The organism is Microcoleus sp. Pol7_A1 (assembly GCF_036701085.1).
GTDB classification, from domain to species: Bacteria; Cyanobacteriota; Cyanobacteriia; order Cyanobacteriales; family Microcoleaceae; genus Microcoleus; species Microcoleus asticus.
In genome coordinates this window covers 1-48158 of the sequence record NZ_JAUBQD010000047.1, presented here as the reverse complement: position 1 = coordinate 48158, position 48158 = coordinate 1, and the positions used below count along the sequence as shown (strand labels likewise).

General features: G+C 46.1%; 43 protein-coding genes and 1 pseudogene. 27 read left to right on the top strand and 17 right to left on the bottom strand.

Annotated features, from left to right (window positions below):
• The 5 genes from QUA20_RS22960 to QUA20_RS22940 all read left to right on the top strand — a co-directional run.
• The coding region (locus tag QUA20_RS22960) for a CHAT domain-containing tetratricopeptide repeat protein (RefSeq protein WP_333191409.1) at nt 1–2805 on the top strand (2805 nt) is incomplete at its 5' end.
• A 239-nt stretch (nt 2806–3044) separates the two neighbouring features.
• The gene (locus QUA20_RS22955; RefSeq protein ID WP_333191407.1) at nt 3045–3668 is read left to right on the top strand and encodes a DUF3859 domain-containing protein; all 624 of its coding nucleotides are present in this window, start codon (nt 3045–3047) and stop codon (nt 3666–3668) included.
• A 33-nt stretch (nt 3669–3701) separates the two neighbouring features.
• Nucleotides 3702–5561, top strand: coding sequence for an asparagine synthetase B family protein (locus QUA20_RS22950; protein ID WP_333191405.1), 1860 nt, complete (start codon nt 3702–3704; stop codon nt 5559–5561).
• Between the two features lie 138 nt (nt 5562–5699).
• Complete coding sequence (locus QUA20_RS22945; protein ID WP_333191403.1) at nt 5700–6929, top strand: decarboxylase; 1230 nt, start codon at nt 5700–5702, stop codon at nt 6927–6929.
• Between the two features lie 20 nt (nt 6930–6949).
• Complete coding sequence (locus QUA20_RS22940) at nt 6950–8257, top strand: hypothetical protein (RefSeq protein WP_333191401.1); 1308 nt, start codon at nt 6950–6952, stop codon at nt 8255–8257.
• Between the two features lie 134 nt (nt 8258–8391).
• Here the strand turns inward: QUA20_RS22940 and QUA20_RS22935 are convergent, their stop codons facing one another.
• The 3 genes from QUA20_RS22935 to QUA20_RS22925 all read right to left on the bottom strand — a co-directional run bounded on the left by QUA20_RS22935 (nt 8392) and on the right by QUA20_RS22925 (nt 13259).
• Nucleotides 8392–10146 carry an asparagine synthase-related protein gene (locus QUA20_RS22935; RefSeq protein ID WP_333191399.1) on the bottom strand — a complete coding sequence of 585 codons (1755 nt, stop codon included), beginning with the start codon at nt 10144–10146 and terminating at the stop codon, nt 8392–8394.
• A 144-nt stretch (nt 10147–10290) separates the two neighbouring features.
• The gene (locus QUA20_RS22930; protein ID WP_333191398.1) at nt 10291–11112 is read right to left on the bottom strand and encodes an SDR family NAD(P)-dependent oxidoreductase; all 822 of its coding nucleotides are present in this window, start codon (nt 11110–11112) and stop codon (nt 10291–10293) included.
• Between the two features lie 713 nt (nt 11113–11825).
• Nucleotides 11826–13259: a carotenoid oxygenase family protein gene (locus QUA20_RS22925; RefSeq protein ID WP_333191396.1), complete on the bottom strand. Its 1434-nt coding sequence runs from the start codon at nt 13257–13259 to the stop codon at nt 11826–11828.
• Between the two features lie 73 nt (nt 13260–13332).
• On the opposite strand from QUA20_RS22925, the gene QUA20_RS22920 reads away from it, so the two are divergent.
• From QUA20_RS22920 to ctaD, 4 genes are all read left to right on the top strand, one after another.
• Nucleotides 13333–14331, top strand: coding sequence for an LD-carboxypeptidase (locus QUA20_RS22920; RefSeq protein WP_333191395.1), 999 nt, complete (start codon nt 13333–13335; stop codon nt 14329–14331).
• 112 nt (nt 14332–14443) lie between these two features.
• The gene (locus QUA20_RS22915; protein WP_333191433.1) at nt 14444–15202 is read left to right on the top strand and encodes a class I SAM-dependent methyltransferase; all 759 of its coding nucleotides are present in this window, start codon (nt 14444–14446) and stop codon (nt 15200–15202) included.
• Between the two features lie 222 nt (nt 15203–15424).
• Complete coding sequence (locus QUA20_RS22910; RefSeq protein WP_333191394.1) at nt 15425–16426, top strand: cytochrome c oxidase subunit II; 1002 nt, start codon at nt 15425–15427, stop codon at nt 16424–16426.
• Between the two features lie 78 nt (nt 16427–16504).
• A complete protein-coding gene (gene ctaD, locus QUA20_RS22905; protein ID WP_333191392.1) occupies nt 16505–18310 on the top strand; it encodes a cytochrome c oxidase subunit I in 1806 nt (601 codons plus the stop codon).
• Between the two features lie 49 nt (nt 18311–18359).
• Here the strand turns inward: ctaD and QUA20_RS22900 are convergent, their stop codons facing one another.
• Complete coding sequence (locus QUA20_RS22900) at nt 18360–18527, bottom strand: hypothetical protein (protein ID WP_333191390.1); 168 nt, start codon at nt 18525–18527, stop codon at nt 18360–18362.
• A 27-nt stretch (nt 18528–18554) separates the two neighbouring features.
• Between QUA20_RS22900 and QUA20_RS22895 the strand changes: the two genes are divergently transcribed.
• The 3 genes from QUA20_RS22895 (at nt 18555) to QUA20_RS22885 (ending at nt 21025) form a co-directional block, all read left to right on the top strand.
• Nucleotides 18555–19178 (top strand): cytochrome c oxidase subunit 3, encoded by a 624-nt coding sequence (locus QUA20_RS22895; RefSeq protein WP_172185526.1) that lies wholly within the window; start codon nt 18555–18557, stop codon nt 19176–19178.
• A 162-nt stretch (nt 19179–19340) separates the two neighbouring features.
• Complete coding sequence (locus tag QUA20_RS22890) at nt 19341–19622, top strand: HNH endonuclease (protein ID WP_172185596.1); 282 nt, start codon at nt 19341–19343, stop codon at nt 19620–19622.
• Nucleotides 19623–19792: 170 nt separating this feature from the next.
• Nucleotides 19793–21025: a hypothetical protein gene (locus tag QUA20_RS22885; RefSeq protein WP_333191386.1), complete on the top strand. Its 1233-nt coding sequence runs from the start codon at nt 19793–19795 to the stop codon at nt 21023–21025.
• Between the two features lie 14 nt (nt 21026–21039).
• On the opposite strand, the gene QUA20_RS22880 is transcribed toward QUA20_RS22885, so the two are convergent.
• The 5 genes from QUA20_RS22880 to QUA20_RS22860 form a co-directional block, all read right to left on the bottom strand.
• Nucleotides 21040–21339, bottom strand: a complete 300-nt coding sequence (locus QUA20_RS22880; RefSeq protein WP_333191384.1) for a (2Fe-2S) ferredoxin domain-containing protein — start codon at nt 21337–21339, stop codon at nt 21040–21042.
• 134 nt (nt 21340–21473) lie between these two features.
• Nucleotides 21474–22448 carry a cysteine synthase A gene (locus QUA20_RS22875; protein ID WP_333175559.1) on the bottom strand — a complete coding sequence of 325 codons (975 nt, stop codon included), beginning with the start codon at nt 22446–22448 and terminating at the stop codon, nt 21474–21476.
• 65 nt (nt 22449–22513) lie between these two features.
• Nucleotides 22514–23098 carry a Uma2 family endonuclease gene (locus QUA20_RS22870; protein WP_333191383.1) on the bottom strand — a complete coding sequence of 195 codons (585 nt, stop codon included), beginning with the start codon at nt 23096–23098 and terminating at the stop codon, nt 22514–22516.
• Nucleotides 23099–23133: 35 nt separating this feature from the next.
• Nucleotides 23134–23715 carry a Uma2 family endonuclease gene (locus QUA20_RS22865; RefSeq protein WP_333191380.1) on the bottom strand — a complete coding sequence of 194 codons (582 nt, stop codon included), beginning with the start codon at nt 23713–23715 and terminating at the stop codon, nt 23134–23136.
• A 195-nt stretch (nt 23716–23910) separates the two neighbouring features.
• Nucleotides 23911–24549, bottom strand: a complete 639-nt coding sequence (locus tag QUA20_RS22860) for a peroxiredoxin (RefSeq protein ID WP_172185516.1) — start codon at nt 24547–24549, stop codon at nt 23911–23913.
• Nucleotides 24550–24708: 159 nt separating this feature from the next.
• On the opposite strand from QUA20_RS22860, the gene QUA20_RS22855 reads away from it, so the two are divergent.
• The 6 genes from QUA20_RS22855 to QUA20_RS22830 all read left to right on the top strand — a co-directional run bounded on the left by QUA20_RS22855 (nt 24709) and on the right by QUA20_RS22830 (nt 28700).
• The gene (locus QUA20_RS22855; RefSeq protein WP_333191431.1) at nt 24709–24984 is read left to right on the top strand and encodes a hypothetical protein; all 276 of its coding nucleotides are present in this window, start codon (nt 24709–24711) and stop codon (nt 24982–24984) included.
• 95 nt (nt 24985–25079) lie between these two features.
• Nucleotides 25080–25442, top strand: coding sequence for a cupin domain-containing protein (locus QUA20_RS22850; protein ID WP_172185512.1), 363 nt, complete (start codon nt 25080–25082; stop codon nt 25440–25442).
• 561 nt (nt 25443–26003) lie between these two features.
• Nucleotides 26004–26885, top strand: a complete 882-nt coding sequence (locus QUA20_RS22845) for a ChaN family lipoprotein (RefSeq protein ID WP_333191377.1) — start codon at nt 26004–26006, stop codon at nt 26883–26885.
• Nucleotides 26886–26923: 38 nt separating this feature from the next.
• Nucleotides 26924–27505, top strand: a complete 582-nt coding sequence (locus tag QUA20_RS22840) for an NAD(P)H-dependent oxidoreductase (RefSeq protein WP_333191375.1) — start codon at nt 26924–26926, stop codon at nt 27503–27505.
• Nucleotides 27506–27656: 151 nt separating this feature from the next.
• Nucleotides 27657–28127, top strand: a complete 471-nt coding sequence (locus tag QUA20_RS22835; protein ID WP_333191372.1) for a helix-turn-helix domain-containing protein — start codon at nt 27657–27659, stop codon at nt 28125–28127.
• Between the two features lie 3 nt (nt 28128–28130).
• Nucleotides 28131–28700: a PIN domain-containing protein gene (locus QUA20_RS22830; RefSeq protein ID WP_333191370.1), complete on the top strand. Its 570-nt coding sequence runs from the start codon at nt 28131–28133 to the stop codon at nt 28698–28700.
• Between the two features lie 426 nt (nt 28701–29126).
• On the opposite strand, the gene QUA20_RS22825 is transcribed toward QUA20_RS22830, so the two are convergent.
• Together QUA20_RS22825 and QUA20_RS22820 are read right to left on the bottom strand one after the other, a co-directional pair.
• The gene (locus QUA20_RS22825; protein ID WP_172185497.1) at nt 29127–29957 is read right to left on the bottom strand and encodes an inositol monophosphatase family protein; all 831 of its coding nucleotides are present in this window, start codon (nt 29955–29957) and stop codon (nt 29127–29129) included.
• Between the two features lie 93 nt (nt 29958–30050).
• Entirely contained in the window at nt 30051–31484 is a 1434-nt protein-coding gene (locus QUA20_RS22820) for a BCD family MFS transporter (protein ID WP_333191367.1), read from the bottom strand.
• A 150-nt stretch (nt 31485–31634) separates the two neighbouring features.
• Here QUA20_RS22820 and QUA20_RS22815 point away from each other — a divergent pair, with 150 nt between their 5' ends.
• The 8 genes and pseudogenes from QUA20_RS22815 (at nt 31635) to QUA20_RS22780 (ending at nt 39351) form a co-directional block, all read left to right on the top strand.
• Nucleotides 31635–32579: an aldo/keto reductase gene (locus QUA20_RS22815; protein WP_333191429.1), complete on the top strand. Its 945-nt coding sequence runs from the start codon at nt 31635–31637 to the stop codon at nt 32577–32579.
• A 169-nt stretch (nt 32580–32748) separates the two neighbouring features.
• Nucleotides 32749–33264 (top strand): isoprenylcysteine carboxylmethyltransferase family protein, encoded by a 516-nt coding sequence (locus tag QUA20_RS22810; RefSeq protein WP_333191365.1) that lies wholly within the window; start codon nt 32749–32751, stop codon nt 33262–33264.
• Between the two features lie 59 nt (nt 33265–33323).
• Nucleotides 33324–34760, top strand: a complete 1437-nt coding sequence (locus QUA20_RS22805; RefSeq protein ID WP_333191362.1) for a hypothetical protein — start codon at nt 33324–33326, stop codon at nt 34758–34760.
• 388 nt (nt 34761–35148) lie between these two features.
• The gene (locus QUA20_RS22800; protein ID WP_333191360.1) at nt 35149–36732 is read left to right on the top strand and encodes a chloride channel protein; all 1584 of its coding nucleotides are present in this window, start codon (nt 35149–35151) and stop codon (nt 36730–36732) included.
• Between the two features lie 62 nt (nt 36733–36794).
• Nucleotides 36795–37679: an Rpn family recombination-promoting nuclease/putative transposase gene (locus QUA20_RS22795; protein WP_333191358.1), complete on the top strand. Its 885-nt coding sequence runs from the start codon at nt 36795–36797 to the stop codon at nt 37677–37679.
• Nucleotides 37680–37736: 57 nt separating this feature from the next.
• Nucleotides 37737–38315, top strand: a pseudogene (locus QUA20_RS22790) (NIF family HAD-type phosphatase).
• Nucleotides 38316–38494: 179 nt separating this feature from the next.
• A complete protein-coding gene (locus QUA20_RS22785; protein ID WP_172185484.1) occupies nt 38495–38974 on the top strand; it encodes a DnaJ domain-containing protein in 480 nt (159 codons plus the stop codon).
• Between the two features lie 104 nt (nt 38975–39078).
• Complete coding sequence (locus QUA20_RS22780) at nt 39079–39351, top strand: DUF3143 domain-containing protein (RefSeq protein WP_333191356.1); 273 nt, start codon at nt 39079–39081, stop codon at nt 39349–39351.
• Nucleotides 39352–39641: 290 nt separating this feature from the next.
• Here the strand turns inward: QUA20_RS22780 and QUA20_RS22775 are convergent, their stop codons facing one another.
• From QUA20_RS22775 to lysA, 3 genes are all read right to left on the bottom strand, one after another.
• Nucleotides 39642–40388, bottom strand: coding sequence for an isoprenyl transferase (locus QUA20_RS22775; RefSeq protein WP_333191354.1), 747 nt, complete (start codon nt 40386–40388; stop codon nt 39642–39644).
• A gap of 20 nt (nt 40389–40408) precedes the next feature.
• On the bottom strand, nt 40409–41302 hold the full coding sequence (cdaA, locus tag QUA20_RS22770) for a diadenylate cyclase CdaA (RefSeq protein WP_333191352.1): 894 nt from the start codon (nt 41300–41302) through the stop codon (nt 40409–40411).
• Nucleotides 41303–41510: 208 nt separating this feature from the next.
• The gene (gene lysA / locus QUA20_RS22765) at nt 41511–42944 is read right to left on the bottom strand and encodes a diaminopimelate decarboxylase (protein WP_333191350.1); all 1434 of its coding nucleotides are present in this window, start codon (nt 42942–42944) and stop codon (nt 41511–41513) included.
• A 185-nt stretch (nt 42945–43129) separates the two neighbouring features.
• On the opposite strand from lysA, the gene rimI reads away from it, so the two are divergent.
• Entirely contained in the window at nt 43130–43807 is a 678-nt protein-coding gene (rimI, locus tag QUA20_RS22760) for a ribosomal protein S18-alanine N-acetyltransferase (protein WP_333191348.1), read from the top strand.
• Between the two features lie 72 nt (nt 43808–43879).
• Here the strand turns inward: rimI and QUA20_RS22755 are convergent, their stop codons facing one another.
• From QUA20_RS22755 to QUA20_RS32095, 3 genes are all read right to left on the bottom strand, one after another.
• A complete protein-coding gene (locus QUA20_RS22755) occupies nt 43880–45358 on the bottom strand; it encodes a mechanosensitive ion channel family protein (protein ID WP_333191347.1) in 1479 nt (492 codons plus the stop codon).
• Nucleotides 45351–47498 (bottom strand): adenylate/guanylate cyclase domain-containing protein, encoded by a 2148-nt coding sequence (locus tag QUA20_RS22750; protein WP_333191346.1) that lies wholly within the window; start codon nt 47496–47498, stop codon nt 45351–45353. The genes QUA20_RS22755 and QUA20_RS22750 overlap by 8 nt, the downstream gene beginning before the upstream one ends.
• Before the next feature lie 204 nt (nt 47499–47702).
• Complete coding sequence (locus QUA20_RS32095) at nt 47703–48011, bottom strand: hypothetical protein (RefSeq protein ID WP_445304700.1); 309 nt, start codon at nt 48009–48011, stop codon at nt 47703–47705.
• Nucleotides 48012–48158 lie beyond the last annotated feature (147 nt).

The window sequence follows — 48158 nt, the reverse complement described above, 5'->3', positions numbered from 1 at the left end:
CAGGAAGCTGTCACCCTCAACAACATCGGCCAAGTCTACTCACAATTGGGAGAAAAACAGAAAGCGCTAGAGTATTATAGCCAGTCGCTTCCCTTGAATCGGGCAGTAGGCAATCGCGGTGGAGAAGCTGTCACCCTCAGCAGCATCGGTAGTGTCTACTCAGAATTGGGAGAAAAACAGAAAGCGCTAGAGTATTACAGCCAGTCGCTTCCCCTGAGTAGGGCAGCAGGTAATCGCGCACAGGAAGCTGTCACCCTCAACAACATCGGCCAAGTCTACTCACAATTGGGAGAAAAACAGAAAGCGCTAGAGTATTACAGTCAGTCACTTCTTCTGAGTCGAGCAGTAGGCAATCGCGGTGGGGAAGCGGCTACCCTCAACAACATCGGCCAAGTCTACTCACAATTGGGAGAAAAACAGAAAGCGCTAGAGTATTACAGTCAGTCGCTTCTTCTGAGTCGAGCAGTAGGCAATCGCGGTGGGGAAGCGACTACCCTCAACAACATCGGCTTAGTCTACTCAGAATTGGGAGAAAAACAGAAAGCGTTAGAGTATTACAGCCAGTCGCTTCTTCTGAGTCGAGCAGTAGGCAATCGCGGTGGGGAAGCTGCCACCCTCAACAACATCGGCTTAGTCTACTCACAATTGGGAGAAAAACAGAAAGTGCTAGAGTATTACAGCCAGTCGCTTCCCCTGAGTCGGGCAGTAGGCAATCGCGGTGGGGAAGCTCTCACTCTCACCAACATTGGCGGTGTCTACGCAGAATTGGGAGAAAAACAGAAAGCGCTAGAGTATTACAGCCAGTCGCTTCCCCTGAGTCGGGCAGTAGGCGATCGCGGTGGGGAAGCTCTCACCCTCAGCAGCATCGGCATTGTCTACTCACAATTGGGAGAAAAACAAAAAGCGCTAGAGTATTACAGCCAGTCGCTTCCCCTGTTTCAGGCAACAGGGGATCGCCGTAGGGAAGCTACCACCCTCACTGGCATCGGCTTAGTCTACTCAGAATTGGGAGAAAAACAGAAAGCGCTAGAGTATTACAGCCAGTCGCTTCCCCTGAGTCGGGCAGTAGATGATCGCGCACAGGAAGCTAGCACCATTTTCCACATAGCTTATGTCAAACGCGAGCAAAACAATCTTACCGAAGCCCTCAAAAATATTGAAAATTCTATCAAAATTATCGAAAGCCTCCGCACCAAAATAGCCAGCCCTGAACTCCGCACCTCATACTTTGCCACCGTACAAAACTATTACCAATTCTACATAGATTTGTTAATGCAACTGCACAAAACGCAACCCAAATTAGGGTATGATACCAAAGCCTTAGAAGCGAGCGAACGTTCGAGAGCCCGCAGTCTCCTCGAACTTCTCCAAGAAAGTAACGCCAACATTCGCGAAGGTATTTCCCCCGCTTTACTGCAACAAGAAAAAAGCTTGCAACAGCAACTTGATGCCATTGAAAAGCAGCGCATCGAAACAATCAGCAGCCCCAATTCCAACGCAACTAAAATCGATGAAATTGACAAACAGCGCCTCTCACTTTTGGAACAAAATCAGCAAATTCAAACCCAGATTCGTAGCGCTAGCCCACGTTACGCAGCCCTCACCCAACCCCAACCTTTAACACTGCCTGAAATTCAGAAACAGATTCTCGATGAAAACACAATTTTATTGCAGTATTCCCTCGGCAGAGATCGCAGTTATTTGTGGGTTGTGACATCAACAGGACTAACCAGCTATGAATTACCAAAACAGGTTGACATTGAAACAGCAGCTAAGGAGTTCCTAGAGGCAATAACTAGCCCAATTTACCGAAATATTCCCCAAAAAGTTGCCCAAGCAAGTGCAAATCTGGGTCAAGTAATTTTACAGCCCGCAGCAGCCCAATTAGGAAACAAACGCTTATTAATTGTTCCCGACGGCGTGCTGCATTATACCCCTTTTCAAGCTTTAACCCTTGCCCAAACCGCCGGACAAAATACCAATGTTCCCTTAATTGTCGAACATGAAATTATCACTCTGCCTTCTGCCTCAACTCTCGCCATTCTCCGGCAAAACTACGGAGACAGAAAACCACCCAGCCAAACTTTAGCAATTTTAGCCGATCCTGTTTTCAGTCCAGACGATGACAGACTCAAAGGAAAACTTACCCCGGAAACTACCGAAAAGCTAGCATTAAATAATCTCGGTTTAAGTCGATCGCTTCGTGCTTCTAATCGGCAATGGCCGCCCCAACGCTTACCATTTACCCGTCAAGAAGCCCAAACAATATCTAGCTTATTCCCCTCAGCTTCTAGCCGTCAAATATTTGATTTTGATGCCAGCCGCACTACTGCTACCGATGGAAATTTAGCCAATTATCAAATCGTTCACTTTGCCACCCACGGCCTTGCCAACAGCCAAAATCCCGAACTGTCAGGAATTCTGATGTCGATGGTAGATGACAAGGGCAATCTTGTCAATGGTTTTTTGCGCCTCACGGATATTTTCAACTTGAAACTGGCGGCAAATTTAGTGGTTTTAAGTGCTTGCCAATCGGGCATGGGACAGAATGTTAAAGGCGAAGGAATGGTGGGATTAACAAGGGGTTTTATGTATGCGGGGGCGCAGCGGGTGGCCGTGAGTTTGTGGAGTGTGGATGATGAAGGAACTGCTGTGTTAATGCAAAAGTTTTATCAGAAAATGCTGCAACAAAAGTTAGCGCCTGCGGCAGCTTTGAGGGCGGCGCAGATTGAAATGATGCAGCAGGAAAAATGGAAGTCTCCCTATTATTGGGCTGCTTTTACGTTGCAAGGGGAGTGGAAATGATATACAGCACTTTTGCTGGTAAGTAAGTACATAGCCCTTGTAGGGACACGGCAATGCCGTGTCCCTACGGGGATCGAAGAGCGATCCGGGTCTATTTCATAAAAGTGGAATCTGCTGTATGACTTTTATGAACTCAAAATTATGAAACTTATGAATTGACTTGAAGCTCAGCCAGTTTTAAAATGTTAATTAACTGGGGTCAGTAAGTCGCATAAAAAACTCCTACCGCGTCTTAATATATGGAAAATCGACTGACTCAAACTCAACTCAAGCAAATAGTAGCTGAAGTAGAACGCCTTTCTAACCTCCGGCAATCTGAACTTGATTCCGAAGAAGTCAAAGAAATTTTGCAGGAGTTGGGCTTGCCTCCAGAGTTGCTAAATGAAGCTTTAATCCAGTTGCAGCGTCGGGAAGCACTGGCCCAGCAGCAGCGGCGAAATCGGTGGATTGCAGGAGGATTGGCTGCGGCTGCTGCGGGGGCGATCGCAATTACCGGATTCTACATTCAGGAAAACCGACAAGCGATCGATCGCGTTTCAATTCAAGAAAACCGCATAACTTCGGTGCAGGATGATGGTGGCAATTTGACAGTTATTTCCCGCCAAAATAATCCTGAAATATTTTATCGTACTACCTTGAAAGATGCACCCATCGGGAAAAAACTGTCGTTATCTTGCGATTGGATTGACCCCAGCGGTCAAGTTGTCAAACAAAACCGCTATCAGACTCGCGAAATCGACAAACCTATCTGGAATACTCAATGCCGCTACCAAATTGGTACTGCTGCTGCTACCGGAAATTGGCAAGTTAAAATGTTCGTTGAAAGTCGTGCGATCGGCAGTGCATCCTTTGAAGTTAAATAATTATAAAAAACTCGCCTATGGATAGATTTTAATATGGAAATTACCAACAAACCGCGTCAATTTTTAGGATACTGGGGCTGCGACTCTCGCCACAAATCAGACGCGCTGCTGGCGAAAATTATCAGCCAGTCTGCCAGAGAAATTCCAGTTCAAAAAGTCGAGGATTATTCCAGTTTCTCCACCGCAGGCAGCGAAAATCATCCAATTTGGAATGTTGCTAGTACCGAACTCGATGGCGCGCCAAGGTTGCCGACCAAAAAGAGCGATTCCCTGCGGGATAGCTACGCTTCACGTACTTTGCAAATCGCCGCCCTTTCAGCATCTGGACTATCTACATATCCATCAGCTAACGGTTTGCTGTTACCTGATGTCTGGGTAAACGTTCGAGAAAATTGCCTGATTTTAGGACGGGAACCCTTCGGGCGAGTAACGCTTTACTGGACGCAAATCGGGCAGAGTATTTGGTTTGCATCGAGATTGCAACTGCTGTTAAATATTTGCGAACAGCCAGATGTCAGCATTCCCGGTTTGTACGGCTATAGCTGTTTTTCCTATGTCCCAACTCCTTTAACTCCGGTCAAAAATGTATTCGCAGTTCCCGCAGGAACCGAATTGACTTGGGAGTGCGATCGAGATACTGGTGTCATTCTTGAACAAAATTCAAAACGCTTGTTGGAATGGGGAGAAAGTTCAGAACAAATAGAAGACGAAGCAGAAGCGATCGCACAATTACAAAACTTACTTAAAGATGCCGTTCACCGTCAAATTGCCGATATAAACAGCAGTGAAACTGTCGGAGTATTTCTATCAGGCGGTTTAGATTCCTCAGTTGTCGCAGCTTTATTAGTAAAAGCCGGAGTCAAAGTGCGCGCTTATACTCTCGACTTTGGCGAAGCCGGAATTCCTGAATATCCTTGGGCAGAACAAGTAGCCTACTCGCTGAAAATTCCCTTAGTAAAAGTAGATGCCAGGCCGCACCGGATTAAACAAGTTTTGCATTCTGCTGTGAAAGCTTTAGATTTGCCTTTTGGCGACGGAGTTACAGTGCCGCTGTACCTTTTAAATGAAGCTGCGAGTCAAAAAACCGATCTCGTTTTCAACGGCGAAGGCGGCGATCAGTTATTTGCGGGATGGACGAATAAACCCCTGATTGCAGCGGGTATTTATCAAGCAGCAAATCCAGCCGGAGACGAAGCTTTTGCCCTGCAATACCTGCGAACTTTTCACCGGATGTGGGGATACGAAACTAAAGTTTACCAGCCGCAAATTTACACTCAAATTCAGAATTTGCACCCTCAAGATTGGCTGCTAGAGGCTCTTAATCCTGCTTTAGGCGGGTCTTTGCTGCACCGCCTCCGCCGCGCGGGGCTGATGCTCAAAGGCGCGCAGAACATCCATCCCCGCGCTGCTAATTTAGCACTAGCTTTTGGTCTGAAAGTGCGATCGCCCTTTTGCGATTTTGCCTTAACAAACTGGACGTTTAAACTGTCAGGAGAATTGTGTTTGCGGGGTGCTTGCGAGAAATACATCCTCAAACGAGCCGTGGAAAATTGGCTGCCTGCGGAAATAGTTTGGCGGGAAAAGCGGGGTATGGGGGTTCCCTTAACCTCTTGGTGTTTTAATGAATTTTGGCATCAAATTGGCGATTGGTTGAACCCTGCCGTGCTGCTATCAGAGAAACGCTGGCAACCCGATTTAGCTGCTCAAATTGTGTCCGGCAAATTCGCAGCGGGAATTCAAGGCCGCCGCATTGGCGAAATTATTTGGCTGTTAATTATGTGGCAAATTTGGCGATCGCAAATCTTAGGCGAGGAAGTGAAAAACAAATCTTGGAATCATCCATTTTGGTTGCCTCGATCGGTTTGGAATTACCGCCAGCGGTGGGCAGAATAAACGCTACTCCCTTTATTCCTCGGCGGTTAAAACCGCGTCTACACAAACAAATTCAGCCTTTGCGGACTAAAGAATAAGTGAGGTATTAAAGCTGGATTTGGGATAATTGCTAATTAAACAAACATCTACTTTACCATTATGTCAACAATCGCCGATCGCAAATCAATTCTCAAAGAACCGCCTTTTACTCTTTCCCTAGCCCAAGAGTTATTAGCTACCTACGGTTCGCCGCTTTACGTTTATCAAAGCGATATTTTGCGCCGGACGATCGCGCGCATTACTAAGGCAATTTCCTATCCGCGAACTCAATTTTGTTTTGCCAGCGTGACGAACGGCAACATCGCACTGCTGCAAATTTTTCAAGCTTGCGGGTGGGGACTGCACGCCAATACACCGGGAGATATTTATTTAGGAAGTCAGGCAGGTTTTGCGCCCAACAACATTGTTTACAGCGGCAGCAATTTGCACCGAAATGAGATGGCACAAGTTCTCAAATGGGGTGTCAAAACTCTGAATTTCGACAGTATTGCTCAGTTGCAGTTGTGCTGTGAAGTTTATCAATCTCTCAGGGAAAACCAACAGATTTTAGAACCGCCCAGTTTGGGTTTGAGACTGAATTTGCCCGAACTAACTGGAGACAGTCGAATTGGAGTGCGATCGACTGAATTCCCAGAGGCGATCGCCCTCGCTAGAAAAGCCGGATTAAAGCTCAGCGGATTGCATTTTTATCGCGGTACCGGCACTAATTCTACCGCAGCTTTTACTCAAGTAATTGATACTGTAATTGCCGCAGCCCAGCAATTGCCAGATTGGGAATATCTCGATTTTGGCGGCGGTTTTGGCTATCCTTACCGCAGGGGGGGTACAGCCTTTGACTGGGAACTGTTCGGAGCAGAATTAACCAGCAAAATTAGCCAACTCGATCGCGAAATTCAGCTAATAGTTGAACCAGGGCGATCGGTTGTAGCAGGATGCGCTACTTTGCTCGCTCAAGTTGTTTCTACAAAATGGCAGGAAGCCAAACAAATTGTCGGTGTAGATACTACTGTTGCCAATCTTTCAGTGCCGTCAGTTCACGGTGGTTATCGAGAGATTTATACCTGGAATTGCCGGGATTCTCTACATCTTACTGATGTTTGTGGCAATACTACTTATTCGCGGGATTATTTGGGAAAAAACTGTCATTTACCAGCTTTGAGAGTTGGGGAAATCCTGGCTATTTTAGATGTGGGAGCCTACGGCTATGCCATGTCATCGCACTTTTTGCACCGCCCCAGACCTGCGGAAGTGCTGTTAGAAAATAACCAGCATCGCGTGATTCGCCAAAGAGAAGGTTACAGCATTTTGTTAGCAAATCAAGTTTTTTGAATCATCATTAGGAGACGTTTATGAAGTGCATTAACTGCCATACTGACAATAAGTTAAAAGATCGCACGGCAAATAGCGGCCGCTGTGTACGATGCAGGCATAAGTTTGCATTTGAACCGACTTCAATGACTGGTGTCAAAATAACTGACCCGATGTTTGCCAAGGCGATCGCAGATATTTCGGTTAATGATACGCTGTTTTTTACCCCGAAGCAGTTATTTTACCTTTTAGACAAGCGATCGAGACCAAAAAATGATGAACTGTTCTACACAATCCCAGGATACGTAATTATTAATATAGTTTCGGGTATCTTTGTTCTTATCTTCTTGACACCCAATCTATTTTCCGGAGGGAGTATAGCTTTCATTTTGGTAATGTTTGCGATCAATTGTTTATTAATTGCAGGAACTTTTACTGCTAGCCGTTCTAGGAAGTATCCGTACAAACAACGCCAGAACTTTGCAAATACTTTGCAAGTTTGGGGAGTAATAGTTCTGGTGTGTGGAATTGGTGTAAGTGTGTTATCAAGTTCCTTTCCGCTGTTTTTAGCTAGCTCTGCTATCGGACTGCTATCTATCTATTTGGGAAGCAGAAAAATTGACAAAAAACCTGCAAATAGTCAAGAATTTACTATTGAGTTAAATCAGTTTCAAGGTTGGCTTAACACTTGGACAGCAATTAACTCTATGACTAAATTGCTGCCGCCTCCCCGCGCTCTAAATGGAAATACCGTCGTTAGTCCTGATGTCAGCGCTTACAGTTTTGACAGATTAGTTGTGTGCGATCGCCCGGAAATTGCCCAATTTTTAATCGCCAATAATTTTCACTTTGAAAACAACTGTGCAGTCCTCAGCATTACCGGATATCCGCAAAGTATCTTCGACACAACTATGGAAATGCTGCGCCGAAATCCCGACTTAAAAGTGTACGCTTTGCACGATTGCACTCCCAGAGGAATTGGTTTAGTTGACCGCTTGCGTACCAGTCCTAATTGGTTCTCAGATAGCAGCGCGATAATTATTGATATCGGATTCCTGCCCAGGCAAATTATTGTGGCTGGCGACAATATGTGTGTTCTAAGTTCTGAGAGTTCGGCACGAGATGCTGTACAACTGCCGCCAGCAATTCGCCAAGATTTATCCGCTGAAGAATTGGAGTGGTTGGAATTAGGTAATTATGTAGAATTGGAATCGTTTAGTCCTCAAAAACTGATTCAAATTTTGAATCGAGGAATTGCCGGCAGTCGAGATTTAGGCAGCGATGACAGCAGTTTGATTTTGCTAGGCGGTACGGATAGTTCTATTTATGTTCTTGACAGTTTTGGTTGAGGTTTGTGGGGAAACGGCATTGCCCGCGCAAATATCCTGTGCGGTAGGGAAACGGCATTGCCGTGTCCGCGCAGATAAGGAAACGGCACTGCCGTGTCCCTACAGATATAATGTGCAATTAAGCCGATTTGATATTACTTATTAGCTTGCAGCCAAATTTCTAAACTCGCCAACAGCCACAGTTTAACGCCGTAACGCCCCCAGGTATCTCCTTCATAGTCTAGCCATTGACCTATCAAAGATTGGTTGAAATAAGGAGCGATCGCAGCTTTTTTCGACAGCAGCAAACCCTTAGCTTCTCGCTGCCAAAACTTCTTAAATCCCAACTGTACTGGAACCAGCATCCCGCTTTTTGGTCGGTCTAAAATTTGAGCGGGCAAAAGGTTTGCAACCGCTTGTTTTAACACAGCTTTTTCCACAACTCCCGATAGTTTGTATTCCGGCGGAATCGTCATGCTCAAGTCAACTATTCGCTGGTCGAAAAGAGGCGATCGCCCGTGCAAGTCCGCAGCTTGAGTCAAGTTGTTAACTTTCGTCAAAATCTGGTCTGCTCCCTTAAATTTAATATTTAATGCCATTAATCGATTGAGATAATTGCCGCTGCCATTCAAATCGGCACTAAATACCGAAGGTTCTGTTTTTACCGCTGCTAAAATTTCCGGTTTTAAAAGTTGAGGCAAATCCGCAGCGCACTTTTGAAATGACATCAAATATGCTGGCAGCGCATCCAAATTAGTCAGAGAATTGTACAAGCTATTAATTAGCATCGGTTGATTTTTCGGTCCGCCAAAACAGGGGTCGCCGCCTTCGCCGTTGAGGACAATTTCGACAGATTCTCGCGCCAATTTTCCTAATAGCAAGTTTGGCACTGTCAGGGGGTCGCCCATCGGATCGTCTAAATAGCTCATCGTTTCTGGCAACTTTTCCCACATATCCCGAAAGCTAATTTCTAAAATGTGGTGTTGAGTTTGGCAGTGTTGGGCAACTAAACTGGAAAACTCTAATTCGTTGGCGCATTCTGCACCAAAATGAATTGAGTAAGTGTGAACTGGTCGATCGTGAAATTTAGCAGCTAAAGCGGCGATGCAGCTAGAGTCTAACCCGCCGGAAAGAAAGACGCCTACAGGTTGATTTGCTGGCAAATATTCTCGGACAATTTCATCTAAAAGAGTGCGCAATCTCGCGCCGTGCCATTCTAAAGATTGTTCGGCCTCGACAACTTGTTCTCGGAGTTCCCAGTAAGCGGAAATTGTCTCGTCAGGGAAGCTTAAAACGGTTCCTGGGCGCAGTTCTCGCACTTGCTGCCAGAGGGTACGATCGCCCGGAACAAAGGAGCAGCAGAGGTAATCTCGCAGCGCTACGAGGTCGATCGCCCTTGAATGGTAGGGTGCGATCGCCCGCAGTTGAGGAGAAATCCAGCGAGTCGCGCCAACATCAGTGTAGTAGAGAGTTCGCGCACCCGCGCGATCGCGCACCAGCCGCAAAACTTGCCTTTCTCTGTCCCAAACCGCGAACGCGAACATACCCGCCAGCAGCGGCAAACATTCAACGCCCCAGCGTTCCCACAGTTGAGCGACTAATTGGCGATCGCAGCCCTGCCAAAAATTAGCCGCAATCCCCAATCTTTCCAGCAATTCTAATCGGTTGCTCAGCCAAATATCGCCGACAACTGCAAATTTTTTTGAGGGGCTTAGAATTATCTGAACAGTTGGGTTTGAGCAAATAATAGCAATTTGACTTTCTCGCCACGCTGTATTATCTGCGATCGCGTCTGTTTTACCCCAAGCTATCCGCCAATTTGAGGCTAATTCAACCAGAGAATTTGGATGTAGAGAGGATTTTTGTTGTTGGCTACCTTGATAATTGAGGAATGATTTTTTATCGCTCATTTTTGGAAACTCAAGATAATTATAAATATTATCAACTATAACTTACATCTTGCAGCATTCTTTGTGGAACGGGCCCCAGAGCCCGTTCCACAAAGAATGAGTTTTCATTGTGGGGTGGGCCCCAGAACCCGCCCATAAAAGGGTTTATCGCCCGCTAGCTAAAGCCTCCCGCAATTTGCGGCCGCGCGATTTATCCCGAAGTTCTGGAGTCGCCATCCGCAACACAAAATCCAGCAACCAAGGAGCAATTCGGTGACACCAAACTGCTAGATGACTTTGGTATCCTACTAAGATTTCCGGCGCATCTTTGTGCAATCCCGCGACAAGTGCTAAGGCAACTTTTTCGGGAGTTGTGGGTACTACCCAGCGAAATTGTTCCAAGTCTCGCACCATGTCGGTATCTGTTAGAGAGGGCAATAAAGCTGTCACTCGAACATTGTACTGAGTTAACTCGCTGCGTAAAGCTTGGGTGAATCCCAAAATGGCAAATTTGGTAGCAGAATAAGTCGCCATTGTCGGAGCGGCAATTTTTCCCATCAAGCTCGAAACATTGACGATTGTTCCTTCTTTTTGAGTCGCCATTCGCCGAGCTATCAAGCGGGTAATTGTGTAGGTTCCGAGCAAATTTAAGGCGATTTCTTCCTCGATTAATGGGAGTGGGGAACGCAAGAAAGATGCTTGGTGGGCGACACCCGCACAGTTGACTAGCAGGTGAATCGGGCCGCAATCTCGCCAAGCTTGGGCGATCGCAATATTCACCGCTACTGACTGAGTTAAATCCAAAGCTAACGGCACTATTTCGGTGCCAAAAACATCGATTTCCTCTGCCAGTTCAATTAATTGCTTGCGGTTGCGCGCCACAATCAACAAACGTTTGACTCCTTGTCTCGCTAATTCCAGGGCGATCGATCGCCCAATTCCGCGCGAAGCTCCTGTAACAAGAGCTGTTTTTCCTTGAAGTTGCATAGATTAAACCTTTTGGTTGATGCTCACTGCGGCACGGAGTTATGAGTTGTGAGTTGTGAATTATCAGTTATGAGTTGAATGTTTTGGCGGTAACAACTCATAATCCATAATTTTGGGAAAGGCTATCTTGTTTCGATAGACCTCATTTACTTGTGGGGTTAACTCAAAACCAAAAACTGTTGAATCGCTAACGTGCGCGTGAGTTGAACTAAACTTTTAGTTTGCCAGGAATCAGTCAAATATCTGGTCACTTAACCTCATGCAAGCAGACAAACGTGAGATGAGAAAACCTAGTCGGGAATCATGCCAAAGCTGGCTTTAGTACCGCTCTTTATTCAGTTAGCGTCGGCGGACTTTGCGTGTGTAGCCGCGAATAAATTCGCCGGGGATTGGTTTTATTCAGTCCGCGTCGGCGGACTTTGCCTGTGTAGCCGCGAATAAATTCGCCGGGAATATTCGCCTGGATTGGTTATTCGTTTGGGCTTAATTACCCCTCTTTTTTTAGTCCGCAGAGGCAGACGATATCCTGTGCTGTCGCGACTTACAATCGCCGGGGATTCGCGCGAATTGGCACAGGAAAATTGAGCAATGCAGATGATCAATTCCACACCTCCTAGATATGAGAATTTCCTATCTACACACACCTTAACAACTAGAAGTTAAAGCGGCAACAATTTTTAATAAATCTTCCGCAACACTTCTTTACACAATTCTCATACGGCGGATTTCCAAGTGCCGTGAAAGCCCAAAGGTATGACTCCGGGCAATTCTAGCTGGCAAACAGGTTCGCGGGAAAGTCCGTCGCTGTCATATATCCAGACTTCGCTACTGTCAGAATTGCCGTCATAAATAACTGTTACTATCCAACCTTTCTCAGACGAAATATCTGGAACGTAGATGGGCTCTGTGGGATAGCGATTTTCGCCCAAGTCGGCAATTGTGAGATTGCGGGTTTGCGTGTCCAAACGGGCGATCGCACCGTAACGTTCCGGTACAATATCAACGTCAGGCCGATACATTGCCAGATAAATATATCGCGAGTCTTGCCCTATTTCTGAAGCAGGTACCGTCGGAAATTCGCAAGGTTGATCCAACAATTCTTCGGCTGCTGTCACTTTCCCAGTTTGAGGATTGAGATGCACCCGCCACAGAGTCCCCTCCGCATCAGTGCGAGTTTCACCCGCCGCTACTTCTTTCAGGCGCTGATTAGTTTGAAAGTCAGCGAAGCGCACTAAATCAACGGCCACCGAACCATCTTCCTTGACAAAACCGTTAGCAAAATGCCACTGGAACCAAGGTTCCGTTTCACCGCGACTAACTAAAGAGAGAGTTTCCGAGTCAACTATTAATATCTGCGTTCCTAACTCTGGTTTCCATTCCAAAGAGTCGCCGAAACTGCTAATTCCAGCTAACGTTGGGAAAACTTTAAGTCGTATCGGCGGTACAAAAAATATTAGATACTTTCCTGCTAAAACAAAATCGTGTAACAAAGGAATTCCTTCTAAAGCAACTGTTGCTTTTTGGACAATTTTGCCTGTAGCATCGCTTTTATAGAGATTCAACTTTGTACTGGCACCATGTGTAATTCCAAAGTTAAAAATGTTGCCAGTAATCGGGTCGCGCTTGCAGTGAGCGGAATAAGAAGATCCACTCTCTAAACTTCCTAAATCGTCCGTTCCGCGAGTTTCCAAGGTTTGCAAATCGAGGCTGTGAGGCAAGCCTGCTTCCCACAAAGCTAAAAGGCGATCGGGCAAAGCTAAAACAGAAGTATTGGCAACATTTTTAACAGGTTTTCTCCAGCGCAGCCACACAGGTCCCGGTGCTGTCATACCGTAATTAGGGTAGAGAAATTTATCAGCTTTTTCCTCAGCTTGATATCCCGCTGTCTGCACGTAGCGATAAACAGCCGCAGCACCCGCATCGGTAAAATGTACTGCCAAAATTGCACCATCGCCATCAAACCAGTGTCCCGCATTCATGCCGCCGCGTTCCAAACGTGCGGGCCCGTTGCGGTAGAGAGTGCCGCGCAATCCTGCGGGAATTTTACCGCTTTTAACCAATAGCTGAGTCAGCGGAAACTCTGCAGCCGGACGGGCAAAAGCTTGAGCCCAAGATTTTTTAGCTGAGATTTGAGTGTCGGTTTTCATTTGAAACTCGCAAGTTTTAACTGATATGACAGAATTTTTGCTATACAATTATAGCAAAAATTAACTAACAGCTATGACTCTCCGCCGCCGTGCTCTGCTGAGAACTTTTGGGCTGACTGCTATTGGTACTCAGCTTTTGCCGATCGCCCAAACCAACCTCTCTCCCAAAACTGCGATCGAGCCGCGCCGCCTGCAAGTCGGCGATACTGTAGCTTTAATCAATCCTGCCGCTTTCAACTACCAAAAAGAAGTGCAGCCATTTTTCAAAGTTCTGGATAACCTGGGTTTAAAAGTTAAATTGGGAGAGCATTTTTACGACCGCTACGGCTATTTAGCAGGCAAGGATGCCGATCGCGCCGCCGATGTCAACGCAGCCTTTGCCGATGACTCAGTGCGAGCTATTTTTACCGGGATGGGCGGCTGGGGCTGCGGTAGAATATTGCCGCTCCTAGATTACAATATTATTCGCAACAATCCCAAAATTATTATGGGATTCAGCGATATTACTGCGCTGTTATTGGCGATTTATGCTAAAACTAATATAGTTACTTTTCACGGCCCTTTAGGTGCCTCGAGTTGGAGTCCCTTTACAGTAGATTGCGTCAAAAAAGTTTTGTTTGAGGGAGGCTCTGTTACGCTGCAAAACTCCAAAAGCCTTCAAGTTGAAACAATCTGGCGCGGCACAGCTAGGGGAAAACTAATCGGCGGCAATTTATCAGTAATCGCAGCAATGGTGGGTTCTGCATATTTACCGACATGGGAAAACAGTATTTTGTTTGTCGAGGAAGTTGGCGAAGAGGTTTATCGCATCGATAGAATGTTGACGCAGCTCAAATTAGCGGGCATTCTCGATAAAATTTCAGGTTTTATTTTCGGACAGTGTACCAAGTGCGAAGCTGAAAAACCCCAAGAGTCCCTAAGCTTACCTCAAGTATTGTCAGACCAGATTCGCCCCTTGAAGATTCCTGCGTGGTATGGTTCAATGGTGGGGCACATTCGGGAGCAGTTCACTTTGCCGATCGGCAAACAAGTCGAAATCGACTCAAATTCTGGTACAATCAGATTGTTATAATCCGCTGTCAGCTAAATTTTAAACTATTCTCGATATTCGCGAAGCTCTTCCTCTGCTTCTGCATTACCGCGCAGAGCCTGGTAATGAAAAAATTAAACATACTATTAGGACGATCGTGAAAAACCGACAATTCCTCAAACATCTAGCAGCAATTATCTTAGGAATAATTTGCCTGTTGCCGCTCAATGCCTGTGCAGAAGCAAGTAAAACCGCCAGCAGCGACACCATTTATCAGCAGCGAACCGTCCACAATCCCGACGGCACAGGCAAATTTTACATGGGTCGAGAAATTGCCCAAGTCATGGGATATCAAGGCGCTAGTTGGCTGGAAAGACCGTCTCGCGGCATGGAAGACAAATCAGCTCGATTAGTGAACAATCTAGATTTAAAACCAACCGATATTGTAGCCGACATAGGAGCTGGAACGGGATATTTTAGCTTTCGCATCGCTCCCTTAGTTCCACAAGGAAAGGTTTTAGCAGTTGACGTGCAGCCGGAAATGATTAATTTTATTAAATTGAATAAACAAGAAAAAAATATTGCTAACGTTGAGCCAGTTTTGGGAAGTATTGACAATCCGAATTTGCCCGAAAACAGTGTAGATTTAGTTGTGATGGTGGATGCTTATCACGAATTTGCATATCCCAGAGAAATGATGCAAGGAATTGTGAAAGCACTCAAACCGGGAGGCCGCACGGTATCGATAGAGTATCGGGGCGAAAACCCGATGATTCCCATTAAAGGTTTGCACAAAATGACGCAGAAGCAGGTGAAAAAAGAAATGGCAGCCGTCGGTTTAGTATGGAAAGAGACAAAAGATATGTTACCCCAGCAGCATTTGATGGTGTTTGAGAAACAATCTCAAATTTAGCAGCCAAACAGAGCGATTGCTTACCATTTTTCATCATTTTTGTCAAGGTACAAAAGACGTATTTGTGTGTACGGGCGATCGGTCAGTCAAACATACTAAGCCTTAAGTAACCCTTAAGATAGACTTTTTACTAAAAATACCATTTACAATTAAAAATTGATAACCCAGAGGCGCTTCCTTCATTTTTCAAGCGAAGAAGTGTCGCTATTAAGAAGTACCAGCGTGAACATTCCAAGTTCCATCCTCACCATGCTCGCCGGCATCGGAGTGACTCTGATCAGTCTCTGGTACGGGCAGAATCACGGTTTACTGCCGATCGCCGCCTCTGATGAAGCATCCGACATAGACGCGCTCTTCAATACAATGATGACCATTTCCACTGGATTATTTATCATGGTCCAGGGAATTCTCATCGTTGCTGCAATTAAATATCGCCGCCGTCAAGGAGACAACACAGACGGACCGCCTTGGCATGACAACTTTCCCTTAGAAATTCTTTGGACAGCCGTGCCGGCGGTGATTATTTTAGGAATCGGAGTCTACAGTTTTGAGATTTACAACTCAATGGGAGGCCTCGATCCGATGGGCAATCACGACCACGGCACCATGCAAGCGCACTCTAAAATGCGGGGAAGTGCGATCGCAGCCACACTCTCAGATACACCCCAAAACGCCCCTCAAATTCCGTCTCAAAAACTCTATGCTTTAGGCGTAGGCGCTTCCCCAGAAAATGAAGACAAACCAGCAGACTTAGTTGTAAATGTCATGGGTTTGCAGTACGCCTGGATTTTTAGCTATCCAGAAAGCGGCGTTAGTTCCGGCGAACTGCATATGCCAGTCAACCGCGACGTACAGCTAAATATCTCAGCTCAAGACGTGCTGCACGCATTTTGGCTGCCGGAATTTCGCCTCAAACAAGATGCAATTCCCGGGCGGCCGAGCGAACTGAGATTTACACCAACTAAAACCGGCGAATACCGAGTTGTTTGTGCTGAATTGTGCGGCGCTTATCACGGAGCGATGAAAGCTTTAGCAGTCGTTCACGCGCCCGAAGAATTCGACAGTTGGCTGCAAAGCCAGCAAGTTGCTAGCAGTCAAAACTTAGAGCAAGCAGTTGCACTCAATCCTGGGGAATTGTCAGACGGTGAATTTTTGGCTCCCTACGTCAGGGAAATAAAAATTAATTCCGAAACCCTAGAACAACTTCACCCAACTCATCACTAAAAATAGTCATTAGTTCCTGGCAGTGGGTCTTTGATTCTGAGCTAATAACTAATGACTAATAACTAATGACTAATAACTATGACACAAGCACAGTTCCAAGAAAGTGCCAACACTGAGGCTCGCGGAACAGCTCCCGCCGATAGACATTGGCGCGACTACTTCACTTTTAATACCGACCACAAAGTCATCGGTATTCAATACCTAGTCACAACATTTATTTTCTATCTAATCGGCGGCGTGATGGCAACTTTGGTGCGAACAGAACTCGCCACCCCCGACTCCGATTTTGTCCCCCCCGAACTCTACAACAGTTTATTTACTGTTCACGCGACGGTGATGATCTTCCTGTGGATCGTACCCGCCGGAGCCGGATTTGCTAACTTTTTGATCCCCTTAATGATTGGGGCACAAGACATGGCATTTCCCAGGCTGAATGCGATCGCCTTTTGGCTCATTCCCGTAGGCGGCGTGTTGCTGTTGAGCAGTTTTTTGGTAGGAGCTCCGCAGGCGGGTTGGACTTCCTATCCCCCTTTGAGCTTAGTTACTGCTCAAGCCGGGGAAGAAATTTGGATTCTCAGCGTTTTGATTCTCGGAACTTCTTCGATTTTGGGGGCGGTGAATTTTGCCGTTACCATCTTTACCATGCGCGTTCCGAGCATGGGTCTCAATGATATGCCTTTGTTTTGCTGGGCGATGATTGCGACTTCAGCGCTGACTTTGATTGCTACTCCAGTCTTAGCCGCAGCTTTGATTTTGCTGTCGTTTGACTTGTTAGCGGGGACGGCATTTTTTAACCCGACCGGCAACGGCGATCCCATCGTTTACCAGCATTTATTCTGGTTTTATTCGCACCCGGCAGTTTACATTATGATTATGCCCTTTTTCGGGGTAATTTCAGAAGTTTTGCCGGTGCATTCCCGCAAGCCAATTTTTGGTTATTTGGCGATCGCATATTCCAGTCTCGCGATCAGCTTTTTGGGCTTGATCGTGTGGGCGCACCATATGTTTACCAGCGGCACTCCCGGCTGGCTGCGGATGTTTTTTATGATCACGACTATGATCATCGCCGTACCAACTGGGATTAAAATATTTAGCTGGTTGGCAACTATTTGGGGAGGCAAACTCCGGCTTGTCAGCGCGATGCTATTTGGGATGGGTTTTATCTCAACATTTGTGCTCGGCGGCATCACCGGGATCATGGTAGCTTCCGTACCTTTCGACATTCACGTTCACGACACTTATTTTGTCGTCGCTCACCTACACTACGTGCTGTTTGGCGGCTCAGTGTTTGGAATTTACGCTGCTTTTTACCACTGGTTCCCCAAAATGACGGGGCGGATGATTAATGAATTTTGGGGTAGAGTTCACTTTGTTTTAACTTATGTTGGCTTTACTGTAACTTTCCTGCCGATGCACGCTTTGGGTATGCAAGGAATGCCCCGGCGGGTGGCAATGTACGACCCGAAATTTACCACAATTAATGTCATTTGTACTGTCGGTGCTTATATGCTGGCAGTGTCTACAATCCCCTTTATCATTAATGTGATTTGGAGCTGGAGGTACGGCCCGAAAGCAGGTGATAATCCTTGGCAAGCTTTGAGTTTGGAATGGATGACGACTTCGCCGCCCCCGATAGAAAATTTTGAAGGAGTGCCGGTATTGGCAACAGGGCCTTACGATTACGGCATGGAGAAAATTCAGAATACAGGGGAACGTCTCAGGCTCAAACTGAGAGAAAATGCCACCCGCAACGCCCAGAAAACAGGTATTCCTATTGCGGAGGCTCAAGCTTCAACTTTCTTTGGCGGTACTGCAACTTTGGTCGCTCCTGAATCAGAGATAGATGATGATTCTCCTGCTGATGAAAGTCAAGATGGCGAATAGTTATTAGTCATCAGTCATCTGTCAAAAGTCATTAGTCATGAGTTATTAGTTATTGCTCGTCGCAATATGAGAACTTGGCATTAATGACTTTTGACAGCAACAGCACACCAGCAATGTAGGGATAAATTTTTTCCCCTCTTCTCTCTTCCCTCTTCCCTCTTCCTTCTTCCTTCTTCCCTCTTCCCTCTTCCTTCTTCCCTCTTCCTTCTTCCTTCAAAATCCCATTACCAACTAGCAATTTATTATGCAAATTCCAGCGATCGATCCGGCAAAAACAGCCCTGAATTACCACCACGAGGCTGATGTAGAAGCACACGGTGTGGAGCATCCCGACCACCGAATGTTAGGTGTAATTGTGTTCCTGTGCGCTGAAGGCATGATATTTTTCGGTATGTTTGCCGCGTATTTGATTTATCGGGCGATGGCCCCCGTGTGGCCCCCTGAAGGTACGCCAGCGCGAGAGTTATTGCTGCCGGGAATCAATACGGTAATTCTGATTGCTAGCAGTTTTGTGATTCACAATGCGGATACTGCAATCAAAAAGAATGATGCCGCCGGAATGCGGAATTGGCTGCTCGTAACTATTGCTATGGGCGCAGTTTTCTTGTTCGGTCAGGTTTACGAATACACTCATTTAGAGTTTGGCTTGACGACGAATTTGTATGCCAGTTGCTTTTACGTTTTGACTGCTTTTCACGGCTTGCACGTTACGTTGGGAGTGCTGCTGATGGTGGCGGTGGTGTGGCGATCGCGCGCGCAAGGTCACTATTCTAGCGAGCACCACTTCGGAATCGAAGCGACTGAGATTTACTGGCACTTTGTGGATGTGATTTGGATTGTCTTGTTTTTGTTGCTGTATATTTTGTGATCCCAGAGGCTTTTGGGCCTCTGCCGCAAGAGATTTGTATGACCCCCAATTGGGGGTTTTTTATTGTTTGGAGAGTGCGATCGAGCTTCATTCACATGAATCAAAGCCGATCGCGCTAAACTAAAAGTAGCAATTCTCCTATCCAGCAGCATTGAGAAAATTATGCAGTGCGAATTGTGCGATCGACAAATGGAAGCATTAACCGCCCATCACCTCATCCCCAAACAAAACACCAAGCGGAAAAACGAAGATCCCAGCCCGACGATCGACATTTGCTCCGCTTGTCACCGCCAGATTCACTCTCTATTTGACAACAAACACCTCGCCCAAGAGCTCAACACCCTGGAAAAGCTCAAAAATGACCCTGAACTCCATAAATTTGTCTCTTGGATTAAGAAACAAAAAACCGACAAACGCATTCAAGTACGCGGCAAAAAAGCTTGATCGCAATGCCCGAGCTCAGATATATAGTCCTGGACGCAGTTACTGTCTGAAACCCGGTTATTCATAAATTTTTCGTTTTCCAAACCAAAATTTTGCATAGCAACCCGGTTTGTTTGCGTAAATCCTAGTATAGTGATTTACTTATTGGTAACAAGCTGCCAACTATTATCATGAACCTCACCTCCCTCGAACTCGCAAAAGACCGAGCGCGCATCTTCAAAAACTACCTCCAAATGGAAATAGATGCCAAATCTAATATAAACAAACTAGCCTTTTTAGACAGGGGCATTGAAAAATCCCCTTACCAACAAGCAATAAAAAACTATCCCGATTATCTCAAACAGAAACCCGACGGCTTAAAAGTAATTAGCTATATTCCCGGACCCAATAATCCCCTCAAACTTACCCCGTTTCCCAGCCTGGGAGAACTACCTCAAATTAACTCTCAAGCTTTAAGTTTTCTCCACGAAGAAATCAAACAAGCCTGCGTTTGCATTGGTACTTTTGTAGACGGCAAAATTCAGGCGCAGTGGCTGGGAAAAAATGCACTTACCAATGCTGAGCAGTGGAGTGCCACTAAAATTATCCCGCTCCTTAATATCGTCACTCAAGTAAATAGCAAATATCCCGACTGCGACATTGACAACTGCGTTGTTAGAGATGGCAACGGGCAAAAACACGATTTTTACTTTTACGATGTAGCAAAAGACATGATTAGCTATGCCTCAAATATAGCAAGTTCAAACTCCTTAGCCGCGATGTTCAAACGCTTCGATACTCGCATAGGACTAGAGCAATGGCTGAAGAGCGCTACTGGCAATCACGATCTAATTTTTCGCGGCGATTACGGCGAAATCCCTTATCTCAACAACCCAAAAATATTCGATATTAGCAAAAAACAAGTGCTGCTAAATGCCGCAGTAAACAGCACCAAACAAAGTAATTCCGTATCTGCTTATGACTTGACCAGGCTAATTTCTATGTTAGGATGGCACTTCCATATCGAACAGCGATCGCGCATGAAAGCATCTCAGTGGAACAGCTTAGAAAGCATTGTCAGAGCAATGGGACATGACAGCGCTCGATATGTGGACGTAGCAATTAAAACTTTGGGGATGGATAGCCTCATCACTTCTCCAGTAATTATCTCAAAATTGGGTTACGGATTGAGCGCGATCAGAGGAACCCTAGAAACAGTTTATGTGGCTTTAGTGCGGTTTGTTGACGAGCGGCCGAAGGCGGCGGGAAAGCCGGCAAAACTCAGAACTTTAGCCATGACTTTGCGGGCCGAAAAAGCTGTAGGCGGTTCCAGCAGTGTCGATCGCTTGGCGATCGAACTCGACGCCAGATTTTGCGCCGAAGTCACCGAAATTCTCCGCCGGTTGTTTGCGGAAGAATTTTAAACGCGGGCGATCGACTAATGAGAAAGCTGGTGAAACTTGCGGTAAAGCATCCTCTCCACTGGCTTTCCTCCCCGCAAATGTTGCTCAGTTATTGCCGCAACTTCCTCCTGGCAAACACCGCTGTACCAAACCTCTTCTGGCAGCACCAACACCATCGGCCCGTTGCCGCATTGTCCCAAACAACTGCTAGCAACAACTTCGACTTCTGATGGTGACAATTTCTGAAAAGCTGCCAGTACCTTTGCTGCACTTTGCTTGCGACAAGTGCGGTTTTGGCAAACAAGAACTCGCCTAGAAGATTCGATGATTTTCATGTTTTTTACTTGACAGTCGGCCACCTATATGCTATTTTTTATCATGGGAATATGTGCGCGCATATATACTCTAAATATATACTCTAATTTGATATATGCCCAGATTTTAAGGTGCGCCGGAACGCACCCTACGATTAATCTGGTGACAAGCCTTTGGAAGCCAACCATTGTCGATCGAACAAACGCGACTGATACCGAGCCCCGCCGTCGCAGAGTACCGTAACAATCGTATGTCCAGGCCCCATTTGCTTCGCTAAAGCCACTGCCGCCCCCACATTAATCCCCACAGAACCGCCCATAAACAGCCCTTCTTTTCTCAGCAGTTGGTAAATCACCCGCACAGCTTCAGTATCGTTAATTTGAATGGCGTCGTCTACCGGGGCATTCTCCATATTTGCAGTGACGCGAGTGGTGCCAATTCCCTCAGTAATCGAACTACCTTCAGTCTTAATTTCCCCAGTTTTGAAATAACTGTAAAGCCCGCTGCCCATCGGGTCTGCCAAGACAATTCTAACAGCAGGATTTTTTTCTTTCAAAAACATTCCTACGCCAGCAAAAGTGCCACCGGTACCGGTAGCTGTTACCCAAGCATCAATTTTCCCGTTTGTTTGTTCCCAAATTTCCGGGCCAGTTGTCTCGTAATGAGCTCGGCGATTGGCTAAATTGTCAAACTGATTTGCCCAGACTGCATTCTCCATTTCCGCAGCCAATCTTCCCGACAATTTGACATAATTATTTGGGTCTTTGTAAGGAACAGCGGGAACAGTCCGAACTTCAGCGCCCAAGGTTTTCAAAGCATCGATTTTTTCTTGAGATTGGTTATCGGGAATCACGATCAAACATTTGTAACCTTTAGCGTTGCAAATGTGTGCCAAACCGATGCCAGTATTGCCGGCAGTGCCTTCAACAACGGTGCCGCCCGGTTTTAGCAAGCCTTTTTCTTCTGCATCTTTGATGATGTATAAAGCAGCCCTATCTTTAACGGAACCGCCGGGATTGAGAAACTCTGCTTTGCCGAGAATTTCGCAGCCTGTTTCATCGCTGAAGCTGTTTAAGCGAATTAGTGGCGTGTTGCCGATTGTGCCTACAAAGCCGTTTTTAATATCCATATTTTTTGCGTGTTTGCATCCTATTATTAATTTTTACAATAAGTTGATATTTATTGCTACCACTTTTACCAAATCTTGCTCATATTGAGTACAAATCCCGGCAAAACGGGGTCGCCGCTAACTGTAGCCGGATTCTCCATACATTCCTCTGCCAAACCAGGACGGTAAATATAAACGCGGCGATTTTTGCGGTCAATCAACCAGCCTAACTGCACTCCTGGTTCTCTCATATATTCTTGCATTTTTTCTTGCAATGGCTTGAGATTGTCAGAAGCCGACCTGAGCTCTACTACAAAATCCGGGCAAATCGGGGCAAACTTTTGCTTTTGTTCTGGTGACAAAGCATTCCATCTTTCCAATTTTATCCAAGCAGCATCCGGCGACTTTTCTGCACCTGTTGACAGAGTAAATCCTGTACTCGAAGTAAACGCTAAACCAGTACCATTTTGTTCTGCCCAAACCCACAGCGGCCCAAATATATTACCTTCTCGGTTTCCCGTCTCCGAACCAGTAGGAGGCATAATTAGCAATTCTCCCGATTTGTTGCGTTCAATGCGTAACTCACTATTGATTTGACAGAACTCGAAAAACTGGTCATCTGTCATTTGCAATTCTGGTGGTATTCGCAACACAATTGTTGATGTCAACATAATTGATTTCCTCGATCGTTGCTCCTATACTCAGCTTACCAAATCTTGCTCATATTCAAAACAAATCCCGGTAAAACGGGGTCGCCGCTAACTGTCGCGGGATTCTCCAAACATTCCTCTGGCAAACCAGGACGATAAATGTAAACTCTGCGATTTTTGCTGTCTATAAGCCAACCTAACTGCACTCCTGGTTCTCTCATATATTCTTGCATCTTTTCTTGCAATGGCTTGAGATTGTCAGAAACCGACCTGAGTTCTACTACAAAATCCGGGCAAATTGGGGCAAATTTATCTTGCTGTTCTTGAGATAAAGCATTCCACCGTTCCAGTTTAATCCACGAGGCATCTGGAGACTTGTCACCCATTGCAAGCTTAAATCCCGTACTGGAGTCAAAACAGATACCGCTTCCATCTTGCCCGGCCCAAATATACAACTCTCCAAAGACGCTACCGCTGCGATTTCCTGTTGTTCCACCAGTAGGAGGCATAATTAGCAATTCACCCGATTTGTTGCGTTCAATTCGCAACTCACTATTGATTTGACAGAACTCGAAAAACTCGTCGTCTGTCATTTGCAATTTGGGCGGTATTCGCAACACAATTGTTGATGACACCATTTTGCCTTTCCTCAAATGTAAAGTGTTTACACAAGATTGCACAATTGCTTTGTTTGTAGTGAGGACTTGAGTCCTCAAAAATCAGCATTAAGGACTCAAGTCCTCACTACAAGCTGGTTTGAGGCGCAAATTATAGAGGTAAGGTGTGCAGTACACACCTTACATAATTAGGTTCTGCGTCCAGGAAAGTTAAACCTATTTATTCGGCTGAGGAGTCATCCGCAAATAAGGCTTAACCGGTGTGTAACCTTTAGGAAATTTCTCTGCCAACTCTGCGGGGTCGGTAATCGAAGGTACGATGACGCAATCGTCGCCATCTTTCCAATCAACCGGAGTCGCAACGCTGTATTTGTCTGTAAGTTGCAAGGAATCAATTACTCGCAAAATTTCATTAAAATTCCGACCAGTGCTAGCCGGATAAGTAATGCTCAAACGCAATTTCTTTTCCGGGTCAATTACAAAAACTGTGCGGATTGTTAAGTTGTTCAGCGAGTTGGGATGGATCATGTCGTAAATATCGGAGACTTTACGATCGCCATCTGCTAAAATTGGATAATTGAGGGTGACATTTTGAGTTTCCTCAATATCTTTAATCCAGCCCATGTGAGAATCCACATCATCGACGCTGAGGGCAATGGTTTTGACGCCCCGCTTCTCAAATTCAGACTTTAGACGGGCCACTGCACCGAGTTCTGTGGTGCACACTGGAGTATAGTCTTTCGGGTGAGAAAACAACACGACCCAGCTATCCCCAGCCCAGTCGTAGAAATTGATTTCCCCTTCAGACGAAGCTTGGGTAAAGTTGGGAACTGTATCGCCTAATCGCAGAGTCATAGCTGATTTCCTCTAATTTTATTTAAGGACTGTTCCTTATCATGCCATAATTCCCGGTTTCTCGATCGAGCTGTAAAGGATTCTAAACTTTTTGGTCGATCGATCGGCAATTCCACTACTGTAATGTATGTGTGGCTTCTAACGCTGAATTTTCTTGCTATGCTTTACTTTTTGCTTAAGGCAATACAGCCTATTTTAGTCCCGCTGTGTTTTGTGTCCGCCTGGGGCTTAGTTTTTTTGCTGTGTTTGAGTGTCGGGCGTGCTGTCACCGACTCCATGCGCCGAGCTCAGAGGATGCACCAAATCCCTTGTGCTAACTGCGTATTTTTCACCGGCGACTACCACCTCAAGTGTCCCGTTCAGCCTACTATAGCTTTATCTGAAGATGCGATCGACTGTCCTGATTATCGATCGCATTCGGGAATTTACGGTTAAAAAATCCGGTCGCCGCTTTACATATTTCTTAACATCTCTTGCTCTTTCAATTAAACTTAAGTTGTGGTCAAGAGATTTTCAGGAGTGTGGAAAGAATGCTAATTCAAAAGCTAAATGCCTGCGACGAGTTTATTGCTGGCGACGGTACTCAACTGCGAGAATTGCTGCATCCAGACAAACAAGCTGTGGATTTGCGTTACAGTTTAGCGCACGCCGCTTTGCCACCGGGACAAACTTCTGTACTGCACTCCCTGACAACTTCTGAAGTTTACTACATCCTCAGCGGCGTTGGAGAAATGCACATCGACGACGAAAATCAATTCGTGGAAGCCGGAGATGCAGTTTACATTCCTCCAAACGCCAAGCAGTTTATTTATAACTGCGGCACAGAGCCACTAATATTTATTTGTATCGTCGATCCCGCGTGGCGAAAGGAAGACGAGACAATTTTCCAGTAATTTTCTAGTTTTTCTCCTTGTATGCTTGTTACCCGGCTCTGCCCGGTAACGCATATCTAGAGACTCTGCCTCTACTAAAAAAAACATCACAAACCGAAAATATCTTTTAACAACAACTTTAACAACAACAGCACCCAGCCATATGTACCGAGTGATTTCCTCTTTTTTCAACTTCGATGTGGAGTTGCAATAATCCTCAGATTCAGTTGCATTGCTCCCCTCTAATTAGTTGAGGAATTATCAGCTTTGTTGGTGGGTGCTGCTATTGGTTTTTAATGAGACAGATGTGAGATTAAACAGCGTTTTTACTCCTTAGATTCTATTGTGAACTTCGCTGTGATATCTGGATTTGGTATCTGTCGGAGAAGCTTTTTGTTGGCTTCATATTATTAATTTATCACCTTCTTCTAGAATCGCAAGTACCTGCAACTAAACTTTACATTTTTAGAAGCAACTGCGGATAATTATGAAGTTAAATTAAGCATTGAGCTTTCTAGCTGCTCATCTAAAATAGTATAGTTCGGCTGTGCTTGCTGCTGCGAGAAACGGCATAATATCTATATGAAAACAACCAAACTCATCAAACTGTGCGCCTTATCGCTGAGTATCTTTCTGCTGTGCAGCAGTGCAGTGACAGCGCAAACGACGGCGAACCCTCAACCTCCACAGACTTACACTAACCAAGAGATTCTGCAACAGTTGGTGAAGGCAAAAGTCGTGTATCTGGGAGAAACCCACGATAGCGCGGAAGACCATCAAGCTCAACTAAAGATTATCCGAGAAATGCAGCGGCAAAATCGGAAAATTGCGATCGCCCTAGAAATGTTTCAGCGCCCCTTTCAAAGCGCGATCGACAACTACTTAGCAGGTAAACTGACTGAACAGCAATTAGTCGAGCAAACAGAGTACGATCGCAGGTGGCGCTTTCCCTGGGAATCTTACGCCCCCATTTTGCGGTTTGCCAAAGAAAATCAACTACCTGTCCTCGCCTTAAATACACCGTCCGAAGTAACGAGAAAAGTTGCCAGTCAAGGTTTAGAAAGCCTCACAGCCGAGGAAAAAAAGCACATTCCGCCAATATCCGAAATTCGCACCGACAACGCCGAATACCGGCAAATGCTGCTAGAAGTTTACCAGCAACACCAAAAGGCAGCACAGGGAAATAGTACGGCTTTTGAAAGATTCTTGCAAGCCCAAGTTTTGTGGGACGAAACTATGGCGGAAAAAATAGCTGAATTTGTCAAAGCAAACCCCGACTATCAAGTTGTGGTGTTGGCGGGTAAAGGACACATTATTTACGGTTACGGCATTCCCAGTCGCGTCGAGAGGCGTTTGGGAGTCGGGAATGTAAAAATGCGATCGGTTTTATTCAATTCCAGTGACAATCCTGTTTTGTCGGCAGATAGACCCATTGCTGACTTTGTTTGGAATCACTCGAAATAGTACAATTACACGCGGAAACAATAATCAGGAAAAAATCAATGACAAACAGACCAAAAATACTTGCATTTGCCGGAAGTACCCGCGAAGCGTCCTATAACAAACTGCTGGTAAAAGTTGCGGCGGCTGGGGCTACGGCGGCGGGTGCAGAAGTTACATATTTAGATTTGCGCGATTTACCCATGCCGCTATTTGACGAAGATTTAGAAGCCAAAGAGGGAATGCCAGAAAATGCTCGGCAATTGAAGGAATTGATGGTAGCGCATGACGGGTTTTTGATAGCTTCCCCTGAGTATAACAGTTCAATTACGCCTGTGTTGAAAAATGCGATCGATTGGGTATCGCGGCCAGCACCCGGTGAACCGGGATTGGTGGCATTTACGGGCAAAGTAGCGGTAATTATGAGTGCTTCCCCAGGCGGAATCGGCGGTTTGCGGGGATTGGTTCATTTGCGATCGATCCTAGGGAATATTAACGTATTGGTGCTCCCCGATCAGAAAGCAGTTCCCCAAGCTTTTGAAGCATTTAATGCTGACGGTACGATGAAAGATCCCAAACAGCAGGACTCTGTGGAGAATCTCGGTGCTAAGTTGTCTAATGTGCTGTCGAAATTAATTGCATAAGGCAATAAATTCATTTTGCAGTAGGGACACAGCAATGTTGTGTCCCAATCCCAGCATCTGTTATTTTGCTGGCTGCATCAAGTACGATCGCCTCGCAAAAAAATTGCTACGATCGTAGTCGATCGCCTGTTATTCTCACCCCCAAATTAACATGACATTCACCGGAGATCCCGACTCAGCACCTGCTTTACCCACAGCAGCAGAAGCAGCGGTTGCCAAAACCAGCAGCCACGCTTTAGAATCGCACTTGCAAAATCATCCGTCTGGCGAATCCCTCAAATTGATAATAAACGAAAAAGAGGGAAAGACAATTGACATACCTGCCGTAGCGTTGCCATTACTGTTAGCAATTTTGCAACAGACAAGCAGCGGCAATACTGTCAAGCTAACTCCCATTACTAAAGAACTTCATATTTATCAAGCAGCAGACATCCTGGGAGTTTCCGATAAATATATGCGGGAGTTGCTGGATGCGGGAAAAATTCCTTACAAGACAGTTAGGAACAGTCGCCGGATACGTTACGAAGATTTAATGGAATATAAGAAACAAAGTTCCGAAGAAAGCAGTAAAATTAGGGATATGCTTGTATCTGAATCAGAAGCACTCGGTTTGTACCATTAATAAATGGCAATTTTAACTGTTGTTTACGATGCTAATGTTTTGTATTCTGCATCTCTTCGTGACTTATTTGTAGAGTTGGCAACTACCGACATAGTTGAGGCACGTTGGACTGAAGAAATTCACGACGAGTGGATGAGAAATGTACTTATAAACCGTCCCGATATAAGATTTGAACAGCTTGCCAGAACCAAAAGATTAATGAATGCAAGTGTTGAAAATTGCTTGGTGCAAGGCTATGAGACAATTATACAAGAGTTAGAACTTCCCGATCCGGGCGATCGTCATGTCCTCGCTGCTGCAATTCACTCTCGTTCTAAGTTTATTATTACTTTCAATCTCAAAGATTTTCCTGAACAAGCTCTTGCACCTTACGACATTTTAGCGCAGCATCCAGATGATTTTATTTTAGACTTGCTTGACCTCAACTGGCAAACAGTATGCAAAGCAGCGGAGAAACAAAGAATCAGGCTCAAGAATCCACCAAAAACGCCTGACGAGTATTTGGTAACGCTGGTAGAATTAGGACTGCCGCTGTCAGCAACTCGGATGCGAGAATTGTGCTATCGAGATTAGTTCGATCGCAAATCGCAGACTTTTCCGAGTTTCTTTCAAGGTTTATTCTTATATCTTCCCAGAGGCTAACTCTTCAACCTAGCCAATATACCACTCATCTACTTTTTCCAACACCGCAGTAAACGTATTTTCCATTGTGCCTCTACTTGAAAACGGGCATAATTTTATTTCCTAGAGATAATAGCTAGTGGAAAAGTTACCACAAATTGTAGCAGCACCGCATCACCCGATCGACGTAAAACAAAACCACCCGATCGCAGATTGCCAGAAATAGACGAGAGTAGGCATACTTGAACCATCGGTCATCGGTCGGTATATTTCTTCCAAACAGCACGGCAGGCGTGGGAGACTCCTCCGTTACGCCTGCCCTGCAGTTTTATTTAATAATTGTTCGATTTCCTACGAGATAGCTTCGATTCACCTAAATTACCCCATTTTTTTCTTCTTCCAAGCCTCCACAAACGGCAAAAATACCGACACCAACTCTTGCCGATTCATCACCAAAGTCGGATAAGAAATCCTACCGTAATTCTTCCCCACTTCCAGCGGAAAAATCCCCTGGGATTCCAGCGGCAACCAAACCGCACCAGCAGCCTTCACAATTACCCAACTCCCCGCAATATCCCAAATTTTCGGAGTCGCTTCCACCCCTCCCATAGCCACACCCGAAGCCACAGTCAAAAAATTGTAACTAGCCATGCCCAACATCCGAACTTTACTCGGAAGATGAGGCCCGATTCCCACACTCCGCGAACACAAATTAAAAAAATGATTGCCGCTCATTTTATCAGCACTCGGCCGAATGTGCTGCCCGTTTAAAAACGCACCTTGAGGCATATTGTCAAACACGCCGCCCGCCAAATCAGGTGCCCAAAAACCGTGAAAAGACTGATTAATTGGCGGCAAATGCACGTAGCCAAAAACCGGAGTTCCGCGATACAACAAACCCAAAGAAATACCCCAAATCGGAATTCCCCTAGCAAAATTAGTTGTAGCATCCAAAGGATCGACAACCCAACACCATTCAGTATCTGGGAAAACCTGTTCTCCTTCCTCACTTAAAATCCCGTGAGTGGGAAAAGCAGATGCGATCGCACTTCTAATCTCCGCATCCGCCCAATTATCGGATTTCGTAACCAAACTGCCGTCATCCTTCTCATCCGCTTGCACGGAACCGAAATCTTGCAACAACTTCTGTCCGACTCTCTCGACAGTAACCCGTGCAAAACTTAAAATAGAATCCCAAAAATTAGTCATTAGTTATTCGTTATTAGTTATTGGTTATTGAGTATTGGAACTAACAACTGCCACAGGCCAACTGACAACTGACACCGACCAACTGACAAAACATCAGTCTAATTCATTTTCAAGAATTGTGGCTATCGCACTTTTAGCATTATCCTGAAACTCCCCAACATCCACCCTACCCAACAGCCAAACAGCCAGAATCATACCCGCAGCCGGCACAGCAAAAACTAACCCGTAAGCTAACATCGGCACCCCAAACAAACTCCTGCCAAAATCCAAAATAGCACCGCCGCTAACCGTCGCCACACCCCGCGCCATCGCCTGCGACAAACCCCAAGCACCAATAAAAGTCCCAGCAGTTTCTGCAGCAGTCAAATCCAACATCAAACTCAGCGCACCAGTCGTCGTAATTCCCGAAGAAAAACCAAACAACATTAAAGCCGACTTAAACACAATTGGATTTCCTGTGAATCCAGATAAAATAATTAAGCCAAAACAAGCAGCCACCGACAAACAGCCCAATCTAATCGTATTTTGCTTGCCGATGCGCGGTACAATTAAAAAGCCAGTGGCGCTCAAACCAAAAAGCACACCAGTACCGTAAATAGCATTCAAGCGAGTAGTTTCCGAAATCGGCATCTTAAAAATTTCCCCGCCGTAAGGTTCCAAAACCGCATCCTGCATAAACAAGCAAATTGTCATAATCAGCAGGAAAGTAAAAAATAAACCGGTTTGACGGCTAGCAGTCAAAATCCGCAGCGCACTTCCCAGAGTAATTTTATCTTCTCGATTCACTGCGCTCGATCGCACTTTGTACCGCGAATACTTTTTCTCAACCCCAAAAGTTGCAATCCCCACCAACAGCAAAACAAGCGCCGGCACTTTCACAAACAAACCGTTAATCGAAGCCTGCAACACTTCGCGCGACACATCCCCATCAATTTGCTTCAGCAAACCGCTGCTAATAATCGCCCCGATAATAATACCAACCATCAGCATCGACCACACCACACCCACCAACTTCGATCGATCTTCCTCATCCGAAACATCCACCAACAAAGCAGCAAAAGGAGTCGAACTCGAACAAATAGCAATACCGTAAAGCGCAAAAATCAAACCCAACAAACCCACCCAACCGTAAGTAGCAGTCGTCCACCCCACAGCCTCCAAACTGCCGCCCAAGCCCCACATTACCTGTACCGCCAAAAAAGCAGAAATCACAAACAAAACGCTTCCTACCCACACATAACCCGTGCGGTGATGGCCAAACAAAGGCCTAGCATCAGACATTTGTCCGAACCACACCCTAGCCGGGGCGACAAACTGGTGCATGGCCAGGGTACCAGCCACCACAGTAGCCGGAATCGCCAACTCTTTAATCATCACGCGATTGAGCACCCCCAGCGTCAAAATCGACATCATGCCCAATCCCATCTGAAACAAACCCAACCGGAACATAGTCAGCAGGGTAACTCTCTTGATAGCAGGAGTCGCGGAATCTGTTAATCTTGAATCTGGCAAACGGTCGATCGACATAACTATTCAAATAAACACAGCATTTGCATTTATAGTAACTGAGATATCGCCACCAGCCGCGTTTCCTCCCCCGGCTAGAAGCTCGATCGCGATTATTCGTATAAATTCATATAAAAATAAAGAGAATCAATAACTGTGGATTTACCAACCGTGACAACCATTACCCTAGGACAAAACGGCCCAGCCGTCATTCCCCTGTGCGTCGGAACTTGGGCTTGGGGCGACAAACTATTTTGGAACTACGGCAGCAACTACGGCGCTGCCGAAGTCGAAGCAGCATTCAAAACATCCCTAGACAGCGGAGTCAACTTCTTCGACACAGCCGAAGTCTACGGTAACGGCTTGTCAGAAGAATTACTGGGGCAGTTTCTCAAAAAAACCACCCAACCCGTGCAAATAGCCACCAAATTCGGTCCCCTACCTTGGCGGATCACAGGAAAATCTGTTTCCGACGCTTTGAGTGCCAGCTTAAAACGCTTGCAAGTAGAACAAATAGCCCTCTACCAAGTGCACTGGCCGTTTGCTTTTTTACTCAGTCAAGAAACCCTGATGAACGCCTTAGCCGACGAAGTAAAACAAGGCAGAATTCAAGCAGTAGGAGTCAGCAACTATTCAGTAGAACAGATGCGCCAAGCGCACAAAATACTAGCAGCCAGAGGCGTTCCCCTAGCAACAAATCAAGTCCGGTACTCCTTGCTGTCGCGGCAAGTAGAAAAACAAGGAATTGTGAGTGCAGCGCGCGAATTGGGGGTCACAATTTTAGCTTACAGCCCCTTAGCCCAAGGATTGCTCACCGACAAATACACAGCCCAAGAACCACCTACAGGAGCCCGCAAAATGGACTCCCGCTTCAGCAAAAGCGGCCTCGAAAAAATTGAATTAGTCATGTCCACGCTGCGGAAAATGGGCAAAAAGCGCGATCGAACTCCCGCCCAAGTTGCCCTAAACTGGTTGATATGCCAAAACGGAGTCATCCCCATTCCCGGCGCCAAAACCGCCAAACAAGCCCAAGAAAATGCAGGCGCATTAGGCTGGAATTTGAGCCAAGATGAAGTCAACCAATTAGAATTAATGACACGTCCTTGGCGAGAATAAATTTGTTAATTCTTGACTGTTGACTGTTGACTGTTCGCTGTTCGCCGTAGGTTGGGTTTTACTTCACTCTACCCAACCTACAGTTCACTTTGTTCTCACCTCTTCCTTCTCCCCTCTCCTTTCTTCCCTCTTCCCTCTTCCTTCTTCCTTCTTCCTTCTTCCTTCAATTATGAAAATCTTAACTGACTGGGGCTTCACGCGCGAAGGCTGGCGCAATAACAGCCGCGGCGAATATTTAGTCCTGCTTCAAGGAGCATTGCTCGCAGGATTTGTAATCTTACCAGTTTATCAACTGCCAGGATTAAAAATTCAATCAACTCAATTACTTGCTCTTACCTGGATTGTAGCAAGTATTCTCGGCTTAACCGCATTAATTTTAATTATCAAAGCATTGATAGACTTAGGAAAAAACCTCACACCTTTACCGTATCCCATAGAAAACGGAGAATTAGTCCAAACAGGCATTTACGGAATAGTGCGGCATCCATTATATAGTGGCTTAATTTTAGCAGCCCTCGGCTGGACACTTTTTCAAATGAGCATATCGCACTTAATAGCCAGCGCAATATTAATAATATTTTTTGACATCAAAGCCAATCGAGAAGAAACCTGGTTAACCCAAAAATATCCAGACTATTCACAATACAGCCAGCAAGTCAAAAAACTAATTCCCGGAATCTATTAACAGAACCCCTCTCCATCTGCGTTAATCCGCGTTAATCTGCTTCAATCTGCGGTTAAAAAATGAAATTTCACAAAAAACTACAAATTATACTGCTAGTATTAACACTATTTTTATGCTTGTCACAGCAATTAACAGCGTGCAGCTTTCTCACCAAACCCTTTCAACTTCCCGCCTCAGCCAAACAAGAACCCTGGCCAATTCAAACAGGCCTCCGAGCAGCCATCCTCCGATCCAACATACCAACAGTCAACCGCATAGTTTTAGTACCCGACGAAGCCACATTCTTAGCAGCCATCCAAAAATGGAATCTCAAAGGAAACTGGCCTATTCTCATCGAAGACAAAAAATATGCGCCCATGTTTTTACAGCGATTTAAACCCGAAGAAATAGTCCGTTTGCCAAGCATCAAACAGCAACTGCCAAAAAATCAAAAACTTCAACAATTAATGCGGAACGCAGCAGCAGCAGCCTGGAATGCCACCGATACTCAAACCTTAAAAGCAAAATGGACGCAACTCGGCTGGGAGCCCCCAGGAGTAGTAATCACATCAGAAAATGACCCCGCACGCTCAGCAGCAGTTGCCTTAGCAGCCGCTCACGGTCAACCTTTAGTATTTCTAGAAGGCAACTTCGGAAAACCCAACGATACCCTTAATAACACACAGTGGAAAACTCTGCAAACAGCAGTTACAAAAGCTGTCGAATCAACCGGATATTTTTACTCTCAACTCGCAGACCCGATCGACACAATAACCATTGTACGCCAACTAGCAGTCAAATATCAATCTCCTGGAAAACCAGACGAACAACTAGCCGTTACCGATGGTTTGGGAAGGCACCCCAACGGCGAACGCTGGGCGGCGGTCGGCTGGATTTACGGCTCGGAAGTGCGATCGATCTATCAAGCCATGTGCGCGTTATTTCTCGATACCGAAACCGCCATGCTTTATGACAGTTACCCCAAGGAAGGAAATTGGGGAAAATATGAAATGGAGGAAGCAGCTAGCGGACTAAATACCATAGGTTTGAATGTCGAAATAGTGCAGAAACCAGAATCTAGCTTGCAAAAGTGGCGGAGTTTAGCCTCCAAACCGTGGACATTTGACTTAATATTAATGAATTCCAAAGGCTATCCAAAATCATTTCAAGTCGGTAACGGCGACGCTTCTGTCGAGGACATACCAAAACTCCAATTTCCCGCAGCAATCCACATGATCCACAGTTGGTCAGCAGCAGCCCCTGATGACACCAACACCGTTGCCGGACGGTGGCTACAAAATGGTGCTTACGCATATATTGGCAGCGTCAACGAACCTCTTTTATCTGCATTTATTCCGCCTAAATTAATGGTCGATCGCCTGAAGCGAGGGGCACCCTTTTTAATCGCAGCACGCCAGCTAGACTCCCCTCCCTGGAAAGTCGCCACCATCGGCGATCCGCTAATGTCGATCGCCAAACCCAGACCAAGAATCCCGCCCACTCAACAACCGATCTGATATTATGCGCGAGGGATTTGAGATTTGATATTTGTGGTTTTAAGGTAAAATCTCAAATCACCATTTCTTTAATCACAATGTTGTGTTTCACGGAGTTATACGATATTACAAGTTCACTGATGCGATCGCCCTAAGCGCCAACACTGTAAATATACTTAATTAGCATGATCGCGAGAGTCTATCTAAGTTTGAATGTAACTGAGAATACAATTGCGCCAAATGTGCTGACTCTCTTAATCGGTCATTCCACCCCAGCCGCCAGCCCCAAAAATTCCCCCCCTAAAATACGCCTTAATTAACTTGTCAATTCCCGTAAAATCACTCAAAATTAAAAAAAGAAATAAAATGTAATATTTATCTAACTTCTCACAGAAGAATTAACCGCTAAATGAGAGTCACCCCTCCTGTGGATCTGCCGCCACCCGGGCCAACCGCAGCAACTCCCCAAGCCTCCCGCCTAAGCCCGCTATTCAACCGCCTGCACCCCAGCCCAGAAACCCTCCTGCTCATCCTCTCCCTAGTCATAGGGGGAGTTACGGGCGCAGGCGTCGTCACCTTTCACTATCTCATCCACTTCATCCACAGCCTGATGCTGGAAGACTTCATGGGGGCGATCGCCTCGAAAGGCTCTTGGACGCTAGCCTGCATTCCCACCCTCGGCGGAGTGATCATCGGGCTGATGCGCTGGCGGTTTCGGGACTTTGGCCCGAATATGTCTTCCTTAATTGCAGCCACCCGCGGCCTGCAAGAACTCTCCCCCCTCAAACCCATCACCAAAATGGTGGCAGCCTCAGTTTCCCTCGGCACCGGCGCCTCCCTCGGCCCGGAAGCCCCCAGCGTCGAAATCGGCGCCAACTTCGGAATGCTGCTGGCTCAAGTTTTGCAGCTCTCCCCAGAACGGCAGCGCTTGCTCCTCGGTGCCGGAGCAGCAGCAGGTTTATCCGCCGGGTTTAACTCTCCCATCGCCGGAGTCTTCTTTGCCTTAGAAGTCGTGCTCGGCAGCACCTTCGCCACTTCGTCAGTCAGCGTTGTCTTGCTCTCCGCCGTAGTTTCCGCGCTCATCGCTCAAATCTGCTTGGGAGCTCAGCCGGCTTTTTCTTTGCCGATCTACGATGTCCGCAGCCCCCTAGAACTTCCTCTGTACATGGGATTGGGACTTTTGGCGAGCGGAGTCTCCCTAGCCTACACAGAAGCAATTCAATTAGCCGATCGCTGTTTTCAAGGCAAAATCCGAGGATTTGCTTGGCTCGGACGACTGCCCCGGCCGCTTCAGCCCATCATCGGCGGGGCCTGCGTCGGCTTAGTCGCCCTGCAATTTCCTCAAATTTTGGGTGTCGGCTACGAAACAGTCCAAGCAATGCTCCAAGATGTTAAATTTTCCTTGCCTTTGCTGCTGCTGCTGCTGTTTGTCAAACTGGCGATGACAGCAATCAGCCTCGGTAGCGGTTTAGTCGGCGGCATCTTCGCTCCGGCGATGTTTTTGGGAGCTTCCTTGGGTTCGGCTTACGGTCTCTTTTTGGAAATGCTGCCGGCAATGAGCGATCGAGTCGCCGGCCCTCCCGCCTACGCAATGGTGGGAATGGCAGCCGTGCTCGCCGGGAGTGCCAGAGCACCGCTGACAGCCATCCTATTGATGTTTGAATTAACCCGCGATTATCGGATTGTCTTGCCTTTGATGGCAGCAGTCGGATTGAGCGTTTGGCTGGTGGAGTGTGTCAACCGCCGATCGACAGCCCACAGCCTCAACCTTCAGCAAATGGGCGTAGACGTGGCTATCAATACACCGATCAAAGCCAGAGAACAGTTGCAGGATTGGGAAGATGTTCTGGGCGATCGCATCGTTACAGAACTGATTTCTTGCCAAATTCCCATTGATGACGAACACAGGGACGATGAGCCTGTGCTGGCGATCGCCAATGCACATTTGCAGGAAAATGTCAAACCATTACCTGAAACAAAATCAGCAGTTTGACCCTGATCCAATCGCGTTGGTTCGTCACAAAACCAATAATCTCAAAGCTAAATCTGACAACTATGATATTTATCAACCCTAAAACCGATTACGCCTTCAAAAAAATATTCGGTTCCTCAGAAAGCAAAGACATTCTAATTAGCTTTCTCAACGCTCTAATTTATGAAGGCAATCCCACCATTGAAGACTTAGAAATTATCAACCCGAATCTTCCTCCCAAACTTGAAGGTTTGAAAGATACTTATCTGGATGTGAAAGCAAAACTCAACGATGGCACTTTAGTAATTATTGAAATGCAAGTGCTCAACGTCCAGTCTTTTGGGAAACGAGTTTTGTACAATGCAGCGAAGACTTACGCTTTTCAATTGGAAGCAGCCCAAGGATATCGAATGCTGAAGCCAGTAATTGCTCTGACAATTACTGATTTTGAAATGTTTCCTAACAGCCCTGAATTTACTTCCCGATTTGTGTTCAAAGAAGTCAAGACCAATTTGACTTATCCCGAAAACGAGCTGGATTTAGTGTTTGTAGAGTTGCCAAAGTTTAGCAAAGGACAGGAGGAACTTGAAACTTTAGCAGACAAATGGATTTATTTTATGAAAAATGCGAGAAGTCTGACATCGGTTCCAGAAACAATGGATAGCATACCAGAAATACATGAAGCTTTTAATATTGCGAATCAAGCCAGTTTGAGCAGAGAGGAAGTGGAAGATTTGGACAGAAGAGAACAGTTTATTTATGACCAACAGGGAGCAATTATTAAAGCTGTTCAGGACGGCATAGAACAAGGCATAGAACAAGGCATAGAACAAGGACGAGAACAAGGAATGCGAGAAAAGGCGATCGCGATCGCCAGACAATTAATTTCACAGCTAGATAATGCCACGATCGGCCAAGTTACCGGGCTTAGCGTTGAGGATGTGCAAAATTTGCGGGGCGATTCATAGCTTAAAGTAATTTGGTACAGGATTGGCGTCAGACATAGTGATGAACGATTTTTGATTATGGATGCTCCCAAAAAACTATTGATCCTCGATCTTGATGAAACTTTAATTTATGCTACCGAAGCATCTCTCCATCGGCAAGCTGACTTTTTAGTAGAGCCATATCACATTTACAAACGACCGTTTCTTGATGTCTTTTTGAAAAATTGCTGAGACTGGTTTGAGGTTGCAGTTTGGACATCTTCTACGCCGTCTTATGCGATCGCAATTGTGTCAGCCATCTTTAAAAATCCTAAAACTTTATCGTTTGTGTGGGCAAGCGATCGCTGCACAGTTACTTACGATCTTGAATGGTTTGAATATTACAATCGCAAAAATATCAAAAAGGTCAAGCGCAAAGGGTATCGTCTAGAGTCAATCATTGCAGTAGATGATACGCCTCAAAAGTGGGAGCGCAGCTATGGCAATCTGGTGCGAGTAAACCCCTTTGAGGGGGATGAGACGGATAAGGAATTGAAGTATTTGCTGCTTTACTTGGATAAACTCAGATATGAAGAAAATATCCGCAGTGTCGAGAAAAGGTTCTGGCGAAATCGGCTTACCCAATCGATCGGTGAGTCAGATATCTCAAACACGTAGTAAGTCGCATAACAAATCGATGAAGCGGACGGCATCAATATCTTGGTGCTGAGTTTGATGTTACTTGCCGTCGCCGATCGCCCACCCTCAACCCCTCGACATCGCAGACAGTGGCGCTACCCTCAACTCTGGGCTAAAATAGATAGAAAATTATAAACAATAGGCAGAGAGGGGCTTCGGTGGCAGGAAACGAGGCAACTGCAAAAAACAAAAGTCAAAAAATACCCGAAAAAACCCCCTTGGGTTCCACTCATTACAGCTTGTTAGGGCTGCATCCTTCAGCCTCTGCGATCGAAATTCGGCGATCGTACCGGGAACTGAGCAAACTCTACCATCCCGATACCACCGACCTGTCGCCCGCAGTCGCCACCGCCAAATTTCAGCAGCTCAACAACGCCTACGCCACCCTCAGCAACCCAGAACGTCGCCTCGCCTACGACCTCAAAATAGGCTATTCTCGCCTGAACGTGATTGCGCCGCCCCCAGGCTTCAATACTCCGGTTTCGGGCTCGGGCAAAAAAACTTACAACTCCGCTTACCTAGATCCCACGGATCGACCTCTTTCCCCCGGAGAAATGTTCGCTCTGTTTATCATGGGAGCTAGCTTAATCGGATGTTTGGTACTGGCGATCGCGATCGGCTTAATTCGCGGCAATTAAAGCCTCAAATCCCAAATCCCCAATCCTCAATCCCCAATCCCAAGCCTAAAATCCTCAATCCCCAATCCTCAATCTAAAATCTAAAATCTAAAATCTAAAATCCCATGACTCTTCCTTCCGCTGACACTCCTTTGTACAACCATCCGCTACCGGAAATCGAGCAGTGGCTAATCAGCCGCGGCTGCCAGCAAGACCGGCAAGAACTCCACTCCTGGCAGATCGATCGACCTACCTGGAAAGCAGAACTCTCCCTCGATATCGACCAACTCACCATCCGTTACATCAATGCTGGAGCCGACGGCCAAGATATTCAGCGAGCCTTCAAATACTCCCTCTCGCGTCAGGACATTGAATCTGCCGTTTTCTCCGGCCCCTAATTTGATTTTAGATTTGAGATTTCTCCTCCAATCTAAAATCTAAAATCGTTATGTTGAGCCAGAAATGAGTGTAATTGGTATTAGATTTTAGATTGGGAATCAGCAGCATTAAGCGTGCAAGCATCTACATGGGAGTGCGAGGGTCCCGCTGTACTGTGCTGTGCGGGACCCTCGCAGGTCGTAAAAACGTTTTTTACTTTCATGGAGATGCTCCCTCAGAATCGAAACCTACTGGGAAACTGAAAAATCAACCAAAAAATCTAACATCTAAAATCCCAAATCCCAAATCGTTACACTTTGCCAAATCGGCGACTGCGCTGCTGATAATCAGACAAAGCGCGGTGAAACTCCGATCGATCGAAATCCGGCCACAGCGTCTCAGTAATGTAAATTTCCGAATAAGCCATTTGCCATAGCAGAAAATTGCTCAACCGCATTTCCCCGCTCGTCCGGATCAGCAAATCCGGGTCACAAACATCAGCAGTATACAAATAGCGTTTAAATAAAACCTCATCAATCTCCTCCGGCTGCAACTTGCCCTCTTTCACCTGAGTGGCGATCGCCCGACAAGCTTGTACAATCTCCTGACGCCCCCCGTAATTCGTCGCCACCGTAAACAGAATTCCCTGATTGTGCTGAGTTGCCGTCACAGAACGCTCGATTTCCGCCTGCAAAGACTTCGGCAAAGCCTGCAAATTCCCCATAAATTGAATTTGCACGTCCTCGTCCACCATCTCCCGCAATTCTTGGCGCAGCTTACCCTCAAACAAACTCATTAAAAAATCCACCTCTCCAGCCGGCCGCCCCCAATTCTCCGTCGAAAAAGCATAGGCCGTTAAAGCAGGAATCCCCCAATCTTTGCAGCAGCGCAGCAGTTCCTTCAGAGTGCTAGCTCCTCGGCGGTGTCCCGCAATCCGCGGCAACCCCTTATTCTTAGCCCAGCGCCCGTTCCCGTCCATAATCACTGCTATGTGCTTAGGCAGTAGTTCTTGTTGCAGATCCTCCGGCAACTTTTCCAAGCAAATTCCTTGACTCATGGTTTCTCCCGATTACCCGACTAACGGCGCAGTATCCGTTTTAATAGCGTCACTCCCTTCAATCCTATCTGGCGTCCGAGATTGCCGATCGGAATTGGAGCCACAGCTCTTTCTCCCTCCGACGGAAACAGCTTTGCTTCCAGCAATTCCTTAAGTTTGCTGCTAGTCAAAGGTCGATTTAACATTCCCATCTGGGCTAAAGAAATAGAACCCGTTTCTTCGGACACCACCACGCACACGCAAGCTTGCACCCGTTCCGTAATCCCCATCGCCGCCCGGTGGCGGGTTCCCAACTGCCGCGACGCGCTGCGATCGGACAAAGGCAAAATTACCCCCGCCGACACGATCCGCGAACCTCGAATCAAAACAGCTCCGTCATGCAGCAAAGTTTGCGGCTGAAAGATTGTCTGCAACAATTCTTTAGAAACTTCTGCATTTAGCTTTAATCCCGGCACCGAAAAATCTCGATCGTCGATCGGAGAATCTGTTTCTATAATTAGTAAAGCGCCCGTGCGGTTTTGCGAAAGTTCTTTTACTGCGTCCACAATTTCATCTATTACGCTGTCCGGTTCGGGATTTGGCCGGCGATCTCGTCCAAACAATTGCCGAAATTCCCCCCGACCCAATTGTTCCAGAAATCGGCGAAACTCCGACTGCAATATTACCGCCATTGCCACAGCCGAACCAGTCACCAAGCTGTTGAGGGCAACGTGCAACAGCCTCAATCCAGCCCAGTTGCTCACCGCCGCCGCCAGCATCAAAATGATAAATCCCCGTACCATCCACAGCGTTCTGCGCTCGCCCACAATGACGAGCACCAAATACGCAAGGGCAAAAACCAGTCCAATATCGATCCCTTGAATCAATAAGGACTGAACCAGGGCCAAGTCAAAGCCAGATTGTTGATTGTTCATGGTTCATCGAACGCTACCGCCTGTGAACCGCGAACCGTGATGCACTCGAACCCGTGAACCATGAACAGTTGTTATAAGGAATATGCTGAAAATCCCCGTGTTTTTAGACCGGGGAGTGTCAATCCAATCGCGTGACTGAACAAGGCAAAAGTTAAAAGTGAAAAAGCAATCATCATTAAGTAAAGATGGATTGTCTTTCTTTTAACTTTTAACTTTTAACTTTTAACTTTTGAGCTCCGAGTCGTTCAGGAAGGCGGTCAAGCCTTAGCAAATCCTGGTAAGTTTCCCGCTGTATAATCGTGTTAACTTCCCCATTTCTCACTAAAACTGCTGCCGGTCGGGGTACTCGGTTGTAGTTAGAAGCCATGCTGTAATTGTATGCCCCTGTAGCCGTAACCGCGAGGACATCTCCGGCCCGACACTCTGGCAATTTGGCATCTTTAATCAGAACATCGCCTGATTCGCAGTGTTTCCCAGCAATTGTCACTGTTTCCGTTAAGGGAGCAGACATTTTACCGGCTGCCAGGACTCGATAAACTGATTGATAGGTAATAGGACGCGGATTGTCCGACATCCCTCCATCTACAGCTAAATACGTCCGCATTCCCGGAATGACTTTTTGAGAGCCAACGGTATAAGCAGTGACGCAGGCTGTACCGACGAGCGATCGACCCGGTTCGCAAAGCAATTTTGGTAATGGCAATTGCTGCCGCTCGCAAGCTGCTACCACTGCGGAGCAAATTGTACGAGCCCAATCTTCAATGCTGGGAGGATCGTCCGCTTCAGTATAGCGAATGCCCAACCCGCCGCCAATATTAATTTCTGTTGCTGGCAACCCATAACTAAGTGCTTTTGTCAAGGCCTGAACAATGACTTCAGCTAAATCGTCATGGGGTTGTAGTTCAAAAATCTGAGAGCCGATGTGAGCGTGCACTCCCACGCAAAATAATGACGGCTGTTGGCTGATGAAAGTAAATACTCGATCGAGCGAGTTGGGATCGAAGCCAAATTTACTATCGATTTGACCCGTCTGAATGTACTCGTGGGTGTGACACTCAATTCCAGGAGTAAACCGCACCATAATTCGTGTCGGCCCACCTGTGAGGCTGCTGACACCCAATTCTCCCAACTCTGCTAGAGTCTCTAAATCCCGCCAATTGTCGGCTACGGTAATGCAGCCGTTTTCGACAGCTAGCTGGAGTTCCTCGCGGGACTTGTTGTTACCGTGGAAGTAGATTTTGTCGGGACTGACACCGGCTTGCAGTGCTGTGTGGATTTCTCCGGCGGATACGACATCTATGCCTAAACCTTCCGAAGCTGCGATCGCGCAAACTGCCAAACAACTCCAAGCTTTAGAAGCATAGATCACTTGAGATTCGCCCGGATAGTAACGCCCGAAAGCGTCCCGGTACTGGGTGCAAGCCGCCCGCAGCGTTTCTTCGTCTAAAATGTACAACGGCGAGCCAAATTGCTCGACCAAGGCTGTCACCTCGCAGCCTCCGATTTCCAACCGATCGCTGCTGTTAACGCTGGCTGTCAGCGGTAACAGTTCTTGATTTGGCGATCGATGTTGCAGGGCTTGTTGAGACTCAGACAGATACTTAAGTCCCGATTCCACCCCTAAAGATTGAGTTGATACCATCGCGCAATAACTATCCTAGGTTATTAGTCAGCAGTCATTAATCAGCAGTCAGCAGTCGGCAGTCATTAATCAGCAGTCAGCAGTCGTTGGCAGTAGACTAATGTCTGGAGACTTGTGAGTCATGACTCACAACTAGCAACAAACAGCTAATCGCTACCGTGTTTTCCAGTGTACAATTTACAGCCGTGCGTTTTCTACAAATTAAACATCTCGCCGCCGAACACCTCAACAGTGCAGTAGAACTCGATCGGCTCTGTTTTGGCGGACTTTGGACGATCGAAGGCTACAGACGCGAGTTAGACAGTCCTAACAGTGATTTACTGGGTTTGTGGGCATCGGAAACCGAGGTCGGCAAATCAGAAAGATTCGACAGTGAATTCGAGTCGATCGAACCCAACAGCATTCTCAACTCAAAACCGCTCAGTGTTGAGAGTTCCTCGCCAGTACCTCCCAACTCAAAACTTACCCCAACTCTCATCGGTTTGGGTTGTCTGTGGGCAATTTTAGAAGAAGCTCACATTACAATTTTGGCAATTCATCCTCGCTTTCAAGGTCAGGGTTTAGGACAAGCTCTGCTTTGGGCTTTACTAAAAAAGGCTCACTACAGACAATTAGAACGGGCAACCTTAGAAGTGCGTGAATCTAATTTAGCCGCAGTGTCTCTTTACCAAAAATTTGGTTTTAAAGAGGCTGGACGGCGGAAACGATACTACGAAGACACCGGAGAAGATGCTCTGGTAATGTGGCGCAACAACATAGAGAAACCAGAATTCCAGCAATATTTAGCGGTTGAAAAAGTGCAAATTTGCGATCGGCTGCATCAGAAAAACTGGCATTTGGCGATCGATGGTTTTGAGTTTTGAATGTAATTTATTGGGGCTTTAACTTGCATTGACCAATAATTGGTTACTCTATATCAATAGAGTTCAAAATCCTCATAGAGAATCAACATCAGCGTGGGAAGAAACATCTGCCTGCACGGCCATACTTACCGCTTTGCTCCGCGCTTCGATAATTTGACCGATCTCGCGCCCTAAGCTGGGTTGACGTTCAATCATCGTATTTACAGCATCTGAGTAGATGACAATAACTTGCAAATCGTCAACGGCGACGATCGATACCGGACTCGGTTCCCCACTAAACAGTGCCATCTCGCCAAAAAACTCACCCCGCAAGATAGTCATTACATCCAACTCCCTGCCAAACTTGTTTGTGACTGTGACCTTAGCCTGACCCGCAATGATAATGTACAAAGCATTACCAGGGTCGCCCTGCCGGATGACTTTCTCTCCCGCACCAAATTTCTGCAAAATAGTTCCCTTAGTTAAGTCATCCAAATTTTTGGGTTCTCTAGCTAAAGGCATAAATCCGGGAATTGAGTGCAAGCTTTGGGCTAACTTACTTGAAGCGCTATCTGCCTTGTCCTCAGGTTCTACAGCATATTCATATCGGTAGCGATATAGCGTCAGGTTGTTTCGCTGCGCTGCGTACCAGACTCGCGTCATAAATCGATCGAGTATCTGCTCCATATCCTCAAAGTTTTCGATAAAAAACTCCACCTCATAGATAATTGCAGTCTCATCATAGGATGTGGTTTTGCTCTCGGGTTCGGGTTCGGCTAATATCCCCTGTGTCGCCAAAGCTGTACTTAGCAGTACCTGCTTCACCAGGTTAGGAGGGCTATCGTAGGAAAAGCCAATATTGATGCGTTGGTTGTAAATGCGTTCTGGTTGGCTGTAATTATGAATTATTTCTTTCCCAACGAATTGATGGGGAACGATAATCACCTGTCGCTGGAGAGTTAGCAGGCGAACAGACCGCCAATTGATATCAACTACCTGACCTTCGATATCTCCAATGCGCAACCAATCACCCACGCTGAAGGGGCGTTCCAGAAGCAGCGCAATGCCCGACATAATGCTGCCCAATGTGTCCTGAAGCGCCAAACCGATCACGATCGAGCTAACGCCCAATCCCGTAGCAAGACCCGCCAAATCTGCACCCCACACCGCCGCCAGTACGATCGCGCTTCCCACAAGTACCAAAAACAACCTAGAAAGATCGACCAGCAGTTTTGGCATCCGTCCCCGCCATGTATTTGCCTCAGCTTCTTCAAACAAAATCACATTAAACAGCGAGAGAGAAGCGTAGATAACAGATATCCAAAACAGCGTTGCGACGAGCTTTGCAAAATTCCCGTCAACGTCAAGCTTCACGACATTCCTGATTAAAACCATCAGCATTAAGACGGGCAGGACGAGGTTTTTTACAACCCGCAGCGTAGCCGCCAGCGGTCTACCGCGCCTTTGTAGATGATAAATAACTTCTCCTAGTAAAACTACTAAGAGTGGGAACCCTAATCCGACAATTACCGCCCAGGTTTGCCAGTCGTTTGAAAAGCTTAAATTACTCATAGACATCTTCCTCTCGAACACTTACGGTCAGCTTAGAACTTTTGACTTGCCAAGCCACTAGCTTTTCTTTTCCAGGTTCTTGAATTTCACCAACCAGCTCAAAATCGTATATATCGTGCAGGCGCGAGCAGATGTCCTGAGAAACTAAGATCGAGCCGGGGGGACAAGCCGACTTCAACCTATTGGCAATATTTACAGTATCGCCCCAAACGTCGTAAAGCAATTTATTTTTGCCAATCACGCCCGCAACCGCATCTCCTGAATTGATGCCGAGCCGCAGGTCTAGATGCAAGTCTTTTTCATAATTAAATCGGCGGACAAACGACAGCATTTCCAAAGCAAAATCTACCGTGCGTTTGTCATGATCCAGACGCGGCACACCAAGCCCGCATACAGCCATGTAACCGTCACCAATAGTTTTAATCTTCTCCAAACCGTATTTTTCTGTCATTTCATCGAAGGCTGTTACCAGTTCATTAAGCAAGCCAACAACCTCTTGAGGGGACATTGATTGAGCGAGCTTGGTGAATTGGTGGAGGTCGGAAAACAAGACCGAGACATTAGAAATCTGCTCGGCAATTTCTCGCTCGCCCTGTTTGAGGCGTTTGGCGATTGCGGGACTAAATATATTTAAGACTAATGCTTCATTTTCGCGATTTTTCTGTTCGATTAGTTGAGTTTCGGCACGAAGGCTGGCTATCGTTTGGTTAAATGACTTAGCCAACTCTCCAAATTCATCTTGCGAACCCGATTTCACAACCGCGTCAAATTCCCCAGATCCCACCTTACGAGCGCTTTTAATTAAAGTATTGATGGGTTTGACAAAAATTGAGGTCAGCCAGATCGCAACAAGCGTGATTAGCGCGATGATTATAGTAGCTCCAATCACAACTTTTTTTTCAAACGAGTGAATTGAGGCATAGGCTTCAGAAACATCAATCTCCGCCAAGATAACCCACCTCAATCCATCAATCTCTAGTGGAGCATAAGAACTCAAAACTGGAATATTACGATAATCGTCGATAACCTGCGTACCCTGTTTTCCAAACAACGCTTCCTTTACTGCTTTTGTTTGCACTTCCTGTAGGAGGATTGTAGTATTGAACTCTTTGATTTTCTTGACAGTCTTTTCATCAGTGCCGATCGAGCGTAGAGTTTTTGCATGACCTTCTGGGTCTTCAATCTGGAAACGAGACGCAGAGCGCATTAAATAATCCGACCCAACCAGATAAGTTTCTCCTGAATCGCCCAGACCATTTTGTTTCCAATTTTTGTTCCCAGTCATCACATTGTTAATTTTGTCAACGGGAAGCTGGAACGCCAAAACACCAATGAATTGTGAGCCGTTAAAGATTGGGGCAGCGATAAAAGCCGCAGGCGCACTCCCAGAGGGGGTGTAGGGCTTAAAATCTACTATTTTTACATAGCCCGTTCCATTTGCTTGTCGTGCGGCGGCGATCGCGGATGCTAGGTTACTCTCGTTGTAGGGGCCGTTGGTTAAGTTTGTGGTAAAATCGGCTTCTTTAAAAACCGTGTAGACAACTGTTCCTTCGGGATCGATCAAAAACATATCGTAGTAACCGTATTTTTCAACGATATTGCGAAAAATAGGGTGGTAGCGGGCGTGAGCGCGGCTGTAAGCGCTGGCGTCGCCTGGATTGTCAAGGAGAAGTTTTTTGCCAGCGGGGTTGGGGTTAGCAGCGATGTAGTGGTACTGCAAGTAACGGGCAGCGGCGGTTTTTGGCGTGTAGGATGCCAGAACCGGCGAACCCTCGTTAGTTCGCGTTAGTTTGGGTATAAATTGTGTCTGGTAGTAGGTATCAATTTTTGCTTCAAAATCCGCTGGTACTGTTGATTGTTCAAGTTGGCGGTAGGCACTCTTGAACTCCTGCATGGCACCGACGACTGTCAGGTCTTCGCTTAAGGTTTGGCTGTGGTGGTAAAGGCTTTCAAAATAATCTTGGATTTGATAAGTCTTGGCCGCCCGAAGGCTCGTTAATTGGTTGAAAACTTTTTCGGTCAGAGTAGCTTTTCCACTGCTAGAGCATATATAGGTGCTGGCGAGCATAGCGCAAAGGCTGACTACCAGCAACATGACTATGAGTTTTGTCTTTATACTTAATTGATTCAGTAATTTCATAGGATGCTTCCTAATATTATTTGCCTTCTTTTTGGATTTTAGACTAGACATCTCCATAAATTGCATTTTAACCAATTTGCTACAAATATTTTAGACGAATTGTTGGAAAAGTCTCTTGTCTAATTAATAGAGAGACGCAAAATTTCGCGTCTCTCTATTCTTTTTCGGAGATGTCTAATGCCTGTGATGTATTTGTCGGATTTGTCAATTTTCAATCCGTTCTAAGTTATTTTGAGCTTCTCCAAGGTTGGTTTGAAGTTGCACCGGATAATAGGAGAATAGATTAATCTGCTCTTTCTCCAATAGAGTCAGTATCGCTAAGTTGAGTTTTTCGATGGTATCAAAGTATAATTGAGAGTTACCATTTGTATTAGCAAAAACCCTAATTTTAATAATCCGAGAATTTTGATTTATCTCGCTAAAGTAGATAAAAAACTTTCCTGTCAAGATATCAATTGACTTCGGAATTTCTCGAAGACCGCTACAAATTTTTTCGGTTTTTTCTGCCGAAATACCATCAATTTTCAGGTTTAAGTTGATACCTATGGAATTATCATTCCGTATCGCTTGGAAGCAATTTTCAACTATAGCAATCCTAAATCATTATCATGATTGTGATACAATTATATGCAATACTTGATTGTGACCATAAAAAAATGA

What these genes read in the sequence shown, in the direction of transcription:
- QUA20_RS22750 (WP_333191346.1), bottom strand. Translation starts at nt 47,498, where the DNA reads ATGAAATTACTGAATCAATTAAGTATAAAGACAAAACTCATAGTCATG.
- QUA20_RS22805 (WP_333191362.1), top strand. Translation starts at nt 33,324, where the DNA reads ATGAAATTTCACAAAAAACTACAAATTATACTGCTAGTATTAACACTA.
- QUA20_RS22835 (WP_333191372.1), top strand. Translation starts at nt 27,657, where the DNA reads ATGACATTCACCGGAGATCCCGACTCAGCACCTGCTTTACCCACAGCA.
- QUA20_RS22945 (WP_333191403.1), top strand. Translation starts at nt 5,700, where the DNA reads ATGTCAACAATCGCCGATCGCAAATCAATTCTCAAAGAACCGCCTTTT.
- QUA20_RS22880 (WP_333191384.1), bottom strand. Translation starts at nt 21,339, where the DNA reads ATGAAAATCATCGAATCTTCTAGGCGAGTTCTTGTTTGCCAAAACCGC.
- lysA (WP_333191350.1), bottom strand. Translation starts at nt 42,944, where the DNA reads ATGGTATCAACTCAATCTTTAGGGGTGGAATCGGGACTTAAGTATCTG.
- QUA20_RS22830 (WP_333191370.1), top strand. Translation starts at nt 28,131, where the DNA reads ATGGCAATTTTAACTGTTGTTTACGATGCTAATGTTTTGTATTCTGCA.
- QUA20_RS22800 (WP_333191360.1), top strand. Translation starts at nt 35,149, where the DNA reads ATGAGAGTCACCCCTCCTGTGGATCTGCCGCCACCCGGGCCAACCGCA.
- QUA20_RS22865 (WP_333191380.1), bottom strand. Translation starts at nt 23,715, where the DNA reads ATGGTGTCATCAACAATTGTGTTGCGAATACCGCCCAAATTGCAAATG.
- QUA20_RS22895 (WP_172185526.1), top strand. Translation starts at nt 18,555, where the DNA reads ATGCAAATTCCAGCGATCGATCCGGCAAAAACAGCCCTGAATTACCAC.
- QUA20_RS22930 (WP_333191398.1), bottom strand. Translation starts at nt 11,112, where the DNA reads ATGCAACTTCAAGGAAAAACAGCTCTTGTTACAGGAGCTTCGCGCGGA.
- QUA20_RS22920 (WP_333191395.1), top strand. Translation starts at nt 13,333, where the DNA reads ATGACTCTCCGCCGCCGTGCTCTGCTGAGAACTTTTGGGCTGACTGCT.
- QUA20_RS22820 (WP_333191367.1), bottom strand. Translation starts at nt 31,484, where the DNA reads ATGTCGATCGACCGTTTGCCAGATTCAAGATTAACAGATTCCGCGACT.
- QUA20_RS22810 (WP_333191365.1), top strand. Translation starts at nt 32,749, where the DNA reads ATGAAAATCTTAACTGACTGGGGCTTCACGCGCGAAGGCTGGCGCAAT.
- QUA20_RS22885 (WP_333191386.1), top strand. Translation starts at nt 19,793, where the DNA reads ATGAACCTCACCTCCCTCGAACTCGCAAAAGACCGAGCGCGCATCTTC.
- QUA20_RS22925 (WP_333191396.1), bottom strand. Translation starts at nt 13,259, where the DNA reads ATGAAAACCGACACTCAAATCTCAGCTAAAAAATCTTGGGCTCAAGCT.
- ctaD (WP_333191392.1), top strand. Translation starts at nt 16,505, where the DNA reads ATGACACAAGCACAGTTCCAAGAAAGTGCCAACACTGAGGCTCGCGGA.
- QUA20_RS22890 (WP_172185596.1), top strand. Translation starts at nt 19,341, where the DNA reads ATGCAGTGCGAATTGTGCGATCGACAAATGGAAGCATTAACCGCCCAT.
- QUA20_RS22955 (WP_333191407.1), top strand. Translation starts at nt 3,045, where the DNA reads ATGGAAAATCGACTGACTCAAACTCAACTCAAGCAAATAGTAGCTGAA.
- QUA20_RS22795 (WP_333191358.1), top strand. Translation starts at nt 36,795, where the DNA reads ATGATATTTATCAACCCTAAAACCGATTACGCCTTCAAAAAAATATTC.
- QUA20_RS22850 (WP_172185512.1), top strand. Translation starts at nt 25,080, where the DNA reads ATGCTAATTCAAAAGCTAAATGCCTGCGACGAGTTTATTGCTGGCGAC.
- QUA20_RS22775 (WP_333191354.1), bottom strand. Translation starts at nt 40,388, where the DNA reads ATGAGTCAAGGAATTTGCTTGGAAAAGTTGCCGGAGGATCTGCAACAA.
- QUA20_RS22950 (WP_333191405.1), top strand. Translation starts at nt 3,702, where the DNA reads ATGGAAATTACCAACAAACCGCGTCAATTTTTAGGATACTGGGGCTGC.
- QUA20_RS22825 (WP_172185497.1), bottom strand. Translation starts at nt 29,957, where the DNA reads ATGACTAATTTTTGGGATTCTATTTTAAGTTTTGCACGGGTTACTGTC.
- QUA20_RS22875 (WP_333175559.1), bottom strand. Translation starts at nt 22,448, where the DNA reads ATGGATATTAAAAACGGCTTTGTAGGCACAATCGGCAACACGCCACTA.
- QUA20_RS22855 (WP_333191431.1), top strand. Translation starts at nt 24,709, where the DNA reads ATGCTTTACTTTTTGCTTAAGGCAATACAGCCTATTTTAGTCCCGCTG.
- QUA20_RS22780 (WP_333191356.1), top strand. Translation starts at nt 39,079, where the DNA reads ATGACTCTTCCTTCCGCTGACACTCCTTTGTACAACCATCCGCTACCG.
- QUA20_RS22935 (WP_333191399.1), bottom strand. Translation starts at nt 10,146, where the DNA reads ATGAGCGATAAAAAATCATTCCTCAATTATCAAGGTAGCCAACAACAA.
- cdaA (WP_333191352.1), bottom strand. Translation starts at nt 41,302, where the DNA reads ATGAACAATCAACAATCTGGCTTTGACTTGGCCCTGGTTCAGTCCTTA.
- QUA20_RS22840 (WP_333191375.1), top strand. Translation starts at nt 26,924, where the DNA reads ATGACAAACAGACCAAAAATACTTGCATTTGCCGGAAGTACCCGCGAA.
- QUA20_RS22860 (WP_172185516.1), bottom strand. Translation starts at nt 24,549, where the DNA reads ATGACTCTGCGATTAGGCGATACAGTTCCCAACTTTACCCAAGCTTCG.
- QUA20_RS22845 (WP_333191377.1), top strand. Translation starts at nt 26,004, where the DNA reads ATGAAAACAACCAAACTCATCAAACTGTGCGCCTTATCGCTGAGTATC.
- QUA20_RS22755 (WP_333191347.1), bottom strand. Translation starts at nt 45,358, where the DNA reads ATGAGTAATTTAAGCTTTTCAAACGACTGGCAAACCTGGGCGGTAATT.
- QUA20_RS22940 (WP_333191401.1), top strand. Translation starts at nt 6,950, where the DNA reads ATGAAGTGCATTAACTGCCATACTGACAATAAGTTAAAAGATCGCACG.
- QUA20_RS22870 (WP_333191383.1), bottom strand. Translation starts at nt 23,098, where the DNA reads ATGTTGACATCAACAATTGTGTTGCGAATACCACCAGAATTGCAAATG.